The organism is Rhodococcus sp. MurmanLake-1, assembly GCF_056945715.1.
Genome location: NZ_JBWZNF010000002.1, coordinates 570065 through 627735, shown reverse-complemented (window position 1 = coordinate 627735; position 57671 = coordinate 570065). Strand labels below are relative to the sequence as shown.

The window sequence follows — 57671 nt, the reverse complement described above, 5'->3', positions numbered from 1 at the left end:
CAGATCCGCCAGCGGCGTCAGTCCGGTCGGAACACCAACTCCGTAGGCGTTGAACACCATTCCGAATCCGGCGTAGATGCCGACGTGCGTCGCACCGGGGTAGAAGGTGATGACATCGCCGGGCGCGAGGGCCCACCGAGGAACCGGCTGTCCGACGTTGGCCTGCTGTTGGCTGGTCCTTGGCAGATTCACTCCTGCCTGCCGAAACGCCCATTGCACCAGCCCGGAGCAGTCCCACGAGTTCGGCCCGACTCCGCCCCATTGGTAGGGCTTTCCGGTCTGAGTGCTCGCTGCTGCCAGCGCGATCAGGCCTGCCGGACTCGGAATGGGGAGGGCGGCTGATCCGCTGCTGATGCTTCCTGCGCTTCCCAGGCTGCCGGAGCTCCCGCTACTGCCGCCGCTACCGAGGCTCCCCGGGTCGGCCGAGGCGGGGGCAGCGGAGAGCAACAGGACGCTTCCGGTCAGCAGAGCAGCGACCGTTCCCGTGCGGAGTGTCGACTTCTTCATGCATCCGTCCTTCGTGGGAGTCGTTTCGGCGCGCGGCAGCGCACCTCGATAGCCGTGAACTGGTAAGACACGTGAAAACAAACACTTCGTTCGGATGTTAACGGCGTAGACGTGGTGTTCGGACAGGAATCATTGATCCCATTTGTCGGTTTTCGACAAACAGGCCTTACGTCCCGGCCTGGCAAAGATCAGGGAATGATCGGGGATTTCCTGGATCCGTCGGAGCCGGCGGATCCCTAGATTCGAAATCATGCGCTCATACCTCCTTGTCGCCGCGGTCATCATCGGAGCCACCACGGCGCTGATCGGTTGCTCGACGCTCCAGCGCTCAGTGGAGATTCAATCGGATCTCGACGGACTCACCAGGTCGGGTGTCGTCGGGTCGATCGCAACACTCGACGACGGCACCACGACGGCTGTCATGACCAGCGGCGTACCCAATCGGACCAACGGCGATTCGATCGGCAAGAATGATCGGGTCCGGATCGGAAGTGTGACAAAGACATTCACCGCTTCGCTCGTTCTGCAGTTGGTCGCCGAAGGCAAGGTCGACCTCGACGCACCGATCGAGCAGTACCTCCCGGGCCTACTGCACGGCAGTGACATGGACGGCAGTGACATGGACGGCAGTGGCACAGACGGTAGCGCAATCACCGTGCGGCAACTGTTGCAACATCGCAGCGGCCTACCCGAGTTCGCCGGAGAACCCGGCGCCGACGAATGGATTGCCGCAAACGAGGACCGAACGCTGACGCCGTCCGCCGCGGTCGCCATCGCCCTCGGCAAACCGGCGCAATTCGTCCCCGGAACGTCGTTCGTCTACACCAACACCAACTACATCGTTCTCGGAATGCTCGTCGAATCGGTGACCGGCCGCAGCTACGCCGACGAACTTCAGTCTCGGATACTCGACCCGCTGGACCTGGAAGACACGTACCTCCCGGCGGCCGGTGAGCGCGACATCAGGGGCGATCACCTGACGGGCTATCAGGATCTCGATGGTGGCCTGACCGATGTTTCCCGCACGGAACCGTCGATCCCCTGGTCTGCCGGAGCGATGGTCTCGACGGGCACAGACCTGAACGCCTTCTGGCGTGCGCTACTCGACGGGCAGGTGGTGCCGGCCGAGCAGCTTGCCGAGATGACCACCCCTCAGGTCGGCGCCACCGAAGCCGAGGGGCTCGGGTACGGGATGGGCGTCGGCGCCACCGAACTTCCCTGCGGCGTCACCTATACCGGCCACAGTGGCGGGATCTACGGGTACTACACGCTGTCCGGTGCGACGCCGGATCGTGCGTTCACCGTGACGCTGACGTCGACGCCGAAGGACCAGCCGGACACCGTCGCGATACTCTCGCACGCGCTCTGCCCCTGACGCTGTTACCAGTACTGATGACGCTGCCCGTCGGTATCCGCGACGAAGATGACCGCGTCGGCGCCGTCCAACTCCGAAGGTTTCAGCGGCAGATGCCCTGGCAGGATCGCTTCTCCCGCGGTGATCGACGGGCCGAGCGCGGCTCGCAGGGCCGGAGTCGAGAACAGGGCACGCCGACCGGTCGCATCGGCCAACGCTCCCTGCAGAGTGCCCGGATCACTGTCGGGGTTGGCGTCGGTTGCCAAAAATACGTAACGCTCCCCGAGGACAAGTCCGACAAGTGAGCCGGCGCTCCCCCAACTGACCACGTCGCCGTTGACCGGCATGTCGGACGGCACTCGCAAGAGATGGGCATTGTGTGCGAACAGCAGGCTAGGCCCGCGTCGCTGCTCCTGGGCGACGACCGCCAGCAGGTTCTCGGCCATCATCTCGGCACGCAGACTGAGCAGTGTTCCAATGCGATCAGGAGCGGAACTCGCCATCGCGGAGTGATAGCGCAAGAGCCCCAGAGCGGTGCGTGAATGTGCAAGGGCCAGGTCGTACCCGGCCGGGTCGGCGGGTCGCAGCACTGGTGCGGCGCGCCGCAGGACGCTGCCGAGGTCGTCCGCAATGATGCGCAGAGCGCGAGCATGATCGGAGTTGCCGACGGACGCAGCCGGATCGAACATCGCCGCCGGGTTGGTCCAGTCGGCGTCCTGACCCAGTAAAAGGTCGGCGTCGTCGAGAGATTGTGGCCGCAACGCGGCGGGCAGGAAGTCACCTGCCGCAGACAGTGCGCGGCGCGGGCTCGGTGCACCGGAGTACTCCACCGGAGCGTCGAAGCCGTAGAAGCGAACTCGGTCAGCCGGAGCGCGGCCGTCGTTGTACTCGCGTAGCCATTCGACGAGTTCGCGGTTTCCCGGTACCGCACCGAATCCGTGGCTGAAGCCTGTGGCGAGCACCTTCTCGATGTCCACCTCTCCCCCGTTCACGTACTCGTCGACAAGCAATGCCGCAAAGACATCTGTTTCGAGCACGATCGACCGATATCCTCGTTCGACCAGTTGGCCGAGAAGTTCGTTGCGCAGCAACGGAAAAGCCTTGATCCCATGAGTCGGCTCGCCGAGAGCGAGCAGAGCCGGCACCTCGGTTCGTGCTGCGAGCACTTCGTCGACGGCACGACCAAGACTTGCCGCGTCTTCGAGTTGGCGGCCGAACTCACTCAGCGCTGGGGCAGTGGACATGATCATCCCTTTCGAAGGTGGACTGCCTTCGACAGTATCGTTGAAGATTCGAGTGAAACTTTTACAACAATTACCTGGGGTATACCGTGAAAAGCCTCAATCGGAGGTGATCAGTGCGGCCCATCGACCTTGCCCGTGAACACGGGTTGTCCGCACAGGCGATCCGCAATCACGACGACGCCGGCGTCCTTCCTCCGGCCGAGCGCAGCAACTCCGGCTACCGGCGATACACCCCAGTGCACGCGCAGGCCCTGCGCACTTTCCTCGCATTGCGCGGCGGTCACGGGCACCAGCGGGCCACGGAAATCATGCGTGCGACCAACCAGGGCGACACCGAGTCCGCCTACCGCCTGATCGACAGTGCACACGTGACACTGCTCGCCGAGCGAGGAACTCGCACCGAGGTAGCCGCAACGCTGGGGACTCTGTCCACCATGGCACCGGCGCTGGTCCACGGTCCAGCGCTGACAGTGGGTGAGCTCGCGCGCCGTCTCGGCGTTCACCCGGCGACACTGCGCACGTGGGAAGAGCACGGCATCCTGCACCCCGAGCGCGAACGAGCAACGGGTTATCGCGAATACGGTCCGGAGTGTGTGCGCGACGCCGAGATCGCGCGGCAGCTGCGGCGCGGCGGCTACCGACTGTCGCAAGTCGCCCAGTTTCTCGATTCGCTGCGCGAGGCCGGCGGAGCGGACTCATTGGCAGCGTTCCTCGAATCCTGGCAAGACCGGCTGGCCACTCGCAGTCGCAACCTTCTGGCCAGCGCGGCTCAGCTCGATGCCTATCTCACGATGCTGGATCAGACCTCGCCTGGTTGCCGATCAGCAAACGGTTGAGGTGTCAGTTCACAAGCCGCGCAAGGCTCCTCACCATCTCACCGACAGTGTCGGTCGACGGCCACGGGAATTCCGGGAGATCGGCCCGCAACATCACCTGTCCGTGCAGCGAAGTCCAGATCGATACCGCATCGACAAAAGTGTCTGTGCTGGCCGACCTCCCAGCGGCGACGCACGCGTCAAGGTTGGTCACCAGCGTGTTGAAGGCGGCCAGTCCTCGCGTATCCGATTGTGGTGACTGACCTTTCGGCCTGGACCACCCGAACAAGACCCGATACCGAGCGGGCTCGGAAATGCCGAACTCGACGTATGCCGAGCACCCGGCATACAGACCCTCGACCGGGTCGGGGTGTGCGGAAACGGCGTCGGCCACGGCGAGATGCAACTGCTCCAGCGATTCGGAGACCACCGCTTCGACAATGGCATCGCGATCGGAAAAGTGTCCGTAGATAGATGGTGCGGATATCCCGACTTCGCGAGCGACCGATCGGAGCGTCACCGCCTGATCCGATCCGGTGCGGGCGATGAGCGTCGCCGCTGCGGCAACGATCTCTCCGCGGAGCCGTGCGCCGCTTCCTCTCGGATTTCGGGCGCGAGTACTCCGAGAACCTCTCGTCCCAGTTTCATCGGCATCTTCGGAAACATCACTCACCCGACAAACTTTACACATGTAAGGCGAGGGGGTACGTTCTCATCACTAAACATTCGTAAGGTTACATTCGTAAGGACATGATGAATTCCCTCGAACCCACTGACCGGCGACGATGGGCAGCACTGGGCGCCCTCTGCACGTCCCTCGTCGTAGTCACGATCGACAACACCATCCTCAACACCGCTATCCCGACCCTTGCCCGCGAACTGCGGGCGACCACCGTCGACCTGCAATGGATCACCAACGCATACACACTGGCGTTCGCCGCCCTGCTCATCACGGCAGGTGGACTCGGCGCGAGATTCGGTCACCGTCGGATACTTCTGACCGGCCTCACCTTGTTCGCTCTCGGGTCAGCCTTCGCTGCCCTCTCTCACACGTCGTTGCAGCTGATCGGCTGGAGAACAGTGATGGGGGCAGCCGCCGCACTGGTCATGCCGGCGACGCTGTCACTTGTCGTCTCGATGTTCGCCCCGCACGAGAGAGGCCGGGCGATAGGAATCTGGTCTGCAACCGCCGGACTGGGAATCGCGATCGGCCCCGTGGCCGGTGGCGTACTTCTCGAACATTTCGGTTGGGGAAGCGTCTTCTGGATAAACGTCCCACTGGTCGCCGTTGTGATAGCCGCGACGGTTTCTCTTGTGCCCTCAGCAGGAGGAATGGTCAAGGGTTCCTTCGACATCCCCGGACTCCTGTTGTCCGCCGGCGGACTGGCTTTGATCGTGGATGCCCTCACCCAAGCAAGCCTTCGCGGATGGTCGTCGCCCATCACGGTGCTGGAGATCGTCAGCGCAACAGCACTTCTCGCCGGGTTCGTCTGGTGGGAGCTGCGGGCCCCGGCGCCGATGACAGACGTGCGCATCTTCACCAGCCGAGTGTTCAGCATCTCCAATGCCATCTTGGCCGCAACGTTCTTCGCCTTGTTCGGTGTTCTCTTCACGTACACGCAATACCTCCAATTCGTTCGCGGTTACGGTCCATTGGTTGCCGGCGTCGGTGCAGTTCCGTTTGCACTGGTGATGGCGGCTGTCGCCTCCAGCAGCGATCGTGTGGTTGGCCGACTCGGGGTGCGCAGTTCGATCGCGGGCGGCCTCGCGGTCATGTCCGTGGGACTGTTGGTCTTGTCGATCGCCGCGGGTAGGTACGCACCGTTCGGGGTCCTGGCTGCGATCATGGCACTGGTTGGCGCCGGGATGGGGTTGGTCATGGCTCCGGCAACAACTGCGTCGATGTCGTCGGTTGCGCCCCAGCAGGCTGCGATGGCAAGTTCGATCAACAGTGTCGTACGGGAATTGGGTGGAGTTCTGGGCGTCGCCGTCGTCGGGACAGTCGTAGCAACGGTTTTCCGGTCCCGCTTCGAACCCGGAGTCGGCACTTCCACAGTCGATCTGGCGCAGATCCACGCCGACGCTCCCCCGGTGAGCATTGTGGCCGAAGCAGCGAATCAGGCTTACACTTCGGCGATGTGCATGGGAATCCAGATCTGTGCCGCAGCAGCGTTCCTCGGCGCGTTGGCCGTTATTGCCTTGTTTCCCGCACCACGTCGCCCGGCTTCTTGTCCTCCCGCAGACCCCGCCAACTCGGGTGGCGAAGGCGTCCGGTCGCCGTCCAATCCATGAACCGCGCCTCACCGACGAGTTCAGGCCTCACCCACACCGCACCCTTGCGGTCATCTGCTGGAAGTTCCTCCTCGAACGGACTTTCCTTCTGACGCAACGGTTCCAGCACCGCAAGCAGTGACTCCAAATCACGATCGCTGAAGCCGGTACCGACGCGCCCCACGTAGGTCAATCCGTCCTCACCCGGAATTCCCATGAGCAGCGCCCCGATCCCCTGCGCTCGATTGCCCTGCCCGGTGCGCCACCCACCGATCACCACCTCTTGGGTGCGCCAGTTCTTCACCTTGATCCAACTCGACCCCCGCCGCCCTGGAAGGTAGACCGATGCACGACGTTTGGCGACAATCCCTTCCCACCCGGCATCGGCACTCACCTCCAAGGCGTTCTCCGCCGTGCCCTCGATCTGCGGTGGTACCTCGAGCTCACCGACCTTGCCCGCCAACGCATTCAACACGGTGCGGCGATCCGAATAGGACTTCCGCAGCAAAGACACTCCGTCGAGGTACAGAAGATCGAAGGCCAGGAACACCGGTTCCCCACCTCGCTGGAGGAGGCCGAAATCTGTAACTCCCGCGTCGTTGTACGCCACCACCTCACCGTCGAGAACCACGTCATGACCGTCCAGCACCTCGGCCAACCCGGCAAGGGCTGGATAGTCCTGGGTCTTGTCGTTACCCGCGCGACTGAGAAGCGACATTGTGCCCGAATGATATTCGAGAATCACTCGAATCCCGTCCCACTTTCCTTCGAAGGCCCACTCCTGCGGGTCGAGACCTTCGAGCGTTCCAGCGGTGGCAAGCATCGGCTCGAGATTCTTGGGAAACTCGGTTCCGAAACTCGCGTTCTGATCCTTCATCAGATGCATCAACCACTGATCACCCTTTGTCCGGATCAGCGCGAAGCGTCCCTGCACCCGCTCCCCACTCAAGCGCACGATCACCTCGTCTTCACGCCACTTCTCGGTCTCGTATGTCCCGGAATCCCAGATCGTCATCGAACCGCCGCCGTACTCCCCCTTCGGAATCGTGCCCGAGAACGTGGCGTATTCGAGCGGATGATCTTCGGTGTGCACGGCCAACCGATTTTCTCCGGCACTGGTCGGCACACCCTTCGGGACTGCCCAGGACACAAGCACACCATCCCGCTCGAGACGAACGTCGTAATGCAATCGTCTGGCGTGATGTTCTTGAATCACAAAGGTATTGCCCGCTGCCTCCTTGTCCACTGCAGCAGGGATCGGCTCCGGAGTCCGGTCGGCCGACCTCTTGTTGCGATAGTGCGCCAACGTATCGGCTACAGCCGCCGAGACCGGCGGATCCAGATCGCCCAGCAGATCACCGTCGGATTCGACGCGCTCCAGAACCTCGTCGAACAGCAGGTGGCGCAGTTTCGGATCGTCGAGTTCGTCCCAACTGCGCGGCGCGGCAACATAGGGTTGATCGCGACCGCGCATCGAATACGGCGCAATGGTGGTCTTGGCTGCGTTGTTCTGACTCCAGTCAACGAAGATCTTGCCTGCCCGGACATTTCGCGCCATCGTCGCGGTGACGAGATCCGGGAGAAGCTTCTCGAGCCCGGTGGCGATCTGCTTGGCGACAGTCGACGCACCACTGCCGTCCAAGGCTCGATCCAGTGGTACGTAGAGGTGGATTCCCTTGCTACCACTGGTTACCGGATAGGCAGTCCACCCCAGAGTTGCGACCAGATCTCGAATCGACCTCGCCACCTCGGCGCACTCGGCCAATCCGACGCCTTCGCCCGGGTCGAGATCGAATACCAGTCGTGTCGCCGGACCACGCTCGGAACCGTCGAATCTCCATTGGGGAACGTGTAATTCGAGTGCCGCCTGCTGCCCCAGCCACGCCAGGGATGCAACGGAATCGAAAATCGGGTAAGTGACGACGCGATCAGAATGTTGCAGCGACGCACGCGTGAGCCACTGCGGGGCAGACGACGCCAGGTTCTTCTCGAAGAAGGACTGACCGTCCACACCGTTGGGCCAACGCTTACGAGTACCAGGTCTACCGACGACATGCGGAAGCATGACTGCGGCGATACGGGTGTAGTAGTCGATGACTTCGGCCTTCGTGGTGCCGCTCTCGGGGTAGAGGATCTTGCCCAGATTGGTCACGGACACGGTTGTGCCGTCGAGAGTGATCTGACCCCGATCCGTCGTTGCCATCTCCTCATTGTGCTGGATAGCGCTGCGTCTGGCAGTAGAAATCTGATGGATCGGAAACCTGCCGCTGTGCCAGGCCACGGGCAAGACTGGATTCTCGATGGGAGAGGAGACCACGATGACAGTTCGCAGTTCCGTGGAGCCGTTGGTGGACAACAACTGGCGGATGTTCGCCACCTGTAAAACAGTGGACCCGGCGGTGTTCTATTCGCCGGGTGAAGAGCGCGGACGCAATCGGGCTGCACGGGAGAGTTCCGCGAAGCAGGTGTGCTTCCGCTGCCCGGTCATTCGGGACTGCCTGACCTTTGCACTCGAGACCGCTGAACCGCACGGAGTCTGGGGTGGGACGACACCGTCGGAGCGCCTTGCACTGCGACGCTCAGCTGCGTGAACTCCGCTCACACGAGACCCCCGTCACGTCCAGACCGGACAAACAGGCAAGATGGCCTAGTGCCTATGACACGACGCGCAGTTGCCGTGACCGCGATCTTCGCTTCCTCGATCTTGTTGGGCTCGTGTTCGTCGCAGCCGGAGGCACCTGCGGCAGCAGATACCACCACCACGGTTCCCGAGGCGTTCACCAAACTTCCCTCGACGACCGCAGTGGACAAGTGCGGACCCCAGAGCGGGACCACCCTCGAAGACGGTGTCCTGACCATCGCCACTGACTCACCGGCGTACGCGCCGTGGTTCGTCGACAACGATCCGTCGAACGGCAAAGGCCTCGAGGGTGCGGTGGCCCGGGCGGTCGTCGACAAGCTCGGGTACAACACCGACCAGGTTCGCTTCACCACTGTCGCCTTCAACGACGCATTGAAACCAGGCCCCAAGGATCTCGACTTCGACGTCAATCAGTTCACGATTTCCGGGGATCGCCGCGCGAACGTCGACTTCAGCTCGCCGTATTACGCAGTGGCGCAGTCGGTGATCGCCTCACGCGGAAGCAAGGCCGCCGGTGCAAAGAATCTTGCGGATCTGGCCGGCTACCGTTTGGGCGCTCAGACCGGTTCAACCAGCCTCGCGGCGATCACCGACACGATTGTTCCGACCACTGCGCCACGCGAGTTCGCGACCACGGACGACGCGAAAGCTGCGCTGGCCGCGGGCGAGATCGACGCATTGGTCGTCGACATCCCGACCGGATTCCACATCACCGAGAACGAACTGCCCGGGTCGGTCATCGTGGGTCAGTTTCCGCGGCCCAACGCAGTCACCGAATTCTTCGGTTTGGTGCTCGAGAAGAACAGTCCGCTGACCGAGTGCGTCTCCGCGGCAGTCGATGCGCTCTACGCCGACGGAACCCTCGAGAAGCTCGCAACCGAATGGATTACCGACAGCGCCGACGCACCCGTTCTCGAGTAGTTCAGCCGGCGCGCCCACTGATCGCGCCGACGAAGACCTTCGGGATGTCTGCCGGTGTCGGAGCGAAGTGACTGTTACCGCCGGTGAGAGTCGAAATCTGCTCGAGCACATCGGTATCGGCATCATCGGTGACACCGATGGTGATGATCGGTACCGGCCGCGTCGGGTCCTGCTCGCGAGTCAGGGTGTCGAGAAGTTCCTGCAGGGCGATACCCGACGGATCGTCGTTGGCACCGTCGGTAAGCAGAATCACCGAATTGATCGAGGCCGGATCGTAGGACTGTTGCATGGACCGATACGCGGCGAGAACGCTGTCGTACAAACCTGTTCCGCCGCCGACGATCGAAGAGAGGTTGTCGATCCGAGACAGCAGTTTGCTCCGATGATCCGTGCCACCTTCAGTTGCATCCATACGGGCGACAGGTTCGAGTTCGCGGTAGTCCGTCCCGTCACCGAGGTCTACGGAGAACGCCCAGAGACCCAATTGTGCGTTGGCAGGAAACATTCGGATCGCGATGTCACCGGCCTGCGCCGTCGCGGCCATTCGAGTGACCCCGTCCTGCATGTAGTCCATGGACCCCGAGACGTCGACAACTGCCAGCGCGCGGGAAGGCCTGGACAGAATCTCGTACCGCGCAAGCGCTTTGGTGACCAAAGACGGATCGGACGGCACCAGCGAGCCAACCTTTCCCACTCCACCCGCGACCGGTGGGGCCTGATCCGCGCCGCGGAACCCGAGGCCGGCAAGTACGGAACGCCCGGTGTCCGATGCCAGCGCTGCCGCCAGCAGTTTGCCGGCGTCGTCCGCCGCCGACGAGTCTGCACCCACACTTGCCAACGGGTAGTCCATGAAGACCGAACCGGACGACGGTACCGACGCGGTGAGTCGACTGTCCGCATGTGCGGCGAGATAAGCCTCGAAGGTCTGCTCGGTAGTCACCGCGGTTCCACCGGACGCGTCCACGGTTTGGATGCGCCCGGTCGAACCGGTTTCCTTCAGATTTCCGTACTGCGCTTGTGCCACCGGGACCAGGGCTGCCGAGATGGATGTGAGGTCCCCGCCCCGCGACTGGGTCTCGGCAAAGGCCGCCACGATCGGCGCGCTGGAGACGGCACTGGTCAGGGGATCGCCGATGTGCAGCGATGGAGCGCCGAGGACATCCGTCCATGCGCCGGGTGCCTCGGTACCCGGCGCAGAGACGGCGACAACCGGGGTGGAGGCGACCGAGTTACTGATCCGGCGAATCTCCTGCCCGCTCGCCGAAACCTTGTCCAGCCATTCGCTCGAATCAGGGATCCACAGTGCGGGCGCCGTACCGTCGGCGATCGCCGCGACGGTGAGCACGGGATCTTGCGGCGTCACGCTGAGCGAGCTGCATCCGAGATCCGCGGCGGGGATGGCAGCGGCGACAGCTTCGAGTCCCGAGGCGATCGACGGATCGGCCGCCACGGTCACGGTTTCCGGGTTGTCACAGTTGGTTGCCGTCGCAGCTGCAGCGGCGCCCGCACCGAGTTCTCCCTTGTCGCTGACGCTTTTGAACGTCACGGCGAATGCTGCCGTTCCACCGACTGCAACTACCGCCAAGAGTCCGATCAGAACCTGCACGGATCGAGGCATGGACGCAGGTGGTGCGCCGTACCCATGACGAGACGACATTGATCGAATCCTTTCCGGCGGGACCCGCATCAATAACCAACTGATGCCCGGTTTATCCCGCCGAAAAGAATCCTAACTCATGTTAGCGGTGAAGTAGCTCTATGTGGAAATCTCCACAAACTAGGTGTAGATCTGGACAAACTGGGCCAGTGACTTCTCCACATCGCCTTTGAGCGCCCGCGCCACACTCGAACCGATCGGGCCGAACAACGGCGCGCCGCCCAACTCGACTGTCAGCGCGAGTTCCGACCCGTCGCCCTTTGCCTTCACGTCGAGTTCGAGACCGAGCTTGACCCCGCCCTTGCCGTCTCCCTTGAGTGAGATCGCCTTCGGGACGTCGTACTTCTTGATGGTCCACCGAACACGGTTGCGCAGGCCTTTCACCGTCACGACCGAGCTGATCTCGGTGCCGACACCCAATTGCTCGGGAAGTTCACTGCGCCATCCGTCGTGAACCACGAGCCAGTTTTCGTAGCCGCTGAGATCGGAGGCCTTGTCCCACACTTCTTGAGGAGGAAGCGGAACGTCGATTTTCACTGTGAGCTTTGCCATGGCAGAACAATAAGCCCCGTGCGCCTTTTCCGTAACCAGAGGTACCAGAAAGACGCACGGGGCTTTGCCCCTCTTAGTGGCTGACAGCCTTTTCGACGCCGACGCCGGTGAGGGAGCGAACTTCCATCTCCGCCTGCTTTGCCGGATCTTCGATCTTGTTGCGTCCGATGTACGTACCGACGATGCCGAGGACGAATGCCAGCGGGATCGAGACGATGCCGGGGTTCGAGAGCGGGAACCAGGCGAAGTCGGAGTTCGGGAACATCGACGACGGCTTGCCCGACACTGCCGGGGAGAACACGATCAGCGTCAAGCAGCTGACCAAACCGCCGTAGATGCTGAAGAGCGCACCGGTGGTGTTGAACTTCTTCCAGAACAGCGAGTACAGCAGGGTGGGCAGGTTCGCCGAGGCCGCCACTGCGAAGGCGAGGGCCACCAGGAAGGCGATGTTCTGCCCCATCGCCATGATGCCGAGAACGATGGAGACGAGTCCGATGACCACGACGGTGATTCGAGAAACTCGAACCTGCTGCTCCTCGGTTGCGTTGCCGCGCTTGATGACACTGGCGTAGATGTCGTGAGCGAACGACGCCGAAGCAGTGATCGCGAGACCGGCAACGACGGCGAGGATGGTCGCGAACGCCACCGCGGAGATGATGCCGAGGAAGATGGTGCCACCGAGCTCGAAGGCGAGCAACGGAGCGGCCGCGTTCTCTTTACCGGGTGCTGCCAATATCTTGTCCGGTCCGACCATGCTGGCCGCGCCGTAACCGAGAACCAGTGTGAACAGGTAGAAGGCACCGATCAGCGCGATCGCCCAGGTCACCGAGCGGCGAGCTTCCTTGGCAGTGGGCACCGTGTAGAAGCGCATCAGCACGTGCGGCAGGCCCGCAGTGCCGAGCACCAAAGCGATTCCGAGAGAGATGAAGTCGAGCTTCGTCATTCCGGAAAGACCGTACTTGGCACCGGGTCCGAGGATGTCTCGTCCCTGCACACCCTTGGTGGTGGAACTGTTGACCATGTCCTGCGCATTGGCGAGCAACTGAGAGAAGTTGCCGCGCACTGCCCACAGAACGAGTACGAACATGATTCCGGCTCCGGCAACCAGCAGAACTGCCTTGACCATCTGTACGTAGGTGGTGCCCTTCATGCCGCCGACCAAGACGTACACGATCATCAGCACACCCACGATCGCGACGACGATCGACTGTCCCACCTTGCCGTCGATGTTGAGCAGCAGGGCGACAAGTCCACCGGCGCCGGCCATCTGGGCAAGAAGGTAGAAGAGGGAAACGGCCAGGGTGGACAGGGCTGCCGCCATGCGCACCGGACGCTGCTTGAGCCTGAAGCTCAGGACGTCGGCCATCGTGAATCTGCCGGTGTTCCTGAGCAATTCGGCGACCAGAAGCAACGCAACCAACCAGGCGACAAGGAATCCGATGGAGTACAGGAAGCCGTCGTAGCCGTACACGGCGATCGCACCTGCGATACCGAGGAACGATGCCGCCGAGAGGTAGTCGCCGGCGATGGCGAACCCGTTCTGCGGGCCGGTGAACTGTCCACCGCCGGTGTAGAAGTCGGATGCCTTCTTGGTGGTCCGGCTGGCGCGGATGACCAGCGTCATGGTCACGACGACAAACGCGAGGAAGATCGCGATATTGAAGGCGGGGTTTCCTACGTCCGTTCCGGACGCGGCGAGTGTGGTGATCACTGTGCGGGACCTTCCAGTTCTTCACGGATGGCAGCGGAGCGGGGATCGAGCTCACGACCGGCGAACTTCACGTACCACGCGGTGATGGCGAAGGTCGTGACGAATTGCCCGAGACCGAGGATGATGCCGAGATTGATGTTGCCGAGGACCTTGGTGGCCATGAAGTCGTGGGCATAGGTAGCCAGGACGACGTACACCGCATACCAGAGCAGGAAGAATGCAGTGATGGGGAAAACGAACTTGCGCAGACGCGTTCGGAGTTCCTGGAATTCGGGACTCGCTTGCATGTCTATGAATGCCTGGGCATCCGGGGTGCGTCGCTCTTGCGGCGACCCCTCACTGATTTCTGCTGTGGACACTGCCGGCTCCTCGCCTCGCGTGTGAAGTGAACTACGCACAGACGTTAGTGAGATCGGAGTCACATGAAGACGCTGTGGCGCCAGTCACACGGTGAGCAGTCGCGCGCTGCGCCGAACGGTCAGGCAGGCGCGACCAACGGCAGAGGGTTCGGGCGGTGAAAGTCAGGGTTGGCGGAGATCGTCTTCGCGATCGGAGCCCATTCCGAGCCGTTCCGGGGCGTGCATCCGCGTGAAGATTCGCGCAATATCTGCCGGTATCTGCTTCGACGACACCTTGCTCACGACGATCATCGTGAGGAACGCCAGCGGCACGCTCACCGCGGCCGGGAACGCGAAAATGGCTGCCGGCCAGCCACCGAGGACGTCCTCCGACAAACCACCCAGGACGGCGACAGTGGCGGCAGTGCCCGCAACACATCCACCGACAACCATCCCCGCCCCCGCGCCGACGGCAGTCAGACCGCGCCACCAGATACCCAACACGAGCAGTGGGCAGAGCGTCGACGCGGCGACCGCGAACACCAACCCGACGGTTCTCGAGAGGTCGACCGACACCACCGCCAGCGACAGCACGAGCGGAACGAGCCCGGCCAGGAGCGCTGCAATACGGAAGTCTCGAACTCGTCCGCGGAGAACATCGGTACTGACGACGCCCGCGATGCTGACGAGCAATCCGGACGACGTCGACAAGAAGGCGGCAATGGCACCTGACGCGACGAGGGCTGCCAGCAGTTGTCCGCCCCACCCCGAGAACACCGAACCCGGCAGCAGCAACACCGCGGCGTCGGAGGTGCCCGTGATCAGAAGTTGCGGAACGTACAGGCGAGCGAAGACGCCGAGGAGGGTCGGAAACAGGTAGAACACGCTGACCAGACCGACAACTGCAAGCGAGGTCAGACGAGCGGCCCGGCCGTCGGGGTTGGTGTAGAACCGGACGAGAACGTGAGGCAGGCCGAGCGTTCCGAGGAAGGTCGCGAGCATCAGCGAGTACACCTGATACATCGGGTGCGGCCCGCCGAAACCCCAACCCGGGGTGATCCAATCCGAGTTCTGCGCGGGCGCTCCGGCGACGACGGGAACCGCGGCTCCCGCGTCGAGAACCATGGACATGCCTTCACCGAGGGTGTGCTCCCCCGGGCCCAGTGTCACGGTTCCTTCGACCACTCGCCCGTCGACTGTGCCGCCGCTGACCGTCACCGGCTCCGATACCTGGACGACGACGTCGGTGGTGATGTCGACGGTCGTCGCAGTGGTGACCGTCGGCGGCATCGACGCGCCGACGTCGTGATGATCGCCGAAGAAGTAGAAGGTCAGTGCCACAGCGGGAATCGCGACGGCAGTCAGTTTCAGCCAGTACTGGAAGGCCTGAACGAAGGTGATCGAGCGCATCCCGCCGCCGACGACGTTGGCGATGACGATGACCCCGACCGCAACGCCGCCGATCCAGCTGGGAACCCCGAGCAGAATGTTGAGCGTCAGTCCCGCGCCTTGGAACTGTGGAATCAGATACAGGATGCACACCATCGCGACGACGAGCATTGCGAGCTTGCGCAATCGCGGTGAGCCGAGACGGAATTCGGCGAAATCGGGGACGGTATATGCACCGGAACGCCGAAGCGGTGCTGCGACGAACAGCAGCAGGGCGAGGTATCCGGCGGTGAATCCGATGGGATACCAGAGGGCGTCGGCGCCGTATTTCGCGACCAGCCCGGCCACGCCGAGAAACGAAGCAGCGGAGAGGTACTCACCGGAGATGGCCGTCGCATTCCACCGCGCGCTGACGGTTCTGGACGCGACGAGAAAGTCCGAGGTGGTACGAGCGAGCCGAACGCCGTAGATTCCGATAGCCACGGTTGCCACGGCCGCCGCAACGATGCCGAGCACCGTCAGCACCGGGATAGGTTGTCCTCCCACAGCGCCGCGCTCAGTCGTCCACGATGTCGTTGAAGTCCTGCTCGTTTCGCTCCGCACGACGCACGAACACCCAGCCTGTGGTCAACAGCAAGGGATACACGGCGCCGCCCATCACGAGCCACGGCAACCGGATGCCCAGGACTGCGACCTCCGACAGTGTCGGGAAGAGATGCGTCAGAAGCGGTACCGCACACAGGAGCCCGGCTGCGACGACGGCAAGGCGAATCGCCAGTCCCAACTGCGCGCGAACGAGACCGCGGATCATGGCGTCACCGACTTCGGTCTGTTCCTGCACCTCCACCCGCGTACGGACGATCCGTGCGCCACTACGTTGCGCCAACACAACGCGCTCACGCTGCGGAGGATCGGACTGCGACGTCACCGTGACAACCAGCTCTGCTTGGGCGCACGAACCAGTCGATCCTTGAGTTCACGGGTGTGTCTGCGGCTGACCGGAAGTTCGACGGGAGGCTTGTCTCCGTGCGGGCGCAGACAGACCACCAATCCGCTGCCTACTGTGCGGATGCCGGTGACCAGCGCCAGAGACACCAGGTAGGAGCGGTGCACGCGCAAGAAGCCCGCGTCGGCCCAGCGTGATTCGAGCGTCGAGATCGGGATGCGCACCAGGTGCGACTTCCCGGCGGTGTGCAAACGCGCGTAGTCCCCGTCGGCTTCCACCCACTCCACCGAGGAACGTTGAACGAGCGTCGTGACGCCGCCCAGTTCCACCGGGATCACCTCGTCGGTGGACGCAGCTTCGGGCTTGTTCTCGCTCTTGGTACGCCCGGCCAACCCCACGATCCGTTGAACGGCCTGAGCGAGACGCTCCTCGCGGAGCGGTTTGAGTAGGTAATCGACGGCACCGAGGTCGAATGCATCAACCGCTCGATCGTCGTGCGCTGTCACGAACACCACGGGTGGTGGCGTCGCGAAATTGGAGAGGATGCCGGCCAGTTCGAGACCGTCGAGTCCGGGCATGTTGATGTCGAGAAATACCGCGTCGATGCTTCCACTGCGCAGTATCCGCAACGCAGTCGTCGCATCCAATGCCGTGTGAACGTGCGCCACCGAGTCCTCGGCGCGCAGCAAGAAGGCCAGCTCGTCGAGGGCTGGTTTCTCGTCGTCGACGGCAAGGACGGTCAGCTGGGCATCAGTGTCAGTCTCGTTCACAACAGGTCCATGTTCCCACGACGGTTTCAGCCTGATCATCGAAGGCGAGAATCAGACGTGAATACCCTGCTTGAACTTGGGAACACGCATGCTGACCTTCGTACCGGCACCCGGCGCTGTCTCCACCACGAGTCCGTAGTCGTTGCCGAACGCGGCACGAAGTCTGTCGTCGACGTTGGCCAAACCGACGTGAGCAGCTTCGCGTGCGCTGGGTCGTCCCGATCCCGACTCGATGGCGTCAAGTGAGCCGGAACGCAGTAGTTCAGGGTCCATCCCCACACCGTCGTCCTCGACGCTGATGATGCAGTCAGGTCCCTCGTCCGCGGCCACGATGCTCACGGTCCCGCCCTCCGGCTTACTCGAAATGCCGTGACGAACCGCGTTCTCGACCAGCGGCTGGAGAGCCAGGAACGGAAGAACCACGTTGAGCACTTCGGGTGCGATCTGAAGGCGGACGTTCAGCGCCTCCCCGAATCGCGCGCGTTCGAGGGTCAGGTAACGATCGATGTTGCGTAGCTCGTCGGCAAGCAGGGTGAACTCACCCGCAGATCGGAACGAATACCGGGTGAAGTCCGCGAACTCGAGGATCAGTTCTCTGGCCCGCGCCGGGTCGGTTCGGACGAACGACGCGACCGTGTTGAGCGCGTTGTAGATGAAATGGGGACTGATCTGCGCGCGGAGGGCACGCACTTCGGCGCGATCCAACAGGGCTCTGGACGCGTCGAGGTCGGCGAGTTCGATCTGGCTGCAGGCGTATCGAGCCACCTCGGTGACCGCTCCGAGCATTCCCGGCCACGGGTCTTCGCTGGTGACGATTCCCAGCACGCCGACCACGCCGATGTCCTCGATCAGCAGGGGCTGAGCGATCAGCGCTCGCACATGGTGATCGCTCGGTCCGCGCACCAGGTCCGAGTGGGTGACGAGCACCCGGCGTTCGCCTTCGATCGCGCGAATGGCGGCGTCGTGGAATTGATCGGACAACGCTTCGTGACGGCCGTCCCACGCCAGCAGATTTCCCGACGCGTCTGCGAGGCCCAGACCGGAACCGCCGGTCAGCTCGCGTAGGTGAGGCGCCGCCTCGGCGGCCGAATTCTTGTCGAGTCCACGCCGAAGTGGCCGCGCGGCAAGTGAAGCCGTATGGAGCGCGGCATGGACGGCACGCTCGGTCGGGGTGGTCACCTCACGTCTGGTGCGCATCCACACCGCTGTCAGTGCCCCGGCCACTGCGAGAATCAGCACGCTGAGAAGCGCGACCACGGCCGGACTCAACGCGAATCCTCGTCCAGTTTCCGGATCAGTGTTTTCGGGGCCACCGTGCGGTACGCATCTTCGACGACGTCGGCTACGTCGTTCCAGAATTTCTCGTCCTCGGTCTCGTCGGCACTCGGAACGTCGAGGTACACACCGATCCATCCCCGGCCACCCACGTACGGGGGGACGAAGAACCTCGTCGGATCGCGACTGACCCAATCTGCCTGCGCCCCAGGTGGGGCCGCGGCCCAGATCGCGAGGCGATCGTCGTGGTGGTGATCTGCCATGGTGACGAACTGCGGCGCTTTGCGCACGAAAAACGACGATTCACCGTGGCTGACCCGCTCGGTTGCCTCTGGCAATGCCAGTGCCAGAGCGCGGATTCGTGCCGACGCCGTCATCGATTCACGACCCGCAGGTATTCGGTGCCGGAACACCTGCAAATCGATCCTTCACCCACGCAACAGCTCCCGGCACAGCGGCGCCGTCCGCGTGACCTTCGCCCGGTCGCGCCTGGAATTCGATGACGTCACCCTCGGCGCAGGCACGTTCGACGGCCGCCTCGGTCCATTCCGGACGGATGAGGTTGTCATTGGTACCGACGACTACGTACATCGGACCGCTCGCGCGTTGGCGTGGGAGAGCAACGTCGCTGAGCCACGCGTGAATTCGGTCCGCGTCCTCGGCGGTAGCTGGCCGGGTGTCGGCGGGCGTCACCTTTCCGACAAGACCCAACTTCTCCGTCGCGCGAGAGGTCAGGCACGAGGTGAGCAGGTCGTAGTTCTGCTCGAATGCGCCGCGCACGTAGTCGGTTCGTTCGAGCTCCGGATGGGTGAGGGACAGCCCTTCGAGTACATAGGGCAGCAGCAGTTGCTGAGGCAGTGACAGATTCACCTCGGAATCACTCGAGATGATCGGCGAGATGTCCGCTGCCGGGGACAGGTTTGCTGCACCGACGAATTCCAGTCCGTCGCCGTAGGTGTCGGCTTCCTCGGCCGCTGCCCAGGAAGCCTGCCCGCCTTGGGAAAGCCCCAGAGTTGCCCACCGAGTCGAGGTGTCCGGAACGACGTTGCGCGCCGCTCGAACCGCGTCGATGACGTTGAACGCCGCGGTGTCCGGTTGCAGGTAAGGATGCGGGTCCGGAGTGCCGAGGCCCTCGAAGTCGGATACAGCGACCACGTATCCCGAGTCGAGGAACGGCGCGACCAGGCCGATCGTGCCGAAGAGGGTCGGCGAGGTCGACGGCGCACAGTCGTCCGAAATACCCGTCGTGCCATGGCCGATGGAGACGATCGGCCAACCGCCCTCCGGCGGCGTTCCAGGCGGTGTGAACACGGTTCCCGATACCTGGGTCTCCCGGCCGTCGATACCGGAGGTGGAGCCGTACAGGATTTTCACCGCGCTCGCTCCGGACGCCGCCACTTCGGCTGTGCTGGTGAAGGGTTCACTGTCGAACACGACGCCGCGTTGCGCGCTGCTCTCGACCGGCGGGGTCGTCGTGGTTGCGTTGTCGGTGACAGAGACATCTGGCGAGGCATCCGATCCGCAGCCGACGCTCACGAGGAGCGCGCTCGCCACCACGACTCCCCAGCCTGCGCGAACCCTCGAACTCCGAACCGTCATACGCAGTGTTCCCCTCTATTTGCCCGCGCTGCCTGCTCGGCGACGCCTGACACGTTCCTCGGCTGCGGCCTCTTCGATGTCGAGTCCTTCCAATACGGTACGCAATACCTCGTCGTCGAGATCTCCGTCGTCGCGCGCGGCGATCAGTGCGACTCGTTGCGAGCGAAGGGATTGATGCCGGAATTTGTCGAAGAGCGCTCCCGCATTCCACAAGGCGGCCTCGCGATCGGCGTCCTCGTCGACCTCTTGGAGTTGAAGCCTCGCCTGCATCGAGCGGCGTACGCGCTCGACGATTGCCTGCAATTCCTTTCCGTCGATCCCCGACGGAGGGTGCGCAGCCGCGTCTGCCAACGCCTTCTCACCGGCCTTGCGAGAAATGTTGCGTGCCAACTCCATCTGTTCCTGGGTACGCAATTGTTCATAGGGATCCGCGACGTCGAGGCGACGAATCAGGAACGGCAAGGTCGATCCCTGGATGAGCAGTGTCCCGACCGCGACGGTGAACGCGATCGCCTGAATGACGCCGCGTCCGGGGAACGGCTCGCCGGACGAGAGCGCAAACGGGATACCGCCGGCCGCAGCAAGAGTGACGACACCACGCATTCCCGCCCACGAGACCACCAGATTCTGTTTCCACGTCAGTTGATTCTCGCGATCACGGCGCAGGGTTACACCGAATCGCACACGGGAGTAGCTCAGGAACAGCCACACCGGCCGAATCACGATGACCACGGCCAGGACTGCCAGACCGTACGCGAACACGTGAAGCACCGGAAGTCCGTCGGCGACAACATCGTCGATCACGAAGCTCAGTTGCAGCCCCATGTACGCGAAGACGAACATCTCGAGGAGCGTGTCCAGGCTCGACCACACCGAGCGCTCCTGCAGCCTGGTCATGATCGACGCGTCCGTCGAATAGTGTCCGATCACCAGACCAGCAACCACGACGGCCAGAACACCGGAGGCGTGCAACTCTTCCGCGGCCAGGTAGGCAGCGAACGGAAGGACCAGCCCCAAGCCGGTTTCGAGTGGAGAGTCGTACATGCGGGCGCGAACGAACTTGACGACAAACGCGAGCACCAAGCCGACGACAACGCCGCCGATTACTTCGTACGCGAAGAACAACAGGGGCGAATCCGTCGCAATTCGTGTTCCGGTCACGGCAGCGACCGCGACGGTGAAGAGGGTCAGCGCGGTCGCGTCGTTGACGAGCCCTTCGCCCGTGAGGATGGCGATGACTCGTTTCGGGAGCCCGAGTTTCTGACCGACCGCCACCGCGCTGACGGCGTCGGTCGGCGCGATCACGGCTCCGAGCACGAGGGCGGCGCCGATAGTGAACTCGGGAACCATCCATTCGGCGAAGAAGGCAACCACGAACGCCGTCACCAGCACCATTCCGACGCCGAGACGCAGAATGGGCGCAAGGTTGCGTTTGAAGGTCGCGACCGAGAACTTGAGAGCGGCCGAGTAGAGAAGCGGCGGCAGGACCACACCGAGAATGACGTGGGGATCCAGTTCGGGCCGCGGCATACCGGGGATGAAGGAGGCGACCGAGCCCACGGTCACCAGGACCAGCGGGGCCTGCAGGTTTCGTCGATTGGACAGCCCGGTGACTGCGATGGCGGCAATGACAACCAGCAGAATCCAGGTGAAGTTCACGCGTTCATTCTGCCCGCCGACCCTGGGAGTTCACCCAGCGGACGCAAAGAAGCCCGCAACCTTTTCGGTTACGGGCCCCTGAGCAACGGTATGGCCGAATCCGGTATTACTGCTTTTCGGGAACAGCCTTCTTGGCGGCCTCGGCTGCCTTGTCGATCTGATCGCCGTACTTGTTGCCGGTCTTGTCGTCGGCGATGTCGGCCACCTTGTCGATCGCGTCGTGAACCTTGTCGGAGTTCTCCGCTGCGAGCTCCTGGCCCTTTTCGACCAATCCCTTGACGTTGTCCAAGAAACCCATGTCCGTGTCCTCTCCCGGTGCTGACGCACATCCTTCGGCGGAATCGTTCCTCCGCGCCCTTCGATTCTCACAGGTCGACGGCCTCTACGCCAGAAAGCAGGTCCGTGCGTTCGAGCCGCGCGCAACTCGAGGTAGCGTTAACCCGCCAATAGCTGATTGATCACCCATCGACATCGACAGGTGCCCGGATTGAATGCAGGACTGCGCGGGACGGGGAGCGACCCCCACCCCACGCGTGAACTGCTGTCCCGGTGGTGGTCGGATCGCACCGATTACACCTGGCTCCCCCGATTCCTCGACACTCGCGGGCTGACCGTTCCCGGACGCAAATTAGTCGCGGTGTGGTGTTTTCTCTTCGCCCTGATCGCGGTGACCATGCAGTTGAGCCGCTTCGGTTCCGATTCCGCCCTTGCACGGTCCATCCTCGCAGTCGGGACCATCAGCGGGGTGTATGCCGGTTGCCGTTGGGTGCGAAACGAATCGTGGCCCACCTGGCGCCAATCCGTGGCCTTTGTCGTCTGGGCCGACCTCTGGCTCGCCGTCACGCTCTTCTTCGCGGTTCGCACAGCGTTCGTCGGAACGCTGGGTTGCGTCCTGTTCATCATGATCGGCTTCTACGCGGCGATAGTTCACAGTCCGCGTGTTGCCGTGACCCACATCGGCTGGGCTCTTGCTGTCTGCACGACGCTCGCTGCCATGGCGATGTCCGAGCCGGTCAACGACGACTGGGTGGTCGTGAATCTCTATCTGATGGTTGCCGGTGTGGTTTTCTCCACCGCGTGGATTCTGCAGATCGTCTGGCTGCGCCTGACCGACGACGCACGCAACGCCCACCGGGACTACCTCACCGCGACACTCAATCGCCGCGGACTCCAGGACGAGGCACAGCATCTGCTGCGCAGTGATCGAACGCAGGCTCTGATCGCACTGCTCATCGACGTCGACTCGTTCAAAATCCTCAACGACACGCACGGTCACGTAGCAGGTGACGACGCGTTGACCGCTGTCGCTGACCGCCTCATCGCTGCCGCCGGGCCCGAGGCAGTGGTGGCGCGAATCGGCGGCGACGAGTTCGTCGTCCTGCGCGGAGTCGATCGAGGAGATATCGAACAGGTTGCCACCGAGATACATTCGGCGGTCTCGTCCGACTCCGATCCCTATCCCGTATCCGCCAGTACCGGCGTCAGCGTCTACCTCTGTCCCGAGACGGACTTACCGGATCGGGCTGTCAACGAACTGATCGAGCACGCAGACAATGCGATGTACCGGGCCAAGAAGCGCGGCGGCGATCGCATTGCCTGGGTGCAGATGTTCAGGCGCTGAAACTACTTACTCACTGTGGGCATGGTGATGCTCGCCGGGCAGGTCGTCGGGCGTCGCGAAGATCTTCCGCTTCTCCCCGTGCAGGCGTGCGCTGATCCACCACGAGAGTTCCACGAGCACAACGCCGATAGCACCGAGGGTGATCGCGAGCGTCGTCGCAGCGACGTTGCTCGGATCCAGCTTGAAGAACTCACGAGTGAACGGCAGCGCGAACAAGATGAGGTACCCGGCAACCGATCCGCCGATCAGAACGAGCTTCCACCACACGTACGGCCGAGCAACGACGGCCAGGACCCACACGGCGATCATGATCAACGTGATGAGTGCACTGGTTCCGGCCTGGATCTTCTGGGTTTCCGTCTGGTCCGGGCCTTGGTAAGCCAACACGTAGGAGATGAACGTAGTGATGCCGATGATCAGGCCCGACGGCAACGCCAGACGCATCACGCGGGAGACGAAACCGGTTCGCGCGCGCTCGTTGTTGGGTGCCAGAGACAAGATGAAGGCCGGGATACCGATCGTGAACCACGCCGCGATCGTGACGTGGCGGGGCAGGAACGGGTACGGCAGCGGTTCGAAGTCGAAGACCTGGGACAGGACGCCGGTGATACCGATCAGGAACGCGAGCACCACCGAGTAGACGGTCTTGGTCAGGAACAGATTCGACACACGCTCGATGTTGCCGATCACTCGGCGGCCTTCCGCGACGACGTACGGGAGCGTCGCGAACTTGTTGTCCAGCAGCACGATCTGGGCCACGGCTCGGGTAGCCGGGCTGCCCGAACCCATCGAGACTCCGATGTCGGCGTCCTTGAGGGCGAGCACGTCGTTGACGCCGTCACCGGTCATCGCGACGGTATGTCCGCGAGACTGCAAGGCAGCGACCATTTCCCGCTTCTGATCCGGTCGTACTCGACCGAACGTCGTTGCTCCGTCGAGAGTGTCCGCCAGCTTTTCCTGATCGCTGGGAAGATCCCGCGCGTCGATGGGACGGTCACCACCCTCGAGCCCGAGGGAACCGGCAACGGCACCGACGGAAACCGCGTTGTCGCCGGAAATGACCTTGACCGCGACCTTCTGGCTGGCGAAGTACTCCAACGTCTCCTGCGCGTCCGGACGCACCTTCTGCTCGAGTACGACCAGAGCCTCAGGGGTGACGGTGCCCGGCGCGTCGGCGTCGTCGACGGGAAGGTTGCTGCTGCCGAGCATGAGGACACGAAGCCCGCTCGAACCCACTTCTTCTGCCTTGCGGGCCATCTCCGAGTCGGGATCGAGCAGCACGTCCGGGGCGCCGAGCACCCAGTTGCCGTGACTGCCGTACGACTGGCCACTCCACTTCTTCGCCGAGGAGAACGGCGCGAGCGCGGTGGCTTCGCCCCAACCGGAATCGTCGGAGAGAGACTCGCGAATCGCCAGAACGCTCGCGTTGGGGCGAGGGTCGGACGCAGCCATCGCGCTCAACGCGGACTTGACTGCAGACTCCCCTGATCCACCCGGCGCGACATCGACCTCGGACAGGCGCATGCCGTTCTCGGTCAGCGTTCCGGTCTTGTCCGCGCACACCACGTCGACACGTGCCAAGCCTTCGATCGCCGGCAACTCCTGAACGAGGCACTGGCGCTTGCCCAATCGGATGACACCGACCGCAAAAGCAATGGACGTCATGAGCACAAGGCCTTCGGGAACCATCGGAACCAGCGCTGCCACCATGCCGTTGAGCGCGGGTCGGATCGGCAAGCCGATCGTGAAGAGCTGATTGAAGATGATCAGCGCTCCCGCCGGAATCATCAGATAGGTGATGAATTTCAGGATCTTGTCGATACCGCTGCGCAGTTCCGAATGCACGAGGGTGAACTTGCTCGCCTCTTCGGCCAGCTTGGCCGCGTATGCATCTCCACCGACCTTGGTGGCGCGGTACGCGCCGCTGCCTGCGGCAACGAAACTGCCCGACAGCACTTGCTGGCCGCTCGCCTTGTGAACCGGATCAGCCTCACCGGTGAGCAGCGATTCGTCGACCTCGAGTGCGGCAGAACTGACCACCTCACCGTCGACGACTATCTGGTCACCGGATCCGAGTTCGATAATGTCATCGAGCACAACATCTTTGGGCGCCATTGCCACGGCGACGCCGTCACGCCTGACCATGGGCTTGGCCTGACTCACGATGGCCAGAGCGTCGAGCGTGCGCTTGGCGCGGATCTCCTGGATGATGCCGATACCGCTGTTCGCGATGATCAACAACCCGAACATGCCGTCGATGATCGAACCCGTCGCGAGCACGATCACCAACAACACGGTCAGGATCGCGTTGATGCGAGTGAAGACGTTGCCGCGAATGATGTCCTTGACCGAGCGGGACGCCCGGTCCGGTACATCGTTGGTTTGTCCCGACGCGATCCTTGCTGCAACCTGATCGGCGGTCAGACCGCGGGCGACGTCTACGTCGTCCGGCAATCGCTCAGGCGCTACCGCCACTGCTGTCTCTTCTGAACTGGTGTGCTCGTGAGCCATGGTCAAAGATTACGCACCCGGAGCAACTAATCAGGGTTCGACTCGACCGGCAACCACGTCCGCGGCACTTCTCCGCTCAGCCCAGCGGTATCCACCACTTCGACGGCGGTGTCGGTGACAACGCGTCGATCCTGCCGCCAGGCATCGGGACCGACACTGTTGTGCCCGCCTCTGCGGCCGACTCGTTGAGGCGAATGATCGGCTCCGACCACGAGTGAAACGCGAGGTTGAAGGTCGCCCAGTGGATCGGGACGAAGACACCGCGCGATCCGTCGCCCTTGTTGAGGTCGATGTGTGTCTGCACTGCCTCTTCCGGATTCATGTGAATGTCCGGCCAGCGCACGTCGTACGCGCCCACGGGGAGAAGCGTCAGATCGAAAGGCCCATAGGTTTCACCCAACTGTTCGAAACGTGATGTGTATCCGCTGTCTCCGCCGAAGAACACCCGGTGCTTCGGACCGGCGAATACCCACGACGCCCACTGCGTCGTGTTCCGGACGAGGCCACGACCGGAGAAGTGACGAGCCTCGGTGCACGTGAGAACCAGGTCGTCGATTTTTGTCGACTCGTCCCAGTCCAATTCCACGATCCGGTTCTCGGGCACCTTCCAGTGCCGCAGGTGAGCCCCGATACCGATCGGAACGACAAACGGAGCGGTCTGGGTGCGAGTCAGAATCTTGACCGTCGCCATGTCGAGGTGGTCGTAATGATCATGCGAGATGACTATCGCATCTACCGTCGGTAGATCAGCCAAGGCCACGGGAGTGGGATGCATACGTGCGGGACCTACTGTGGCCGAGGGTGATACGCGTTCGCTCCACACCGGATCGGCGAGAACGCGGTAACCGTCGACCTCGACGAGAACACTCGAATGGCCGTACCACGTCACGGCCGCGTCACCCGCTACCGACGGCGCCAGCGGAGTTGCCAACGGAATCGGCTGACGCGGCCGACCCGTCGACCCCCGTGTAGCCATCGACTTGAACATCCCGGCATCGGTGCCCGGAACCAGAGTGCTGCTGGGCTCCGAGTTGTGGAACTGGCGGTCCCGGTATCGCGGGGACATCGCCGCATACGGTTGCACTGTGTTTCGCGACGCCCCGATCTGCGTCGGGATTCCCCATGCGGCTCGCGCCACCCACCCTGTCGCCGCGGCAACAGCCGCAACTCCGAGAACCGTCGTCTTCTTCATTCAGACGAGCGTAGCCACTATCTGTCCCGCGTGCCTGGTGCCTGTTTTCCCTACAACGAGCTTTACTTTCCCTTGAATACGGGAGGGCGGTTCTCGATGCGGGCGGCGCGGGCTTCCTGGACGTCCTCGCTGAGCCAGGCGGCGTGGAGGGCGTCGAGTTGCTCGGGAGACTGTTCCTCCATGGTGCCGTCGTCGTTGAGAACCATCTTCATGTGCCGCAACGACAGCGGTGCGAGATTGGCGATGCGGTGCGCCCATTCCTGAGCGTCGTCGAGGGTTCCGAGCTTGTTGGCGAGACCGCGCGTGAAAGCTTCCTCGGCGCCGATCTGTTCGATGCCGAGCAGAATGGTACGCGCCGGACCGCCGCCGACCAGCGACGCGAGCCGACGCATGGTCCACTTGTCCACCGAGACTCCGAGGGTGGCCGCGGGGATTCCGAAGCGAGCGGTCGGTGCCACGACGCGCAGATCCGACGCGATGGCCAGCTGGGTACCGGCGCCGATGGCCGGACCGTTGACAGCGGCAATGACGGGGATGGGCGCCGTGTCGATCGACCGGAGCATTTCGAACAAGCGGTCGGTGAAGCCCTCCATGTAGACGTCACCGGAGAGGTCCGCGCCTGCACAGAACGCCGATCCCTCACCGGTGATGACGACAACGTGCGCATGCTCGGCGACTGCCGCGTTCATCGCGTCCCGTATTGCGATGCAGAGTTCGGCGCTGAGCGCATTACGACGCTCGTGACGCTGCAACTCGATGGTCACGACGTTGCCGTCACGGGAGAACCCGATCATGTCCGCTCACTTTCGTTTCTGGAAGGCTCGACACACGGGAGTTCCGAGGCGCCGCTACCGTCCGCATACTTCTCTGCAGCTAAGTTCTGTACATCAGGAGGTTAGATTACCGATGAGTACAGACGACCTTGCCGCACAGCAACCACACCCGGTTGACGTGGTGGTGATCGGCGCCGGACAGGCCGGACTCTCCGCCGCGTACTACCTGCGCAAGTTCGGAATCGAACCCGAATCGGGGTTCGTGGTGCTCGATCATGCGTCCGGTCCGGGCGGAGCGTGGCAGTTCCGCTGGCCGAGCCTGACACTGAGCACCGTCAACGGTGTGCACGACCTCCCGGGAATGTCCTTCGCGGAAACCACCGGTACAGACGCCGAACAAGTGCCTGCATCGGTGGCGGTCCCCCATTACTTCGAACTGTACGAAAAGCAATTCGAACTTCCCGTCCACCGCCCGGTACACACACGGGTGGTGTGTCCGAGGGAAGAGCGACTGCGAATCGAAACCGACCAGGGAGTGTTCGCGGCGCGAGGCTTGATCAACGCGACGGGAACCTGGGAGCGCCCCTTCATCCCCCACTATCGCGGGGCCGAGTCCTTCCGTGGCCGACAACTCCATACGAAGGACTATCGAACCGCTGCGGAGTTCGAAGGCAAACATGTTGTGGTGGTCGGCGGCGGTATCTCGGCCGTCCAACTGCTCGACGAGATCTCACGCGTCACGACCACTACCTGGGTGACGCGGCGCGAACCCGAGTTCCGCGACGAGCCGTTCACGCCGGACATCGGCCGCGATGCGGTTGCCATGGTCGAAGATCGTGTACGACGCGGCCTGCCACCGGGATCCGTTGTCTCGGTGACCGGCCTCCCCGTGACGCCTGCCATCCGGGCAGCGCGAGAGCGTGGTGTGATGAATCGACTGCCGATGTTCTCCGAAATTCTTCCGAACGGCGTGAAGTGGGCCGACGGTACCGTCGTCGACGCCGATGTCATCTTGTGGTGCACCGGTTTTCGTAGCTCACTCGATCACCTGGCGCCGTTGCACCTGCGCGGACCGGGTGGCGGAATCCCGATGACCGGGCGCCTCGCCACGCAGGTCGAAGCCGACCCTCGCGTGCACCTGGTGGGATACGGACCGTCGTCGTCGACGATCGGAGCCAACCGCGCCGGCCAAGCGGCGGCGCGCGAACTGACCGCGTACCTGGGAATCGGCGAATGAACAGAATACTGATTCCGGGCGAAACCTGCTGGCGCATCGAGCCCGCGGATAATCTTGCCTGCATCGTCGACGCCGCTGACTACTTTCATCATGCGAAGTCCGCAATGCTGCAAGCCGAGAAGCGAATCATGTTGATCGGCTGGGACTTCGACACGCGCATCAAACTCGAACCAGGCAAGCAGACGCTCGACGGCCCCAACCGATTGGGAATGTTCCTCCGCTGGCTGGTCCGCGAGAAACCCGACCTCGAAATCCTCGTACTCAAATGGAACATCGGCGCGTTCACCGCAATTGGGCGCGGCATGACTCCCGTCTTCGTGTCCAACTGGCTGACCGACGAGCGCCTTCGGTTCGAGATCGACGGTGCCCACCCGGTTGGTGCGGCGCACCATCAGAAAATCATCGTCATCGACGACGCTCTGGCGTTCTGCGGCGGCATCGACATGACGGTGGACCGCTGGGACACCTCGGATCACGTCGACCGCAACGACTACCGGATCACACCGAGCGGGAGACGTTACGGCCCTTGGCATGACGCAACCACGGCGGTCGACGGCAATGCGGCCGCGGCCATCGGCGAATTAGCGCGGGCACGCTGGAAATCCGCAACCGGAGAGGACCTCCCACCGGTCCAGAGCACGGCGACGCCGTGGCCGGTCAATTTGGCTCCCACCTTGCGCGTCGTCGACGTGGCCATCGCCAGAACGCTGCCGGAACTCGGCGAACGCACAGAGGTACGCGAGATCGAGGCGCTCTATCTCGCGGCCATCGCCGGGGCAGAACACACGCTGTACATCGAAAGCCAATACCTCGCCTCACGCACGCTGGCCGAGGCGATTGCCGCGCGTCTACGTGAGGCCGACGGGCCGGAGATCGTTCTGGTCATTCCGCGCAATGCCGATGGATGGCTCGAACAAAAGGCGATGGACGGGGCACGCCACGACCTGCTGCATTTGCTGTGGTCGGCCGATATCCACGACCGATTCGGTGCGTTCTATCCCGTGACCTCTTCCGGCGCACCAATTTACGTGCATGCCAAGGTCCTCGTGATGGACGACCGCCTCCTGCGAATCGGGTCGTCGAACCTCAACAACCGTTCGATGGGCTTCGACACCGAGTGCGACATCGCCGTCGAATCCAACGACGACGCAGATGTCGAGTTGCGCGCCTCGATCATCGGGTTGAGGCGCCGGCTACTCAGCGAGCACCTCGACGTCACCGAGGAAGAAGTCGACGACGCGTTGGGTGAGCAGTCACTGTTGTCGACGGTTCGCGCTCTCTCGACCTCCGACGCTCGCAGTCTGCGCGAATTCGACCGGAATACAGTCGACGGCGAAGACCACGTGCTCGCTGAAAATGCACTGATGGATCCCGAGCGCACGCCGCCCAGACTGAGCGATCGAATCGAAGGATTGCGCCGCCTGCTCGGCAAACGCTGAGACTCTAGAACACGCGCACGCAGTGCCCGGCTGCCAGCGCGAGTTCGACGAGTGTTGCACCGTGAACACTCGGGACGAGCGCGATGAGAAACGTATCGCTGTCGCTGTCGAGCCAGGCAAGTGAAACGCCCGTCTCGGTGATGTTGTCGCCGACTCGAGCGAGAAGCGATTCGAGTCCGGCAGCTCGATCGAAGGCCATGGCAAGACTCTGCGCCCACTCCCACGATCCTGCCGGCGCCGACTCGAGCGCTCGTAGCTGACCGAGAACCTCGGCAGCGTCCTCGTTCCAGTCCACCCAGACCAGGAGTTTTCGGTCGTGCAACGCGTCGACGAGAGCAAACCACGCCAATTCCGGGTGCGGCTTCTCGAGCGTCTGTGAGTACAGCTCGTTCTGTACTTCGACATACCGTTCCGGATACTCGATCGCGAGCGTCACCCGGTCGATGACAACAGCGCTGTCAGGGGCGAGCAGTTCGGCGATCGCGCGCAACGCGTCGCGAGCAGGTCCACCCACTATGGCTCCAAGGTTCGATTCGGTCATCGGTGCGGTTTCCACAGTCTGACATGCGAGTGCGCCTCGTTCGGACGTGTCCTCGATGTCAGGTCCTGAGGCGGATCCCTCCGGAGATTCCCGCGCGCCGCACATCAACGAGTCGACGAGTTACCGAATCGAACAACCCGGCTATCCCATTCGCCGCACTTGTCCGTTTACCCTTTCACCTGGCCTTACAATCCGGATATAGTCGTCGGCGATCCATGAAGCCAACTGGGATGTAGCGAGCCAGCGAACAGTCTGTTACCGTTCAGCTAACTACCCCTTCTGGTCAAACCGGATTGAAGGGGTTCGGGCAATGACCCACGGGGGGTTGACGTGAAGGGGCCATGTTCCGCATGAAACACGATTCACACACGACAACCTCTTGGTGGTCGATCGGCGAATGGCGCCTGGGATGGAAGGTCATCGCCGTTCTCGCATTGCCGATGATCGTCGCCGTCGTCCTCGGCGCACTTCGAGTTCAGACAGAACTCGAAGAAGCCGCACAGCTGAGTTCCTCGTCCGAGCGTGCCCTCGCAGTGCCCGCGGCGATCAACCTCGAATCCGCACTGTACGAACTCGCCGAAGCCGCATCGGCACGCACTGACACCGGCCCGGCAACACAAGCAGTTTCGGACGCAATGGACCGACTGGTCGACGCCGCGCGCGCGTTCCAGTCCGACGGCGACCTCAACGACCAAGTGACTTCGGCGCTCGCCGAGAGCCGTTCCATCACCGAGGAGATCGCCGCCGGCGCGGTGGCTCCCGCACGCTTGGTTTCGCGGGTCGGCGAAGTCTCGCGCGCACTCTCGAGCACCTTCACCAGCGTCGTCGAGCACTCTCAGCGCCCTGTCCTGCGCGAACAAGGTGGTCGACTCTCCGCACTCTGGGAAGCGCGACGAGCGCTGGCCGAACAACGAATCCTCTTCGGCTCCGGTGATCCGGACCAGCAAGCTCGTACGTCGATGGTCAGTGCTGCCGGTGCCGAACTGGTCGCTCTGAACAACATTCTGGCCATCGACGGGAGTAACGACACCGTCCAGACCCTCAGCAACTCTGCTCAGAACCGGATCAACGCCCTCGGATCAACTCCGTCGACCTCTCCTCTGGGGAGCCGCGTCGGCGCCGATCTGAAATCCGGAAACGACCAGTACAACAGCCTGACCGACACCACCGTCACCGAGTTCGGCGACACCGTCACCGCCGAATCCAATGCAGCACGAACCGCAGCACTCCGTGACACTGCAATCGTGCTCGGCGCGGTCCTGCTGGCACTGGCCATCGCCCTCGTCATCAGCCGATCGCTCATCGATCCGATCCGCCGGTTGCGATTTGCCGCATTGCAGGCCGCACGACGCGGACTCCCCGACGCGATCGAACGAATTCGCGCAGGTGCCAGTACCGACGAACTCGACTTCGCCCGTGTCCCGATCCGCACCCACGAGGAAATCGGCGAGCTTGCACGCGCGGTGGACGACATGCACGGTCAGGCCATCACGCTTGCCGGCGAGCAGGCCACCCTGCGGCGCCAGGTCAACGACATGTTCGAAACGCTGTCGCGGCGTAACAAGTCCCTCGTCGACCAGCAACTCGGTTTGATCGAACAGTTGGAGCAGGACGAAGACGACCCGCGTCGCCTCGAGAATCTGTTCCGGCTCGACCACATCGCCGCGAGAATGCGTCGAAACGGCGACAACTTGCTGGTTCTCGCCGGAACCGATGTACGCCGCGCCAGGACCGCCCCCGTCGCTCTCGGCGATACCCTTCGCGCCGCGGTATCCGGCGTCGAGGAGTATCGACGCGTCGAACTCGGGCAGATCCCGCCCGGAGTCGTCACCGGTCATGCTGCCCCGGACGTCGTTCACCTCATCGCTGAGCTGCTCGACAATTCTCTGCGGTACTCCCCACCGGAGACCACCGTCTCCATCAACGCTGCCCGCACTATCGACGGCTCCATGATCGTCGAGATCGCAGATCTCGGTATCGGCATGTCGCCTGCCGATATCCTCGATGCCAACGAGCGCCTCGCCGCCGGCGGCGAGATGAGCGCGGATACAGCGCGTCGCATGGGTTTGTTCGTCGTGAGCCGAATCAGCCGTCGCTACAACATCTCTGTGCGCCTGCGCCCGACGGCAACGTCATCGACGCACAGCGGCATCACCGCAACGGTGCTCCTACCGACGTCGATACTCGATTCGTCTCGGGGACCCGAGATCCGCACGCCGCGAACCGGACCCGTTCCCGCGCTCGATCGGACTCCCCCTCCCACACCGCCTGCACCGTCATGGTCACAGCCCGTCCCGACCGAATCCGCACCCCCGCGGCCTGCGACCAGAAGTTTCGCTGATCTCCCGCGTCGAACGCCCGGTAACAGTACCGATCGGACCGAGACGTTCGCCCCGATCACACCGCAATCCACTCCTACGGCAACAGCGCCTTCGGGATTGCCACGTCGCACTCCGGGCACAAGTGGAGTACCGGCAGTCAGCACTTCAACTCCGACCACTGCTGCGCCCGCCACCTCGGTGTCGTCCTTCGCTCCTCTGTCCGATCCCGAGGGCACAAGCACATCGACGTCCCTTCCCGTTCGTACTCCGCCGCCGGAATTCGTCTCGCCGGCACAGGGTCCCGAGATCCCGGCGGGTCCACAACCGTCGACAACCCCGCCGCCGCGGCACCGGCTCTCAGCCCCGACGCCGACAAATACTGCGGCATTCTTCTCCTCACGCACCCGTGACGGGCTCTCTGCTCGCGCATCGGCGAGGGCTGACGGCGCGGGCGACGGCAACTCGAACGGCGTACCCTCTGCTCCGACCACGATGCCGATTTTCGCCCGGATGGTGTCGGAGTGGCTGGTGGATCCGACGGCGGAGACTTCAGCGGCTTCCACCGGCAGTTCGTGGACCACCGACGCGGATCAAGGCTGGCTGGCCGCTCGGACCTCGTTCGAGATGCCGGTCACCAAGATCGCCGATTCCGGTCTGCCCATTCGAGACCGCGGAGCCCGCCTGGTTCCTGGTGCCGTCGGCGGAGGCGGTACGGCGCAGCGCCATGCATCCAATCCGGCGGACGTCCAACGTGGTTGGAGCAGTTACCAATCCGGAGTACAACGAGGGCGTCGGCGCGCCGCCGACCATCAGCCCGATGGCGGACAGTCTTTCGAATCGTCCACGATGTTGCACAACGATGAAGGAGAACAGTGAACACTGTCGGAGCCCAAGAGACTCCCCGCGCACTCGACTGGCTGGTTTCGGCTTTTGCCCGAGACGTGCCGGGTGTGAGTCACGCGATCATCGTCTCAGCCGACGGGTTGTTGACCGCCTCGAGCACACACCTTCCGCTCGATCGGGCGGATCAATTGGCCGCTGTCACTTCCGGACTCGCCAGCCTGTCCGCGGGGGCGTCACGCCTCTTCGACGGTGGGGCCGTCATGCAGTCCGTCGTCGAGATGGAGAACGGCTACCTGCTTCTCATGGGCGTCGGTAGCGGCGCTTACCTTGCCGCCCTCGCTGTCGCCGGATGCGACATCGGCCAGATCGGTTACGAAATGGCGACTCTCGTCGATCGCGTCGGGACCACGATGGACATTGCCCCGCGAACGTCGCAGGGTATTTGAGTTCGATGCCTCACCATCAATCCGAGTACGACGACGCCGAACCCAGCTTGGTCCGGCCGTACGCGCTCACCGAAGGTCGGACCCTGCCGTCCATCGACCTCCCGCTCGAAGCGATCATCGCGACGATCGAGGACGTGGTGTCGAACAATCTTGCACCGCAGGATATTCGTGCATCGATCGTCGCACTCTGCGAGCAGCGGATCTCGATTGCCGAGATCGCTGCCCACCTCGGTGTTCCGATCGGAGTCGTGCGGGTACTGGTTGCCGACCTCGTAGTAGCCGGATCACTGGAAATACATGCCACTCTGCGAAGCGACGCATCTCGAGTCGAGCGACGCGAACTGATCGAAAGGACCCTCAGTGGACTTCGGGCACTCTGACTCATCGTCTCGCGTGAAATCGACAAAAATCGTGATCGCCGGGGGTTTCGGTGTTGGCAAGACGACGCTTGTGGGGACCGTCTCCGAAATCGTCCCCCTTCGCACGGAGGCAATGGTCACCGACGCCAGCGACGGTATCGACAATCTCGGTTCCACTCCCGACAAGAGCACCACGACGGTCGCGATGGACTTCGGGCGCATCACTCTCGCCGACGACCTGGTCCTCTATCTGTTCGGAACCCCGGGACAGCGCCGCTTCTGGTTCATGTGGGACGACTTGATCACCGGTGCGATCGGTGCGGTCATTCTGGTCGACACGCGCCGTCTGGAAGACAGCTTCGCTGCAGTCGACTTCTTCGAGGCGCGAGGGCTCCCGTTCATTGTGGCGGTCAACCGTTTCGACGGCGCACCAATCCATTCGGCGAGCGATCTCCGGCAGGCATTGGCGCTACCCAACCGCGTTCCCATGATCGAGATCGACGCCCGAAACCGCGAATCGGCCAAACGCGCGCTGATCGCCGTCACCGAGTACTCCCTCGAACGACTTGCAGCTGAAGCAGTCGTCTAGATGAATCACCAGATGCGAATCGTCGCCGAAAGGAACTGGCATGTCGGATGAAATGCACCATTTCTCGATGGGAATCTGGCTGCTCGGGCTCGCCTACGTCGTGTCCGTGGTCGGGTCGGTAGTCGGCCTGGCGTGCACCAGGCATTCAGCGTCGGCGACAACAACCGCCACACGCATGCGATGGCTCGCCATGGCTGCCCTGTCGATCGGTGGTGTCGCCATCTGGCTGATGCACTTCATCGCCATGCTCGGCTTCGCAGTCCCCGGCAGTCCCATTCGATACAACCTCGGATGGACCGTGATCTCCGCGATCATCTCAGTAGGTGCTGTTTTTGTCGGTCTGCTGATCATCGGGACCGAATTCCGCTGGACGCGGCTTCTGATCGGCGGCGTGGTGACCGGTCTCGCCGTGAACATCATGCATTACACCGGCATGCGCGCCTTGCGCTTTCAGGGTGAGATCCACTACGACCTGCTCTTCGTTGCATTGTCGGTTCTCATCGCAGTCGTCGCCGGAACCGCTGCACTGTGGTTCACCATGGTGCTCGAGTCCACGATTCTGCGTTTTGTCGCCGGAATCATCATGGGCATCGCCGTCGTCGGTATGCACTACACCGGAATGGCCGCAGTCGAGGTTGTTCACGACGCGGCAGCCCCGGCGCCGCAGGGACTCGAAGTGTTCTCATTCCTCTTCCCCGTCTTCGTTCTCGGCCTGCTGGCGTTGGCAGTTCCGATTGTCGCCGTGTTGACAGCACCCAACCGTGCGACGGCACGGATGGAATCCGCCGCCGACGACCTGGCGTTCGAAGCACGAGAGTTCGCGACCTCGAACTGAGAGGAGTACGGGGCGAGTCGATGTGAATCGACGACGCCCCGTACATTTCGGGGATGGTGGATGCCGGACACAACCCCCAGCCGTCGGCCGACGCGGCACTGGTCGTGATCGGTGGTTTGCCGGCCACCGGCAAGTCGACGATCGCGCGGGCGCTTGCTCAGCATCACAAGATCCCCTACGTGCGAATCGATACCATCGAACAGTCGCTGATCCGCAGCGGTATCGCTGATGTATCCGGGACCGCCGGATACATCACCGGGTACGCGCTCGCCGCCGAACAATTGCGACTGGGACTCTCGGTCGTGGTCGAATGCGTCAACCCAGTCGAGGCGACACGAAACGCCTGGTCAGCTACCGCACAACAGAATTCGGCGCGCTTGCTCAGTGTCGAAGTCATCTGTTCGGATCCCGACGAGCATCGCAGACGCGCAGAACGGCGAGTCGTCGACATCCCGGATCTTGTACTACCTACGTGGCAGGAAATCCTGGACCGAGACTACGAGCCGTGGACCACGGAACGGCTCGTGCTCGACACCGCAATCATGAACTCCGAGAGCGCAGTACGACGAATAACTGCCAGAATGTTCACCGAATGAGAGCTGCTCACAGGGTGAGAACGAAGAATGCACTGTTCGGATCTTCGCGGTAGTTTCCGAACGGTGGACACGGGACGAACCCGAATCTCGCATACAGTCGGCGTGCCGGATCGAAGAAGTCCTGTGTGCCGGTCTCCAATTCGAGTTGCCGGTAACCTCGTTGTCTCGACTCGTCCACGACGTGTTGAAGAAGTCGCGTACCCACGCCACGCCCTCGAGCTACCGATGAGGTTCGCATCGACTTGATCTCGCCACCGGTCGACGACCGTTCCTTGAGTGCAACACAACCGAGTAGCTCGTCACCTTCGCTCCACAGCGTCCACATGGTCACGGAGCTATCCGTCAGCCCGGTGATGTCCAGCGCGTGAACGCTGTCCGCGGGCGAGGTCGCATGCATGTCGGCGAGATGTTCGGTCAGTAGAGCACGGACCACATCCCGACTCAGGTCGTCAATTTCGATTCGCACGGATCCTCACTGTCCTCTTCGCTTCCGGCAGCATCGAATGAAAGTATGACTGGCCGTCACTTCGGCGAAGGCTTGGCCCGTACGTGGATGCGTTCTCCTTGGGGGCCGAACAGACTCAGTACCTCGACCGGGCCGCCGCCGTCACTACCGAACCAATGCGGGTTTCGGGTGTCGAATTCAGCAGCTTCACCCGTACCCATCACGATGTCGTGATCGGCCAACACCAACCGCAACCTCCCCGACAAGACGTACAGCCATTCGTAGCCGTCGTGCACTTGCGGGTCGGGGTCCGTCTGGCTTGCCGGGATGGTCATCTTGAATGCCTGCAGCCCACCGGGTTGCCGAGTCAGCGGCAATACCGTTCGCCCACTGACGCTTCGAGGCGCACTCTGGATACGTGGATCGGCGACCTGTGGTGCCGCAACCAGTTGGTCCAACGGCACTTGGTGGGCAAGCGCGATCGGAAGCAGCAACTCCAGACTGGGTCGACGCTCCCCCGCTTCGAGCCTCGACAGGGTGCTCTTCGAAATACCGGTGGACTCGGACAGCGCTGTGAGCGTGACGTTCCTCTGTGTACGAATGCGTTTGAGGCGCGCGCCGATCTGCGAGATGGCGGCATCGATGTGCGGACCGTTGACATTCATGGTGCCGAGTCTGACGACGATTCCCAGAAATGGCAACATTAGTTGCTGACGAACCTGCTCCGCGAGCAATCTGTGCTCATGCGAACACACACTGAAACAGAGATCCTCGACGCCGTGATCGTCGGCGGTGGCGCCGCCGGACTCAGTGCAGCCCTGGTGCTGGGTCGTGCTCGGCGCTCGGTCGCCGTCATCGATTCCGGCAAACCGCGCAACACACCGGCAGCACACATGCACGGCTTCCTCTCGCGAGACGGCATGGCGCCAGGTGAGTTGCTCGCCGTCGGACGCAGCGAATTACAGACGTACGGAGTCGAATTCAAACGCGACGACGTAGTCGACATCTCCTGGCGCGGTATCGAACCCGGCTTTGTCGTCGAACTGTCGGGAGGCACGACGCTCGAAACTCGCACTGTGCTGGTTGCCACCGGCCTACGGGATTCACTCCCGGAAATACCAGGAATCCAGGAGCTTTGGGGGCAAAGCGTGCTCCATTGCCCGTACTGCCATGCGTACGAGATCAGCGACCAACCGATCGGCGTTCTCGGCGGCGACGCTCGCGAGATGTCACTTCACCAGGCGTTTCTACTCCGACAGTGGTCGTCGGATGTGACGTTCTTCCCCGACAAGATCTCGCTCACCCCCGACGAACGCGCGCGACTGGCTGCCCGAGGAGTGACGGTTGCCGACGGATCGGTATCTGGATTGGTCTGCGAGAAGAGCAAACTGAAAGCCGTCGAACTCGACAACGGCCAACTGGTTGCGCGCTCAGCACTGTTCGTTGCGCCGCGTTTCGTTCCGAACGACGCACATCTGACGCGACTCGGCTGCAAAGCCAGCCCCACGGGATTCGTGGCTGTCGATCATTCCGGCGCCACCAGTGTTCCCGGTATCTGGGGCGCCGGCAACGTCGTCGACCCTCGCGCACAGGTAATCAATGCTGCGGCTGCAGGTTCAACCGCGGCGATCGCAATCAACGGATACCTGGTCGAGCAGGACGTCGAATCGGCTCTTCGCTCGACCGACCCTGAAGGTGGTTTCTCGGCGGCCATGGAGCAGGGCGTCTGCGAGATGAACGGCGGCAGCGCCCTTCACGGCATCTGACCGAAGCGTCTAGGTCGCGGGGCCGCCGTGCAACTTCTCGTAGGCGGCCTTCTCGGCGTCGTGGCGCGAGACCTTCTTCGGGTTCTCGAGGTCGGAAGGCAAACCGTGACGCTCGAGGCGACGCGACCTGTTCTGAGCCATGTAGGAGACCGAATAGAACAGCGCCAGAAGCACTCCGAGCAGCACCATCGACGCCCGCAGGGCCCACGGCCCGGGGAAGAGCATGAAGGCCGCGAAGACGGGAATGAACGGCACCATGCTGCGGATCAGGTGACGTGGCACAGCCCAGTCACCGATCAGGTCGTTTCGCACCCAGTCCTGCATCGAATCGGGTAACTTGCGCCCCACTGAATAACCCAACCACTGAAGGGGATTCGGGCTCGTGCGTTGCTTTTTGGAAGTCACGGAAGTCACCTGTTCGGTACGCATCGGTCTTGACGCAGTCGTCACGTTTCTTTCAGATGTGGTCATCACATTTCTCTCATTGGTCCAAAGCGCCGGCGCGGAGCGCGGCCTCGTTGACCCGCGTCAGAACGTTGTGAAGTTCCTCGAGTTCGGCGAGGCTGACGCCGAGCTTCGCGACAACCGCCGGCGGGATCTTCTCCGCCTCGTCACGCAGTGCCACACCGGCTTCGGTGAGGTCGACGTCGAGTTGACGTTCGTCGGCGCGGCTACGGGTTCGCGTGATCAACCCGGACGCCTCGAGTCGCTTGAGGAGCGGCGAGAGTGTCGGCGAGTCGAGCTGCAATGCCTGCCCGATTTCCTTGACCGCCATCGGCGACTTCCCCCACAGAGCAAGCATCACCAGATACTGGGGATGTGTGAGGCCCATCGGCTCGAGCAGTGGCCGGTAGACGGACAGGACTGCCCGGTTCGCGACCGCAAGTGCAAAACACACCTGCCGGTCGAGAGCCAGCGGATCGTCCATCTGCGTCTGCGGAGCCTTCGTCGTCATGAATCCGATGTTACCAGATTGATTAGTGCAGTAACTATTATCGCACTAATCAATCTGGCGATGATCGTCACTCTTCTCCAACGTCGACGTGGGTTGCCCGGTGAGGCCCACGTGCGCTTCCGCCCTCATTCGCTCCACCATGTGCGGGTAGTGCAGCTCGAACGCCGGACGCTCGCTACGGATGCGCGGCAACTCGGTGAAGTTGTGACGCGGCGGTGGGCAGGTGGTCGCCCACTCCAGCGAATTTCCGTAGCCCCACGGATCGTCGACGGTGACCACTTCGCCGTAGCGGTAACTCTTGAAAACGTTCCAGATGAACGGCAGTGTCGACGCGCCGAGCACGAACGCGAAGATCGTGGACACCGAGTTCAGCACCGTGAATCCGTCCGAGGGCAGGTAGTCGGCGTAACGACGGGGCATACCTTCGCCACCGAGCCAGTGCTGGACGAGGAAAGTGCCGTGGAAGCCGACGAACGTGGTCCAGAAGTGCCACTTGCCGAGGCGCTCGTCCATCATGCGACCGGTCATCTTCGGGAACCAGAAGTAGATACCGGCGTACGTGGCGAACACGACCGTACCGAAGACCACGTAGTGGAAGTGGGCGACAACAAAATACGTGTCGGTGACGTGGAAGTCGATCGGCGGACTCGCGAGAATGACGCCCGACAGACCACCGAAGAGGAAGGTGATCAGGAAGCCGATCGAGAACAGCATCGGCGATTCGAAGGTCAACTGTCCCTTCCACATCGTGCCGATCCAGTTGAAGATCTTCACACCTGTCGGCACGGCGATCAGGAACGTCATGAACGAGAAGTAGGGCAGGAGAACAGCACCCGTCGCATACATGTGGTGAGCCCACACCGCGATGGACAGAGCTGAGATCGCCAGTGTCGCGTAAACCAAACCGGTGTATCCGAAGATCGGCTTACGGCTGAAGACCGGGAAGATCTCCGAGACGATGCCGAAGAACGGCAGCGCGATGATGTACACCTCGGGGTGCCCGAAGAACCAGAACAGGTGCTGCCACAACAGAACTCCACCTGACGCCGGGTCGAAGATGTGTCCACCGAGATGGCGGTCGACGAACAGGCCCATGAATGCGGCGGTCAGTAGCGGGAACGCCATCAAGATCAGGATGCTGGTGATGAAGATATTCCAGGTGAAGATCGACATCCGGAACATCGTCATGCCTGGTGCGCGCAAACAGATCACCGTGGTGATCATGTTGACCGCACCGAGAATAGTGCCGAGACCGCCCACTGTCAGTCCGAAGACCCACAGGTCGGCTCCGACGCCGGGGCTGTGCACCGCACCCGACAGTGGGGTGTACGCAGTCCAACCGAAGTCGGCAGCGCCGCCCGGCGTGAGGAATCCGCCGAGTACGATCAAACCACCAAAAGTGAAGAGCCAGAAGCCGAATGCGTTCAAGCGCGGGAAGGCCACGTCCGGGGCACCGATTTGCAGCGGAAGTATGTAGTTCGCGAAGCCGAAAACGACGGGCGTCGCGTACAGCAGCAACATGATCGTGCCGTGCATGGTGAACAACTGATTGAACTGCTCGTTCGAGAGGAACTGCATCCCGGGGACAGCCAGTTCCGCACGCATGAACAGGGCCATCAGGCCGCCGATCAAGAAGAACACGAAAGCCGTGATCATGTACATGATCCCGATCTTCTTGTGATCGGTGGTCTTGATCATGTCGAACATCCACGACCCCTTGGGATCACGACGCTTCGGGTACGGCCGCTCCGGAATCGGCTCCAGCTCTCCGGTCCGCTCGTCCGGCACCGTTGTTGTCATGCTCGCGCGTCCTCTTTCGTGCTCGATACCGCCCTCAAGAACTTTCCGCACGACCATATCGCATGTTAATAGTTAATGCACAAACTAAGTTTGGTCGACGTGGACATCAATCGAAAACCGAACGTACGCAACCTTTTGCAGATTTCGGTGAGATAAAGTCAGGCGGCGGAATAGGTCAAGGGTCCGCCGCGTTGAACAAACCCGTGACTCTTCCCGACACATCGACAGCACCCGAGGCCCCCGCGTTGCGCGGCCTCTTCGAGCCTTTCGAGGTCAAATCACTCTCGTTGCGCAACCGTTTTGCGATGGCCCCGATGACTCGCGCCTTCTCTCCTGACGGAATCCCCGGCGCCGACGTGGCCGAGTACTACCGTCGTCGCGCAGCGGGCGGGGTCGGCCTGATCATCACGGAAGGCACCTATATCCCGGACCCGGCAGCCGGCCCGCACACCCGCGTACCGCGCATCTACGGTGATTCGAGCCTGGGCGGCTGGAAGTCGGTAGTGGACGCCGTGCACGCCGAGGGTGGATCGATCATTCCTCAGCTGTGGCACCTCGGAGTCGAGCGCGGCGAAAACTCGCGTCTGAACCCCGAGGTCGAAACCGTCAGCCCCTCCGGCCTGGCGCTGGACGGCACCCGTCTGGGACGAGAATTCACCACCTCGGATCTCGACACCTTGAAGCAGTCGTGGGTCGACGCCGCACTCAACGCGAAGAACACCGGTTTCGACGGTCTCGAGTTGCACGGAGCGCACGGCTACCTGCTCGACGAATTCCTGTGGGCCGGAACCAATGTCCGCACCGATGAATACGGCGGATCACTGGAAGCCCGCACCCGTTTCCCGGCCGAGGTCGTCGCCGCAATCCGAGAGGCTGTCGGAAACGAGTTCGCGATCGTCTACCGATTCTCGCAGTGGAAGTCCGGCCACTACGACGCTCGTATCGCCCAGAGCCCGGCTGAACTCGGCCGCATCCTCACTCCCCTGGTCGACGCCGGCGTCGACGTTCTGCATCCGTCGACGAGGCGCCACTGGGAACCGGCGTTCGCTGAACTCGACGGTGAAGACGGCAAGCTCGGCCTCGCCGGCTGGACGAAGAAGCTGACCGGGTTGCCGACCATCACCGTCGGCTCGGTCGGACTCGACTCCGTGTTCACGACGGCATTCACCGGCGACGCCGCATCGGCTGTCACGGGGCTGGAGCGTCTCGAAGCTCAGTACGATAGGGGTGAATTCGACATGGTTGCCATCGGACGCGCGCTGCTCGCCGATCCCGAGTGGGTCGAGAAGCTCCGCACCGGACGCGCGGACGAGCACATCGCATTCACTGCAGAACATCGCACGCACCTGAACTGACCTCGCACGACAGAACGGCACTCCCGCGATTGCGGGAGTGCCGTTCGTGGGTCTACCGGAAGTTCTAGCTGCCGAGCGTGACCGGGTCGGGGCCGATGCGGCCGGCCGGGTCGTCGAGAGCACCGATCGCGTTGATCTGTTCCGGCGTCAGTTCGAATCCGAAGACATCGAAGTTTGCGGCGATACGTTCGGGGGTCACCGACTTCGGAATCACCACGTTTCCGATCTGCAGGTGCCAGCGAATGATCACCTGAGCCGCGGTGACGCCATGAGCGTAGGCGATAGCGGTGATGACGGGGTCACCGAGAACAGTTCCCTGGCCGAGCGGGCTCCACGCTTCCGTCGCGATTCCCTTGCCGGTGTGGAAGGCGCGCAGTTCGGCTTGGTTGAACTTGGGGTGAAGCTCGATCTGGTTGAGGACCGGCACCTCACCGGTTTCACCGATGACACGCTCGAGGTTCTCGATGGTGAAGTTGGAGACGCCGATGGATCGAACCCGTCCGTCCGCCTTGAGCTTCTGGAATGCCTTGAAGGTCTCGACGTACAGGTCCTTGGACGGAACCGGCCAGTGGATCAGGTACAGATCGAGGTAGTCGAGACCCAACTTGTCGAGGCTGGCGTCGAAGGCGGCAAGCGTCGAGTCGTAGCCCTGATCGTCGTTCCACAGTTTTGTCGTGATGTACAGGTCTTCGCGGGCGATGCCGGATTCGGCGATCGCGCGGCCGACGCCCACCTCGTTGCCGTAGATCTTGGCGGTGTCGATACTGCGGTAGCCGGTCTTCAGGGCGGTGGAGACGACTTCCTGCGTCTCGTCGTCCGGAACCTGGAACACACCGAATCCCAGTGCGGGGATCGTCTTACCGTCGTTCAGAACAATGGTCGGTACAGAGGTCACATCGTTGGTCTCGGTCATATGTGGATCCAACGCATGGGCGCCAGGAGGCATTCCCCACCGAACCTCCTCTTCGCACCCTTGTCGCACCCGAAATGCCGGTCTACCTTGGAATACAAGTAATCGAATCGCCTCGAGAAAAGAGAGAGCGATGAATCTCGGATATCGCCTCGCCTACAAGGTCGGCGTCACTCCATGGGAGCACACCGGTCACGGCTTCGACGCTCAACTGTCCGGCCTTCTGGATGCGATTCCCCTCCCGGACGGTGGCCGTGCACTCGATATCGGTTGCGGCACCGGACGCCATTCCATCGAGCTGGCGCAACGCGGGTGGCACGTCACCGGCGTCGACGCCGAACAGGAACCGCTGGACAAAGCGCGCATTCACGCGCGTGAAGCACACGTCGACGTCCGGTTCCTCCACGAGGACGCGGCAGACCTGCACATTGCTGTCGACGGCGGGCACATGCTGGTGCTCGACATCGGCTGTTTTCACGGGCTCACCGATCATCAACGACGCGACTACGGGAGGTCGGTCAACGCGATCACCGCACCCGGGGCGTCCATGGTGATGTTCGCATTCGGGCCAGGTCACCGTTGGCCGATGCCACATGGCGTCTCCGAGGAGGACGTCATGCGAGTATTCGACGGTTGGTCGATGGCCTCGAGTACGGCCGCCGACGTGAGTGAATCGCCACTTCCGGTCCGTGCGGCACATCCGTGCTGGTACCACCTGGTCCGTGACTGACTGCTGTGCGCCTTTATTAACCGCCCGCGGTTAATAAAGGCGCACAGCACCGATTAACACAGGCGCACAGCGCCGGGGATACTTCTCAGGTGACTGCAACACTGCGCATCAGCGGCCTCTCTGCCTCCCGGGGAGAACGCACTCTGTTCTCCGACCTCGATCTCACCGTCGCGCCCGGCGACGTCATCGGCCTCGTCGGCGCGAACGGCGCCGGCAAGTCGACGCTTCTCACTGCACTGGCGGGAATCGGAACTGCCGACGTCGAAGGTTCGATCATCCTCAGCCCGCCAGACGCTGCGGTGGGTTATCTCGCACAGGAACCCGACCGCATCGAGGGCGAGACCGTCCTCGAGTTCCTCGGCCGACGCACCGGCGTCGCGCACGCCGAGGCGGTCATGAACGCCGCGGCCGAAACCCTGGCTGAAGCGGAGGAGGATCTGTACTCTCCGGCTCTCGAACGCTGGCTCGCTCTCGGCGGCGCCGATCTGTTCGAGCGCGCCGAGAAGGTGGTCGAAGAACTCGGGCTCGGAGTTCCGCTCGAAGCTCACATGACGGCACTGTCCGGCGGTCAGGCCGCACGCGCCGGGCTCGCGTCGCTGTTGCTCTCGCGCTACGACATTCTCCTGTTGGACGAACCCACCAACGATCTCGACCTGCGGGGTCTCGAGCAGTTGGAGCGATTTGTCGCCGAGACCCGAGCGGCGCTGGTTGTCGTGAGCCACGATCGCGAGTTCCTCTCGCGCACCGTCACGGGGATCGTGGAACTCGATCTGGCACAACAGGACATCGCCGTCTACGACGGCGGCTACGAGTCGTACCTCGCCGAACGCGAGATCGCCCGCCAGCACGCACGCGAGGCGTTCGAGGAATACGCAGGCACCCGCTCCGATCTCGAAGATCGCGCACAGATGCAGCGCAACTGGATGGAACACGGCGTCCGCAATGCGCGTCGTAAGGCCAAGGACAACGACAAGATCGGACGCGGATTGCGGACCGAGTCGACGGAGAAGCAAGCCGCGAAGGCACGCCAGACCCAACGTCGCATCGAGCGACTCGAAGTGGTCGAGGAACCGCGCAAGGAGTGGGAACTTCGCATGGAGATCGCGGCGGCTCCGCGGTCCGGATCCGTTGTCGCAACCACGAATGGTGCCAAGGTAACGCGCGGTCAGTTCACGTTCGGTCCGGTCACGACACAGATCGACTGGGGCGATCGAATCCTCGTCACGGGCGCGAACGGGGCAGGCAAGACCACCCTCCTGAACGTTTTGCTCGGCAAACTGGTCCCAGACGAGGGCATCGCGTCCTTGGGTTCCGGTGTCGCGATCGGTGAGATCGATCAGGCGCGTGGATTGTTCGAAGGTGATCAACCAGTCGTCGAGGCCTTCGGCGCTCAGGTTCCGGACTGGCCCGATGCCGATGTCCGTACTCTGCTCGCCAAGTTCGGCCTGCGCGGACACCACGTACTCAGATCTGCCGCTTCCCTGTCCCCCGGCGAAAGAACAAGGGCTGCACTTGCTTTGCTCCAAGCTCGCGGCGTGAACCTACTGGTACTGGACGAGCCGACGAACCATCTCGACCTTCCGGCGATCGAACAGCTCGAGCAGGCGATGGAATCCTTCGAGGGAACCCTCCTCCTGGTCACTCACGATCGACGCATGCTGCAGTCCACCCGAAGCACGCGCCGGTGGCGAATGGAGAACGGACAGCTCTTCGAGGAATAGCTAACCGACTCTGCTTGCGCAGACAACCCGCGTGTGCAACTATTTATCAGGCGCACGCAATAGTTGCATGCGCGGCATAGGTGGTCACGGGCGACACGATCGCCCTTCGAACCGCCACACCCAGTCTTGAAAGGCGCTCTTCAATGTTGTCGATCCCCGACCGCACACTGACTCACGGAACCACCGGCGAACCGATCACCATCCCGCAACTCGGGTACGGCGTTTTCCAGGTACCGGACGCACAGACCGAAGAGGTCACTGCCACCGCTCTCGAGATCGGCTACCGCCACATCGACACGGCCGCAATCTACGGAAACGAAGCCGGTGTCGGCCGCGCCATCGCTAGTTCGGGTGTTCCGAGGTCAGAGCTTTTTGTCACCACCAAGTTGTGGAATGACGATCAGGGCCACGACCGAGCGCTCGCCGCGTTCGACACGAGCCTCGACAAGCTCGGCATCGACTTCGTCGACCTGTATCTGATCCACTGGCCGGCACCGGCAAAGGGCCTGTTCGTGGAGACGTGGGCCGCTTTCGAGGAGATCCTCGCCTCCGGCCGTGCCCGTGCGATCGGCGTGTCCAACTTCCTGCCCGAGCACCTCGAACTGCTGGCCGAGCACAGCTCGATCACCCCGGCCGTCAACCAGATCGAATTGCACCCCAGACTGCAACAGCACGCGTCACGGGAATACGCGCGAAGTCGCGGCATCGAAATCGAGGCATGGAGCCCACTGGGACAGGGAACTATCCTCGACGACCCGACCATCGGGAAAATCGCTGCAGCACACGGAAAGAGCCCAGCGCAGATCATTCTGCGCTGGCATCTCGAACAGGGACACACCGTTCTGTCGAAGTCGGTGACACCTGCCCGCATGCGCGACAACGCCGCAATCTTCGACTTCGCACTCGATACCGACGAGTCAGCTGCCATCGCAGCGCTGAACACCGACAGCCGTGTCGGACCCGATCCAGTCGAATTGAACTGAATCGAAACGGCTTCAGGAATTTTCGTGGGGAGTCAACGTCAGCAGCACGGAATCGACGGACTGCTCGGCCAGGAGCGCGTCCAACGGTAAGTGACGGAACAACGCTCGGTAATAGATCGGCGACGCCAGGGCATCCAGGACGAAGTCCAGGTCGAAGTCGCTCCGAATGTCGCCGCGTAGCCGCGCCGATTCCAGCACTGCCGCAGTGGAATCGCGTCGTGGCTGAAAGAATGCCGACTGGAAATCCCGCGCCAATTCCGGGTCCGCCGCCAGATCCGCAACCAACGCGGGCAGGATCCGCCCAACTACCGTTTCGCTCAGCCCCACAACCAATGTCGTGATGCCGGCGACCAGGTCTGCCCTGAGATCGCCGGTGTCCGGCGTTGGATCAGTACCGATGTGCGCCACGACGACGTCGACCACCAGATGCCGCTTCGACGGCCATCTCCGGTAGATGGCGGGTCGATGCACGCCGGCTCTCGTCGCCACCGAACCGATTGACAGCTCCGCATAACCGTTCTCCCCCAACAACTCCAGGGTTGCCGCCAGTACGGCGTCGTCGATCCGCTCGTCGCGGGCGCGCACCATCTACAGCACCGGTCGCGGCATGAGCACCAGACGCCAGCCGTCGGGATCTTCGAAAGTCATCCCCGCATTCTCCTCCCAGTACGGATTCTCGGCGCCAACGGGTTCGTGCCCTGCTTCACCCAACCGCTGAACTACCTCGTACATCGCCGACTCGCCGGCGAAGTAGAGCACCAACAGGTTGTCCTGCGTCGGCGCCGGGCACGGGCTTCCGTCTTCGTGGGTCGTGAATTCGAGGTGATAGTTCGAATCCGGCAGCCCCAGCATGATTCCGTCGTACCCGGCATGACCGGAGAACCGGTAGAGCTCTGGCAATCCCAGACAGTCGCGATAGAACGCAATCACGTCGTCGAGCCTGTTAGTGGGTCGCGCTATGCGCACTTGCACTACTGCGAGGTCGTTCGGCCAAGTTGTCATTCCCAAACAGTACAGTACGTACCGTAATGTTTCGAGAAGGTAGCCGCCAGCCTCCCGACGGCAGCTCGCTGCAACTACAAGCGATCATTCTCCGGAAACGCCGCTTTGGGCATGAACGTCGGCCTGGCGAACAGAACAGAGAGATTGGTGGGCTGCGACTCCACCGGGCGATCGGACCGATACAGCAAGGCCTGCTGCGGGGTACTCACCCATTCACTGGCGAAAATCTCACCGATACGGCCCACCGGCACGTGCGATCCATCCTCGAGTCGAACGGTGACGTCTGCCCCGGCGTCCGACTGGCCGTACACGACCCACCACGATTCACCCTCAACGTCCCCTGGAGTGTGCTGACCGATACCGATGACGGCACCTTTTTCCATCGCATCGCGCCAGACCACTTCACGTCCTTGCGGTCCCACGCTGTAACTACCGTCCTCGCGCACCTGCACGACGAGACAGGACTTCTCGAGCACCAACTTTTCGACCACCATGCGACGCCCCTTCTGTTGCCCGAACCCTATCCGCCGACACCACCCAGAAACGGCATCTTCGCGGTTCATGTTGACAAACTGTTGGGTTTTTACAACACTTTGATGCATGAGCCCAGTCCGACGGGGAGACGCGCTCCCCATCTTCAATCGCATCGGAGTGCTTCGCGCCGAGCGGAAGATGAGTCGGGCCCAGCTTGCACAACTCGTCGACGTCAACCCGCAGACGGTGGGGGCGCTCGAACGCGGCGATCACTACCCCAGCCTGGATCTCGCGTTCAGGATCTGCTGGGTGTTCGACCTTCCGGTCGAAGCGGTGTTCTCCCGGACGGAGTTCGGGCCGCTGTCGACGGAGGTCTACCGGAATGCACCGTCGACGGAGGTCTACCGATCTGACCGCACTACCGAGGGGAGTGAAAAGCCCAGTGCCTGAATCAAATCTGATCGACCGCTACCAGGCCCACCGCACTCGGCGGTTCCTGCAGAACGAGGAGACGTTCCGACATTGGCTCCCGAATTGGCGAACCCGTCGACGTCGGCGGATGCTCGTCATCGCCCTCGGAGTCCTGTTCGCCACGATGGTTGCCATCGGCATAGCGTGCCTGTTCAACCCACTGTTCGCGGTGGCATGGCCGGTCCTCACCCTGTTGTTCCTACCGACGTGGTCTTCACTTCAAATCGTGTCGGGCAGGCAAGGGGATGCGCCGCGGCATGCTCTGGACGAATGGGAGATCCAGCAACGCAACGACGCCCGTTCCGTCGGGTTGAGCGTGACTCAATCGTTGGTCTTCATTGTCGCCATTTTCCTCATTTTCACCTCGTCGGTGCAGTGGAATGTAGAGAGACTGCCTTACTCGGGAGGTTTATTGGCACTGACTGCAATGCTGATCGGCGCGTGCACGCCCGCGATGATTCTCTCGTGGACCAATCCAGACCCGGATCCGATTGATTCCGAAGAGTTCGACCTCTGACCCGTATTACCGAAGCGCACCACTCGACCGATGGGAAGGACCCATGTCAGCCACCCTCACGATCGACGGCATCTCGAAACGCTACGGCGACGTCGTTGCACTCGACAACCTCAGTTTCGAAGTGCGACCAGGCGAGATCTTCGGATTCGTCGGCAGCAACGGCGCCGGCAAGACGACCACGATGCGCATTGCGCTGGGTGTGCTCGGAGCAGATTCGGGGGAAGTTCGCCTCGGCGGCAAACCCGTCGACCTCGACGTGCGTCGCACTATCGGATACATGCCGGAGGAACGCGGCCTCTACCCCAAGATGAAGGTGGGCGCGCAACTTTCCTATCTGGCCGAGCTACATGGACTCTCGAAAGCCGATGCGCATGCGGCGACAGAGCGCTGGACCGAACGTCTGGGTATCGCCGAACGCGTCAAGGACACCGTCGACTCCCTGTCCCTCGGTAATCAGCAACGTGTGCAGCTCGCGGCCGCGCTGGTTCACGATCCAGCAGTACTCGTTCTGGACGAACCGTTTTCGGGCCTTGACCCCGTAGCGGTCGATGTCATGAGTGACGTGTTGGTCGAGAAGGCTCGCACCGGTGTTCCCGTAATCTTCTCCAGCCATCAGTTGGATCTGGTGGAGCGCCTGTGCGATCGCGTGGGCATCATCAGCCGCGGCAGCATGCGAGAGATCGGAACCGTCGACGAACTACGAGGCAAGGGCGACGGCCGAATCGAAGTCTTCGCCCCTGACGCGCCGGTCGGTTGGGCACACCACCTGATCGGTGTCACCACACTGAGCCACCTCGACGGTCGAACGCTCCTGAGCGTCGACGGAACCGCCGACGATCAGCAGATCCTGCATGCAGCGTTGAAAACCGGACCGGTGCACGAGTTCACGCTACGACGTCCGTCACTGACCGATCTGTTCCGAGAGGTAGTAGCCGCATGAGCAACCAGTTGAGCGGAGGTCGAGCCATCGGGTTGGTCGCCCGACGCGAATTCATGACGCAGATCTCGAAGAAGAGTTTTGTGATCAGCAACGTCATCATCCTGGTCGCGATCGTCGGCGGCATCATCGCCTTCTCACTCTTCTCCGGCGGCGACGAGGACAAGTCGAAGATCGGCTTGGTCGGCAACCAATCACTCAGTGCCACGATGGTGTCCATCGGCGACACCCTCGGAAATCCGGTGACGGTGACGGAGGTTTCCGACGACGGAACCGCACGAAACCAGGTCAAGGACGGCGACCTCGACGTGGCCGTGATCGCTGGATCGGGCGGCGGCGTCACTGTCGTGACCAAGAAGGAAGTGCCCACGAATCTGCGCGCCGTCATCGAGAGTTCCGTTGCACAACAAGCACAATCGAATGCGCTTTCCGCTGCGGGGATCGACCCGGCTCAGCTCGCCGAAGCCACGTCCACCGCAGTGGTCACCATCGATGCCATCGATCCCCCGGATCCCGAACAGGGCCAACGCATAGCGATGTCGATCGCTGCTGTGGTGCTCCTGTACATGCAGATCCTGCTGTTCGGAACGTACGTGGCGATGGGCGTCGTCGAGGAGAAGTCCAGTCGCGTGGTCGAGCTGCTGCTCTCCACTCTTCGTCCGCTGCAGTTGTTGTGGGGCAAGGTTCTCGGAATCGGTGCTGTCGGCCTGATGCAGATGGCTGCCTATGCCGTCGCGGGCGTCGCCACCGGACTGGCGACGGGCGTCCTGACCGTGACGGGCACCGCAATCGGCGTTCTGTTCGGCACTCTCGGGTGGTTCATTCTCGGCTTCCTCTTCTTCGCCGTGCTGTACGCCGCCGCCGGGTCCATGGTCTCGCGGCAGGAGGACGTCAACGCCACCGCGATGCCTCTAGCGCTGCTCGTCATGGCGATGGTCAGCGTGGCTTTCGTTTCGGTGAGCAATCCAGAAGGAACCCTGAGCAACGTGTTGAGTTGGATTCCGCCGTTCTCGGCAATCCTCATGCCCCTGCGTATTTCCGCCGGTGTTGCTTCTCCGTTCCAGATCGTGGGAACGATTCTGCTGATGCTGGTGGTGACCGCTGCGTTGTCGATGATCGCGGCAAAGATCTACCAGCGCTCCATCCTTCGTATCGGCAAGGTCGTGTCATGGAAAGAGGCGTTCGGACGCTGATTCTCCAGCGCACAACTGGCGCCACGCGATCCCGGCGGCACCCCGTCCAGGTAGGTTCATCCTGGACGGGGTGCTGCTTACTTGGAGGACGTTGTGCGAATCTCGGCCGAAGAACTACTCACTGCGGTACTCGATCCCGAGAGCTTCGTCTCTTGGGACTCCCCGCCCGTCGACGTCGGACCTGGCCCGAAATACGCAGAAGACCTGGCGAAGGCCCGCGAGAAGAGCGGAGTGGACGAGTCCGTCGTCACCGGTGTCGGTACGGTTCGGGGCCGTCGGGTCGCGGTAATTGCCTGTGAATTCAGCTTTCTCGCCGGTTCCATCGGAGTCGCCGCGGCCGAGCGGATCGTGACCGCCGTCGAACGTGCTACGGCAGAACAACTCCCGCTGCTCGCCTCGCCCACCTCCGGCGGAACGCGGATGCAGGAGGGCACCGTCGCCTTCGTTCAGATGGTGAAGATCGCTGCGGCAGTGGCTGTTCACAAAGCGGCACACCTGCCCTACCTGGTATACCTGCGCAATCCCACCACCGGCGGGGTCTTTGCCTCGTGGGGATCCCTCGGCCACATCACCGTCGCGGAACCCGGTGCTCTGGTGGGATTCCTCGGACCCCGTGTCTACGAATCGCTGTACGGCGAAAAGTTTCCCGACGGTATCCAGACGTCCGAAAACCTGTATCGCAACGGCGTTATCGACGGCGTCGTACCCGTCGACCGCCTCCGTCTGCTGGTCAATCGAGCGTTGTGCGTGCTCACCGATCCCCCGGCCCCGGCGGCCACGGACCCGATTCCCTCACCCGAGATTCCCGATGTTCCCGCCTGGCAGTCGGTGATGCTCTCGCGCCGGGCCGATCGACCCGGCATCCGGCAGTTGCTCCGCCATGCCGCAACTGAACAGGTACCGCTCAGCGGCACCGGGCAGGGTGAAACCGACAAGACGATCTTGCTCTCGCTCGCCCGCTTCCGAGGCTTTCCGTGCATCCTGCTCGGCCAGGACCGCAGTGGCCAATCCGCGCTCACCACGATGGGACCGGCCGCGCTCAGGGAAGCGCGACGGGGCATGAAACTTGCCGAAGAACTACAACTCCCGCTTGTCCTCGTGATCGACACTTTGGGCGCGTCGCTGTCCAAAGAAGCTGAAGAACGTGGACTGGCCCCTGAGATCGCCCGTTGCATCGCCGACCTCGTGACGCTGAAGACCCCGACAGTGTCGGTGTTGCTCGGTCAGGGAACAGGCGGCGGGGCGCTCGCGCTGCTGCCCGCCGATCGGGTACTCGCGGCACAGAACGGGTGGCTCGCTCCCCTGCCGCCGGAAGGCGCAAGCGCGATCGTACATCGCGACATCAGTCACGCACCGGAGATGGCGGCAGCGCAGGGCATTCGTTCGTTGGATCTGCTTCGAGACGGCGTAATCGACGCGATCATTCCCGAAACGCCTGACGCGGCCGACGAACCCGTGGAATTCTCCAAGAGGGTAGGGGCTGCGATAGCGCACGAGCTCTTCGTGCTTGCCGAAGAGTCGGACACCGATCGCCAGTCCTCCCGTATCGCGCGCTATCGAAACCTGGGAGTTCCGCAATGACGACGAAGGACCGGAATGCGCTGACGCTGCCGCACAGTTACGACCGCGCGGCACTCGCTCGTTTTGAATTGTTCCTGTTCGCCGGCGTCGCGACCGTGTTGATCACCCGCGCTTATCTGGCGGCAACGGGCTATCCCCAGATCGGGGGCGGCGCCCTCCACATCGCACACGTTCTCTGGGGCGGATTGCTGATGGCCGTCGCCATCGTCGCGACCGCCATCACCGAAGGCTCTCGCACGCGTGACCTGGCCACGCTCGTCGGCGGAATCGGATTCGGTCTCTTCATCGACGAGGTCGGAAAATTCGTCACCGCCGACGTCGATTACTTCTACCAGCCTGCCATCGCGATCATGTACGTCGTCTTCGTTCTCTTCTATCTTGCCGCGCGCGAGGTGGTGATTCGGCGCGGAATGAATGATCGTCATCGGCTCGCCATCGGGGCGCGAGCGCTCTCGGACCTCGCTCTCGGTCAGCTCGACGAGATCCAGTACAACCACGCCCTCCGTGTACTCGACGGCGTCGAAGACCGCAGCCTCACCGACCTCGTCGATTCGATCAAAGCCGGCCTGCATTCACAGACTCCGCCGACCGGCGGTATCGAATCGAAGATCACTCGTGGCCGCAACGCGTTCTTCCACCGTGCTGAGGAACTGCTCCGGCACCGTGTCGTCCGCCGACTGGTACTGACCCTGTTCGTACTGCAGGCTCTTCTGGCGATTGTCCAGGTGATCTACGCGTTGGTTTCCGAGAACGTCGTCGAAGCCGACGACGTCTCCGATCTGGTGGTCCAGATCTCCACCGTCGCAACCGGAGTTCTTGTGGTTCTGGGAGTGTGGTTCCTCTTCCGCGGTCCGTACCTGCGAGCCCTGAGACTCCTGCGTGCATCCCTCATCGTGAGCCTTCTGGTGACGCAGGTCTATCTGTTCACGCAGGACCAGTTCGGCGCGCTTTTCGGTTTCGCAGTGTCACTGTTCATGCTCGCGACTCTTCGCATCGCGATTCGAAGCGAAGAGGCCGCCGCGGCTCTACCGCAGCGAGATCGCCGGCCGACTCGGTAGATCGCGGATCCCGCGGAGCGGGCTGAAGAGCAGGACCAATCCACACGGCGCGATCAGGCAGGCCATGATCCACATCGTTCCGCGCGGTCCCACCGCGTCGCCGAGGTAGCCTGCCGTCAGCGCACCGAGCGGAATGCTGCTGTGCAGCAGGAACATACTCGTTGCCACTACTCGTCCGAGGCGGTCCGGCGGACAGTAACTTTGACGGAAACTGCCGAGCACCACGTTGCACGACACGACACCCGCAACCATCACCATGCCGCCGATGCAGAACCAGAACAGGCCGGCACCGTACGTCGTCAGAGGCGCCAACAGGATGAACGGTCCCGTCACCAACTGACAGATGAGAACGCTTCGGGCAGTGCCGAATCTGCGGCCGAGCGGGCGCGCGATCATCGATCCGACAATTCCGCCCACCCCGGCAATCGCCAAGAGAAGCCCGAGTCCGAACTCCCCCACACCAACCGTCTTTTCCAAGAACACGATCTGAATCGTGGTGTACCCGGTGAGACCGAAATTGAGCAGAGTGCCGTAGACGACGATCGACCGCAGATACGGATCACCGGCAACGAATCGCAGTCCGAGCGCAATCTGCCGTCGCAACGGTTCTCGCTGATTCTGTCCGCGATGGACGGTCTCCTGCACACGAATCAGCCAGATGCATACGAAGCAGAAGGCGAACGTGAACGCGTCGACAACCAGACCGGCCGCGAGCCCGACAGTTGCAACCACCAGCCCACCGACGCTTGGGCCGATCACCCGAGTTGCGGCCTCGGCGCCCTGAATCTTCGAGTTCCCTTCGACAAGATCCGCTTCGGCGAGCACCGTGGGGAGATACGAGTGATAGGCCGCCTGGAAGAAGACCGTGGCTGTACCGGTGAGCAGCGCGACCAGGAGCAGGTGGCCGTATGTCATCGCCTCCAGGAAGCCGGCGATCGCGAGGCTCGCGAAGAGCAGCGCGCACGCAGCGTTCGCGATCATCATGATCGGACGCCGTGGCAGCCGGTCGATCCAGGCACCGGCAGGTAGTCCGACGATCAACCACGGCAACCACACTGCCGATGCCAGCACACCGATCTGGAAGCTACTCGCGTCCAGTTCGCGAAGCGCGACCAGCGGCAGTACGACGGTCGTGACACCGTTTCCGATACCGCTGACTGCGTCGCCGGTCCACAGCAGTCGGAAGTCACGCAGAGCGAGGACTCCCCAGAAGCCTGCGCGTTGCGCTGCACCTGTCACATCGATCCCCCTTTCCGTCCCTGGCTTATCCCACCCCTACGCGCCACTGGCCGACGGGACAGGCCCGCCCGGCGCAAAGGGACGGTACCCGCACCGCTACTGAGGCGCACCGCACTGACGGTGACCTAAGGTGTTTCAGGTCACCGGTAAGCGAAGTTCACGAGAGGACACACGTCGATGAGCTCTTCCGAGCAGGCGTCCCACACCACGTATGCCGACGCATATCGCGAGAGCATGGATCAGCCGGAGAAGTTCTGGCTCGACGCTGCGCGTGCCGTCGACTGGGATGTCGCCCCCACGAAGGCTCTCGACGATTCTGCCGCGCCGATCTATCGCTGGTTCCCGGATGCTTCGCTCAACACCAGCTTCAATGCCCTCGATCGGCACGTCCGCGACGGCCGCGGCGATCAGACCGCGTTGATCTTCGACTCCGCGATGGTCCCAGCCAAGACGACCTACACCTACGCCGAATTGCTCGAGCAGGTCTCACTCTTCGCCGGCGTCTTGAAAGATCAGGGTGTGGTGGCGGGCGACCGCGTGATCATCTACATGCCGATGATCCCCGAGGCCGCGATCGCGATGCTCGCGTGTGCACGTATCGGCGCGGTGCATTCGGTGGTGTTCGGCGGCTTTGCGGCCAAGGAACTCGCAACCCGTATCGACGACGCCGGTCCAGTGGTGCTCGTGACGGCGTCCGGCGGCCTCGAGCCCGGACGAACAATCGAGTACCTGCCGATGGTCGAGAAGGCTCTGCAACTGTCCGCCACGCCCGCGCACACCGTGATCGTGAAGAATCGCGAGCAGATTCCCGGCGCAGCTGCCGACTACAAGTCAAGTGCCGCAGCCTGGTTCGACTGGGACGAGCTGATCGCCGATGCAACTCCTGCTGACCCGGTGTCGGTCGCCGCGACGGATCCGCTCTACATTCTCTACACCTCGGGAACGACCGGTAAGCCCAAGGGCGTCGTCCGGGACAACGGTGGCCATGCCGTTGCCCTGACGTGGACGATGAAGAATCTCTACGACATCAGCCCCGGCCAGGTCTGGTGGACCGCCTCAGACGTCGGCTGGGTGGTCGGCCACTCCTACATCGTCTACGGGCCATTGCTCGCCGGAGCTACGACGGTCATGTACGAAGGCAAGCCCGTCGGGACCCCCGATGCAGGTGCATTCTGGCGCATCATTTCCGAATACAAAGTGTCGGCACTCTTCACCGCTCCGACAGCGATCCGCGCGGTCCGCAAGGCCGACCCGGATGCAAAAGAGCTTGCCAAGTACGACATCTCGTCGCTCGACACACTGTTCGCGGCCGGCGAGCGCTTGGATCCCGACACCTACGAGTGGGCTACTCGGATTCTCGATCGCCCGGTGGTCGATCACTGGTGGCAGACCGAAACCGGTTGGGCCATCTGCGCGAACCTGCGCGGCCTCGAACCGATGGAGATCAAAGCAGGCTCACCCACCGTCGCCTGCCCCGGATACCGCGTCGAAATCGTCGACGGCAAGGGCGAACTCGTGGGTCCGGGCACCGAGGGCAACATCGTGATCGGCCTGCCGCTTCCTCCCGGAACACTCGCCGGAC

56 protein-coding genes (2 of these 56 running past the window's edge) are annotated in these 57671 nt (G+C 62.7%); 26 read left to right on the top strand and 30 right to left on the bottom strand.

The genetic code is table 11. The annotated features are described in order from the left end of the window. Positions 1-507, bottom strand: the 5' portion of a protein-coding gene (locus tag AC2ETI_RS09355) for an NlpC/P60 family protein (RefSeq protein WP_029255974.1). It extends 27 nt beyond the left edge of the window; 507 of the gene's 534 nt are visible here — the first part of the coding sequence; it begins with the start codon at positions 505-507; its stop codon lies off the left edge, out of view. A gap of 250 nt (positions 508-757) precedes the next feature. Between AC2ETI_RS09355 and AC2ETI_RS09350 the strand changes: the two genes are divergently transcribed. Further along, a complete protein-coding gene (locus AC2ETI_RS09350; RefSeq protein ID WP_483633818.1) occupies positions 758-1882 on the top strand; it encodes a serine hydrolase domain-containing protein in 1125 nt (374 codons plus the stop codon). A 5-nt stretch (positions 1883-1887) separates the two neighbouring features. On the opposite strand, the gene AC2ETI_RS09345 is transcribed toward AC2ETI_RS09350, so the two are convergent. Further along, on the bottom strand, positions 1888-3111 hold the full coding sequence (locus tag AC2ETI_RS09345) for an erythromycin esterase family protein (protein WP_133727922.1): 1224 nt from the start codon (positions 3109-3111) through the stop codon (positions 1888-1890). A gap of 107 nt (positions 3112-3218) precedes the next feature. On the opposite strand from AC2ETI_RS09345, the gene AC2ETI_RS09340 reads away from it, so the two are divergent. Continuing rightward, entirely contained in the window at positions 3219-3941 is a 723-nt protein-coding gene (locus AC2ETI_RS09340) for a MerR family transcriptional regulator (RefSeq protein ID WP_483633817.1), read from the top strand. A 4-nt stretch (positions 3942-3945) separates the two neighbouring features. On the opposite strand, the gene AC2ETI_RS09335 is transcribed toward AC2ETI_RS09340, so the two are convergent. Beyond that, a complete protein-coding gene (locus tag AC2ETI_RS09335; RefSeq protein ID WP_279163634.1) occupies positions 3946-4593 on the bottom strand; it encodes a TetR/AcrR family transcriptional regulator in 648 nt (215 codons plus the stop codon). 77 nt (positions 4594-4670) lie between these two features. On the opposite strand from AC2ETI_RS09335, the gene AC2ETI_RS09330 reads away from it, so the two are divergent. Then, on the top strand, positions 4671-6212 hold the full coding sequence (locus tag AC2ETI_RS09330) for an MFS transporter (RefSeq protein WP_483633816.1): 1542 nt from the start codon (positions 4671-4673) through the stop codon (positions 6210-6212). On the opposite strand, the gene AC2ETI_RS09325 is transcribed toward AC2ETI_RS09330, so the two are convergent. Beyond that, the gene (locus AC2ETI_RS09325; protein ID WP_483633815.1) at positions 6112-8394 is read right to left on the bottom strand and encodes an ATP-dependent DNA ligase; all 2283 of its coding nucleotides are present in this window, start codon (positions 8392-8394) and stop codon (positions 6112-6114) included. The genes AC2ETI_RS09330 and AC2ETI_RS09325 overlap by 101 nt on opposite strands. 115 nt (positions 8395-8509) lie before the next feature. Between AC2ETI_RS09325 and AC2ETI_RS09320 the strand changes: the two genes are divergently transcribed. Beyond that, positions 8510-8782: a WhiB family transcriptional regulator gene (locus AC2ETI_RS09320; protein WP_019744832.1), complete on the top strand. Its 273-nt coding sequence runs from the start codon at positions 8510-8512 to the stop codon at positions 8780-8782. 65 nt (positions 8783-8847) lie between these two features. Further along, positions 8848-9753: an ABC transporter substrate-binding protein gene (locus AC2ETI_RS09315; RefSeq protein ID WP_483633814.1), complete on the top strand. Its 906-nt coding sequence runs from the start codon at positions 8848-8850 to the stop codon at positions 9751-9753. Between the two features lies 1 nt (position 9754). On the opposite strand, the gene AC2ETI_RS09310 is transcribed toward AC2ETI_RS09315, so the two are convergent. From AC2ETI_RS09310 to AC2ETI_RS09255, 12 genes are all read right to left on the bottom strand, one after another. Then, complete coding sequence (locus tag AC2ETI_RS09310) at positions 9755-11410, bottom strand: substrate-binding domain-containing protein (protein ID WP_483633813.1); 1656 nt, start codon at positions 11408-11410, stop codon at positions 9755-9757. 120 nt (positions 11411-11530) lie between these two features. After that, entirely contained in the window at positions 11531-11962 is a 432-nt protein-coding gene (locus tag AC2ETI_RS09305; RefSeq protein WP_003939735.1) for a type II toxin-antitoxin system Rv0910 family toxin, read from the bottom strand. Positions 11963-12035: 73 nt separating this feature from the next. Further along, entirely contained in the window at positions 12036-13673 is a 1638-nt protein-coding gene (locus AC2ETI_RS09300) for a solute symporter family protein (RefSeq protein ID WP_003939876.1), read from the bottom strand. Beyond that, positions 13670-14032, bottom strand: a complete 363-nt coding sequence (locus AC2ETI_RS09295) for a DUF485 domain-containing protein (RefSeq protein WP_003939976.1) — start codon at positions 14030-14032, stop codon at positions 13670-13672. The genes AC2ETI_RS09300 and AC2ETI_RS09295 overlap by 4 nt, the downstream gene beginning before the upstream one ends. Positions 14033-14194: 162 nt before the next feature. Beyond that, positions 14195-15946, bottom strand: a complete 1752-nt coding sequence (locus AC2ETI_RS09290) for a sodium/solute symporter (RefSeq protein WP_019744836.1) — start codon at positions 15944-15946, stop codon at positions 14195-14197. A 10-nt stretch (positions 15947-15956) separates the two neighbouring features. Continuing rightward, positions 15957-16328, bottom strand: a complete 372-nt coding sequence (locus AC2ETI_RS09285) for a membrane protein (protein WP_003939880.1) — start codon at positions 16326-16328, stop codon at positions 15957-15959. Next, the gene (locus AC2ETI_RS09280) at positions 16325-17116 is read right to left on the bottom strand and encodes a LytR/AlgR family response regulator transcription factor (RefSeq protein ID WP_483633812.1); all 792 of its coding nucleotides are present in this window, start codon (positions 17114-17116) and stop codon (positions 16325-16327) included. The genes AC2ETI_RS09285 and AC2ETI_RS09280 overlap by 4 nt, the downstream gene beginning before the upstream one ends. Positions 17117-17167: 51 nt before the next feature. Continuing rightward, entirely contained in the window at positions 17168-18385 is a 1218-nt protein-coding gene (locus AC2ETI_RS09275; protein ID WP_019744838.1) for a sensor histidine kinase, read from the bottom strand. Next, the gene (locus AC2ETI_RS09270; RefSeq protein WP_019744839.1) at positions 18382-18768 is read right to left on the bottom strand and encodes an MmcQ/YjbR family DNA-binding protein; all 387 of its coding nucleotides are present in this window, start codon (positions 18766-18768) and stop codon (positions 18382-18384) included. Before AC2ETI_RS09270 ends, AC2ETI_RS09275 begins: the two co-directional genes overlap by 4 nt. Positions 18769-18772: 4 nt before the next feature. Beyond that, on the bottom strand, positions 18773-19990 hold the full coding sequence (locus AC2ETI_RS09265; protein ID WP_019744840.1) for a lipase family protein: 1218 nt from the start codon (positions 19988-19990) through the stop codon (positions 18773-18775). Between the two features lie 15 nt (positions 19991-20005). Further along, complete coding sequence (locus AC2ETI_RS09260) at positions 20006-21649, bottom strand: Na+/H+ antiporter (RefSeq protein ID WP_483633811.1); 1644 nt, start codon at positions 21647-21649, stop codon at positions 20006-20008. Positions 21650-21755: 106 nt separating this feature from the next. Continuing rightward, the gene (locus AC2ETI_RS09255) at positions 21756-21947 is read right to left on the bottom strand and encodes an antitoxin (protein ID WP_003940164.1); all 192 of its coding nucleotides are present in this window, start codon (positions 21945-21947) and stop codon (positions 21756-21758) included. Positions 21948-22127: 180 nt separating this feature from the next. Between AC2ETI_RS09255 and AC2ETI_RS09250 the strand changes: the two genes are divergently transcribed. Beyond that, positions 22128-23270 carry a GGDEF domain-containing protein gene (locus tag AC2ETI_RS09250; protein WP_070385551.1) on the top strand — a complete coding sequence of 381 codons (1143 nt, stop codon included), beginning with the start codon at positions 22128-22130 and terminating at the stop codon, positions 23268-23270. A 6-nt stretch (positions 23271-23276) separates the two neighbouring features. On the opposite strand, the gene AC2ETI_RS09245 is transcribed toward AC2ETI_RS09250, so the two are convergent. From AC2ETI_RS09245 to AC2ETI_RS09235, 3 genes are all read right to left on the bottom strand, one after another. Beyond that, positions 23277-25781, bottom strand: a complete 2505-nt coding sequence (locus AC2ETI_RS09245; RefSeq protein ID WP_019744843.1) for an HAD-IC family P-type ATPase — start codon at positions 25779-25781, stop codon at positions 23277-23279. Positions 25782-25857: 76 nt separating this feature from the next. Then, entirely contained in the window at positions 25858-26973 is a 1116-nt protein-coding gene (locus AC2ETI_RS09240; RefSeq protein WP_019744844.1) for an MBL fold metallo-hydrolase, read from the bottom strand. A 62-nt stretch (positions 26974-27035) separates the two neighbouring features. Then, positions 27036-27767, bottom strand: a complete 732-nt coding sequence (locus AC2ETI_RS09235) for an enoyl-CoA hydratase (protein ID WP_019744845.1) — start codon at positions 27765-27767, stop codon at positions 27036-27038. 112 nt (positions 27768-27879) lie between these two features. On the opposite strand from AC2ETI_RS09235, the gene AC2ETI_RS09230 reads away from it, so the two are divergent. Together AC2ETI_RS09230 and AC2ETI_RS09225 are read left to right on the top strand one after the other, a co-directional pair. Next, the gene (locus AC2ETI_RS09230) at positions 27880-28983 is read left to right on the top strand and encodes an NAD(P)-binding domain-containing protein (RefSeq protein WP_029255983.1); all 1104 of its coding nucleotides are present in this window, start codon (positions 27880-27882) and stop codon (positions 28981-28983) included. Further along, positions 28980-30422, top strand: a complete 1443-nt coding sequence (locus AC2ETI_RS09225; protein ID WP_069146435.1) for a phospholipase D-like domain-containing protein — start codon at positions 28980-28982, stop codon at positions 30420-30422. The genes AC2ETI_RS09230 and AC2ETI_RS09225 overlap by 4 nt, the downstream gene beginning before the upstream one ends. A 4-nt stretch (positions 30423-30426) precedes the next feature. On the opposite strand, the gene AC2ETI_RS09220 is transcribed toward AC2ETI_RS09225, so the two are convergent. Then, on the bottom strand, positions 30427-30963 hold the full coding sequence (locus AC2ETI_RS09220; protein WP_252858495.1) for a DUF6630 family protein: 537 nt from the start codon (positions 30961-30963) through the stop codon (positions 30427-30429). A gap of 350 nt (positions 30964-31313) precedes the next feature. Between AC2ETI_RS09220 and AC2ETI_RS09215 the strand changes: the two genes are divergently transcribed. From AC2ETI_RS09215 to AC2ETI_RS09190, 6 genes are read left to right on the top strand one after another with little or no spacing between them, the layout of a single operon-like run. Beyond that, positions 31314-34160 carry a HAMP domain-containing sensor histidine kinase gene (locus AC2ETI_RS09215; RefSeq protein WP_483633810.1) on the top strand — a complete coding sequence of 949 codons (2847 nt, stop codon included), beginning with the start codon at positions 31314-31316 and terminating at the stop codon, positions 34158-34160. Continuing rightward, on the top strand, positions 34157-34573 hold the full coding sequence (locus AC2ETI_RS09210) for a roadblock/LC7 domain-containing protein (protein WP_003940329.1): 417 nt from the start codon (positions 34157-34159) through the stop codon (positions 34571-34573). The genes AC2ETI_RS09215 and AC2ETI_RS09210 overlap by 4 nt, the downstream gene beginning before the upstream one ends. Before the next feature lie 5 nt (positions 34574-34578). Next, positions 34579-34953, top strand: a complete 375-nt coding sequence (locus AC2ETI_RS09205) for a DUF742 domain-containing protein (protein ID WP_019744850.1) — start codon at positions 34579-34581, stop codon at positions 34951-34953. Further along, positions 34934-35521, top strand: a complete 588-nt coding sequence (locus AC2ETI_RS09200; protein ID WP_003940118.1) for a GTP-binding protein — start codon at positions 34934-34936, stop codon at positions 35519-35521. The genes AC2ETI_RS09205 and AC2ETI_RS09200 overlap by 20 nt, the downstream gene beginning before the upstream one ends. Before the next feature lie 40 nt (positions 35522-35561). After that, on the top strand, positions 35562-36356 hold the full coding sequence (locus tag AC2ETI_RS09195; protein WP_019744851.1) for an MHYT domain-containing protein: 795 nt from the start codon (positions 35562-35564) through the stop codon (positions 36354-36356). A gap of 53 nt (positions 36357-36409) precedes the next feature. Then, entirely contained in the window at positions 36410-36952 is a 543-nt protein-coding gene (locus AC2ETI_RS09190; protein WP_483633809.1) for a P-loop nucleotide/nucleoside kinase family protein, read from the top strand. A gap of 7 nt (positions 36953-36959) precedes the next feature. Here AC2ETI_RS09190 and AC2ETI_RS09185 read toward each other — a convergent pair whose 3' ends face one another. Next, positions 36960-37418: a GNAT family N-acetyltransferase gene (locus AC2ETI_RS09185; RefSeq protein ID WP_020970438.1), complete on the bottom strand. Its 459-nt coding sequence runs from the start codon at positions 37416-37418 to the stop codon at positions 36960-36962. A gap of 56 nt (positions 37419-37474) precedes the next feature. Continuing rightward, positions 37475-38101: a helix-turn-helix domain-containing protein gene (locus tag AC2ETI_RS09180; protein ID WP_019744854.1), complete on the bottom strand. Its 627-nt coding sequence runs from the start codon at positions 38099-38101 to the stop codon at positions 37475-37477. 33 nt (positions 38102-38134) lie between these two features. On the opposite strand from AC2ETI_RS09180, the gene AC2ETI_RS09175 reads away from it, so the two are divergent. Next, a complete protein-coding gene (locus tag AC2ETI_RS09175; RefSeq protein WP_069146491.1) occupies positions 38135-39163 on the top strand; it encodes an NAD(P)/FAD-dependent oxidoreductase in 1029 nt (342 codons plus the stop codon). A 9-nt stretch (positions 39164-39172) separates the two neighbouring features. On the opposite strand, the gene AC2ETI_RS09170 is transcribed toward AC2ETI_RS09175, so the two are convergent. The 3 genes from AC2ETI_RS09170 to ctaD are packed head-to-tail and all read right to left on the bottom strand — an operon-like array spanning position 39173 to position 41918. After that, a complete protein-coding gene (locus AC2ETI_RS09170; protein WP_044479364.1) occupies positions 39173-39592 on the bottom strand; it encodes a DUF5313 family protein in 420 nt (139 codons plus the stop codon). 52 nt (positions 39593-39644) lie between these two features. Continuing rightward, positions 39645-40118: a MarR family winged helix-turn-helix transcriptional regulator gene (locus AC2ETI_RS09165; protein ID WP_019744857.1), complete on the bottom strand. Its 474-nt coding sequence runs from the start codon at positions 40116-40118 to the stop codon at positions 39645-39647. Positions 40119-40163: 45 nt separating this feature from the next. Then, positions 40164-41918: an aa3-type cytochrome oxidase subunit I gene (gene ctaD, locus AC2ETI_RS09160; protein ID WP_448277638.1), complete on the bottom strand. Its 1755-nt coding sequence runs from the start codon at positions 41916-41918 to the stop codon at positions 40164-40166. 203 nt (positions 41919-42121) lie between these two features. Here ctaD and AC2ETI_RS09155 point away from each other — a divergent pair, with 203 nt between their 5' ends. After that, positions 42122-43273, top strand: coding sequence for an NADH:flavin oxidoreductase (locus AC2ETI_RS09155; protein ID WP_020908734.1), 1152 nt, complete (start codon positions 42122-42124; stop codon positions 43271-43273). A gap of 64 nt (positions 43274-43337) precedes the next feature. Here AC2ETI_RS09155 and AC2ETI_RS09150 read toward each other — a convergent pair whose 3' ends face one another. Then, positions 43338-44186 (bottom strand): aldo/keto reductase, encoded by an 849-nt coding sequence (locus AC2ETI_RS09150; RefSeq protein ID WP_483633808.1) that lies wholly within the window; start codon positions 44184-44186, stop codon positions 43338-43340. Between the two features lie 130 nt (positions 44187-44316). On the opposite strand from AC2ETI_RS09150, the gene AC2ETI_RS09145 reads away from it, so the two are divergent. The 3 genes from AC2ETI_RS09145 to AC2ETI_RS09135 all read left to right on the top strand — a co-directional run bounded on the left by AC2ETI_RS09145 (position 44317) and on the right by AC2ETI_RS09135 (position 47617). Continuing rightward, a complete protein-coding gene (locus tag AC2ETI_RS09145; protein WP_080909129.1) occupies positions 44317-44913 on the top strand; it encodes a class I SAM-dependent methyltransferase in 597 nt (198 codons plus the stop codon). An 89-nt stretch (positions 44914-45002) separates the two neighbouring features. After that, a complete protein-coding gene (locus tag AC2ETI_RS09140; protein ID WP_020970444.1) occupies positions 45003-46634 on the top strand; it encodes an ABC-F family ATP-binding cassette domain-containing protein in 1632 nt (543 codons plus the stop codon). 143 nt (positions 46635-46777) lie between these two features. Further along, on the top strand, positions 46778-47617 hold the full coding sequence (locus AC2ETI_RS09135) for an aldo/keto reductase (protein ID WP_483633807.1): 840 nt from the start codon (positions 46778-46780) through the stop codon (positions 47615-47617). Positions 47618-47629: 12 nt separating this feature from the next. On the opposite strand, the gene AC2ETI_RS09130 is transcribed toward AC2ETI_RS09135, so the two are convergent. The 3 genes from AC2ETI_RS09130 to AC2ETI_RS09120 form a co-directional block, all read right to left on the bottom strand. Beyond that, positions 47630-48205: a TetR/AcrR family transcriptional regulator gene (locus tag AC2ETI_RS09130; RefSeq protein WP_007733408.1), complete on the bottom strand. Its 576-nt coding sequence runs from the start codon at positions 48203-48205 to the stop codon at positions 47630-47632. Next, positions 48206-48619 carry a VOC family protein gene (locus AC2ETI_RS09125; RefSeq protein WP_483633806.1) on the bottom strand — a complete coding sequence of 138 codons (414 nt, stop codon included), beginning with the start codon at positions 48617-48619 and terminating at the stop codon, positions 48206-48208. A 74-nt stretch (positions 48620-48693) separates the two neighbouring features. After that, entirely contained in the window at positions 48694-49113 is a 420-nt protein-coding gene (locus tag AC2ETI_RS09120; RefSeq protein WP_021345236.1) for a hypothetical protein, read from the bottom strand. A 106-nt stretch (positions 49114-49219) separates the two neighbouring features. On the opposite strand from AC2ETI_RS09120, the gene AC2ETI_RS09115 reads away from it, so the two are divergent. The 6 genes from AC2ETI_RS09115 (at position 49220) to AC2ETI_RS09090 (ending at position 54850) form a co-directional block, all read left to right on the top strand. Further along, positions 49220-49543, top strand: a complete 324-nt coding sequence (locus AC2ETI_RS09115) for a helix-turn-helix transcriptional regulator (protein ID WP_003940147.1) — start codon at positions 49220-49222, stop codon at positions 49541-49543. Further along, on the top strand, positions 49536-50081 hold the full coding sequence (locus AC2ETI_RS09110; RefSeq protein ID WP_020970450.1) for a hypothetical protein: 546 nt from the start codon (positions 49536-49538) through the stop codon (positions 50079-50081). The genes AC2ETI_RS09115 and AC2ETI_RS09110 overlap by 8 nt, the downstream gene beginning before the upstream one ends. A gap of 43 nt (positions 50082-50124) precedes the next feature. After that, on the top strand, positions 50125-51021 hold the full coding sequence (locus AC2ETI_RS09105) for an ABC transporter ATP-binding protein (protein ID WP_019744869.1): 897 nt from the start codon (positions 50125-50127) through the stop codon (positions 51019-51021). Continuing rightward, positions 51018-52211: an ABC transporter permease gene (locus tag AC2ETI_RS09100; RefSeq protein WP_019744870.1), complete on the top strand. Its 1194-nt coding sequence runs from the start codon at positions 51018-51020 to the stop codon at positions 52209-52211. Before AC2ETI_RS09105 ends, AC2ETI_RS09100 begins: the two co-directional genes overlap by 4 nt. Before the next feature lie 93 nt (positions 52212-52304). Beyond that, entirely contained in the window at positions 52305-53792 is a 1488-nt protein-coding gene (locus AC2ETI_RS09095; RefSeq protein WP_020908744.1) for an acetyl-coenzyme A carboxylase carboxyl transferase subunits beta/alpha, read from the top strand. Continuing rightward, positions 53789-54850: a hypothetical protein gene (locus AC2ETI_RS09090; RefSeq protein WP_317558732.1), complete on the top strand. Its 1062-nt coding sequence runs from the start codon at positions 53789-53791 to the stop codon at positions 54848-54850. Before AC2ETI_RS09095 ends, AC2ETI_RS09090 begins: the two co-directional genes overlap by 4 nt. Here AC2ETI_RS09090 and AC2ETI_RS09085 read toward each other — a convergent pair. Then, a complete protein-coding gene (locus AC2ETI_RS09085) occupies positions 54818-56089 on the bottom strand; it encodes an MFS transporter (protein ID WP_021332237.1) in 1272 nt (423 codons plus the stop codon). The two genes, AC2ETI_RS09090 and AC2ETI_RS09085, sit on opposite strands and share 33 nt — an antisense overlap. Positions 56090-56266: 177 nt before the next feature. On the opposite strand from AC2ETI_RS09085, the gene AC2ETI_RS09080 reads away from it, so the two are divergent. Further along, positions 56267-57671 carry the 5' portion of a propionyl-CoA synthetase gene (locus AC2ETI_RS09080; RefSeq protein WP_019744874.1) on the top strand. Its footprint extends 512 nt past the window's final position, so only the first 1405 of its 1917 coding nucleotides appear in the window; its start codon is at positions 56267-56269; the stop codon falls past the right edge of the window.

Coding starts and splice junctions, on each gene's coding strand:
- AC2ETI_RS09350 (WP_483633818.1), top strand. CDS start 758: ATGCGCTCATACCTCCTTGTCGCCGCGGTCATCATCGGAGCCACCACG.
- AC2ETI_RS09345 (WP_133727922.1), bottom strand. CDS start 3,111: ATGATCATGTCCACTGCCCCAGCGCTGAGTGAGTTCGGCCGCCAACTC.
- AC2ETI_RS09330 (WP_483633816.1), top strand. CDS start 4,671: ATGATGAATTCCCTCGAACCCACTGACCGGCGACGATGGGCAGCACTG.
- AC2ETI_RS09325 (WP_483633815.1), bottom strand. CDS start 8,394: ATGGCAACGACGGATCGGGGTCAGATCACTCTCGACGGCACAACCGTG.
- AC2ETI_RS09320 (WP_019744832.1), top strand. CDS start 8,510: ATGACAGTTCGCAGTTCCGTGGAGCCGTTGGTGGACAACAACTGGCGG.
- AC2ETI_RS09315 (WP_483633814.1), top strand. CDS start 8,848: ATGACACGACGCGCAGTTGCCGTGACCGCGATCTTCGCTTCCTCGATC.
- AC2ETI_RS09310 (WP_483633813.1), bottom strand. CDS start 11,410: ATGTCGTCTCGTCATGGGTACGGCGCACCACCTGCGTCCATGCCTCGA.
- AC2ETI_RS09305 (WP_003939735.1), bottom strand. CDS start 11,962: ATGGCAAAGCTCACAGTGAAAATCGACGTTCCGCTTCCTCCTCAAGAA.
- AC2ETI_RS09270 (WP_019744839.1), bottom strand. CDS start 18,768: ATGACGGCGTCGGCACGAATCCGCGCTCTGGCACTGGCATTGCCAGAG.
- AC2ETI_RS09265 (WP_019744840.1), bottom strand. CDS start 19,990: ATGACGGTTCGGAGTTCGAGGGTTCGCGCAGGCTGGGGAGTCGTGGTG.
- AC2ETI_RS09255 (WP_003940164.1), bottom strand. CDS start 21,947: ATGGGTTTCTTGGACAACGTCAAGGGATTGGTCGAAAAGGGCCAGGAG.
- AC2ETI_RS09245 (WP_019744843.1), bottom strand. CDS start 25,781: ATGGCTCACGAGCACACCAGTTCAGAAGAGACAGCAGTGGCGGTAGCG.
- AC2ETI_RS09240 (WP_019744844.1), bottom strand. CDS start 26,973: ATGAAGAAGACGACGGTTCTCGGAGTTGCGGCTGTTGCCGCGGCGACA.
- AC2ETI_RS09235 (WP_019744845.1), bottom strand. CDS start 27,767: ATGATCGGGTTCTCCCGTGACGGCAACGTCGTGACCATCGAGTTGCAG.
- AC2ETI_RS09230 (WP_029255983.1), top strand. CDS start 27,880: ATGAGTACAGACGACCTTGCCGCACAGCAACCACACCCGGTTGACGTG.
- AC2ETI_RS09225 (WP_069146435.1), top strand. CDS start 28,980: ATGAACAGAATACTGATTCCGGGCGAAACCTGCTGGCGCATCGAGCCC.
- AC2ETI_RS09220 (WP_252858495.1), bottom strand. CDS start 30,963: ATGACCGAATCGAACCTTGGAGCCATAGTGGGTGGACCTGCTCGCGAC.
- AC2ETI_RS09215 (WP_483633810.1), top strand. CDS start 31,314: ATGAAACACGATTCACACACGACAACCTCTTGGTGGTCGATCGGCGAA.
- AC2ETI_RS09205 (WP_019744850.1), top strand. CDS start 34,579: ATGCCTCACCATCAATCCGAGTACGACGACGCCGAACCCAGCTTGGTC.
- AC2ETI_RS09195 (WP_019744851.1), top strand. CDS start 35,562: ATGTCGGATGAAATGCACCATTTCTCGATGGGAATCTGGCTGCTCGGG.
- AC2ETI_RS09190 (WP_483633809.1), top strand. CDS start 36,410: ATGGTGGATGCCGGACACAACCCCCAGCCGTCGGCCGACGCGGCACTG.
- AC2ETI_RS09180 (WP_019744854.1), bottom strand. CDS start 38,101: ATGTTGCCATTTCTGGGAATCGTCGTCAGACTCGGCACCATGAATGTC.
- AC2ETI_RS09170 (WP_044479364.1), bottom strand. CDS start 39,592: ATGCGTACCGAACAGGTGACTTCCGTGACTTCCAAAAAGCAACGCACG.
- AC2ETI_RS09165 (WP_019744857.1), bottom strand. CDS start 40,118: ATGACGACGAAGGCTCCGCAGACGCAGATGGACGATCCGCTGGCTCTC.
- ctaD (WP_448277638.1), bottom strand. CDS start 41,918: ATGACAACAACGGTGCCGGACGAGCGGACCGGAGAGCTGGAGCCGATT.
- AC2ETI_RS09150 (WP_483633808.1), bottom strand. CDS start 44,186: ATGACCGAGACCAACGATGTGACCTCTGTACCGACCATTGTTCTGAAC.
- AC2ETI_RS09145 (WP_080909129.1), top strand. CDS start 44,317: ATGAATCTCGGATATCGCCTCGCCTACAAGGTCGGCGTCACTCCATGG.
- AC2ETI_RS09135 (WP_483633807.1), top strand. CDS start 46,778: ATGTTGTCGATCCCCGACCGCACACTGACTCACGGAACCACCGGCGAA.
- AC2ETI_RS09130 (WP_007733408.1), bottom strand. CDS start 48,205: ATGGTGCGCGCCCGCGACGAGCGGATCGACGACGCCGTACTGGCGGCA.
- AC2ETI_RS09125 (WP_483633806.1), bottom strand. CDS start 48,619: ATGACAACTTGGCCGAACGACCTCGCAGTAGTGCAAGTGCGCATAGCG.
- AC2ETI_RS09120 (WP_021345236.1), bottom strand. CDS start 49,113: ATGGTGGTCGAAAAGTTGGTGCTCGAGAAGTCCTGTCTCGTCGTGCAG.
- AC2ETI_RS09115 (WP_003940147.1), top strand. CDS start 49,220: ATGAGCCCAGTCCGACGGGGAGACGCGCTCCCCATCTTCAATCGCATC.
- AC2ETI_RS09105 (WP_019744869.1), top strand. CDS start 50,125: ATGTCAGCCACCCTCACGATCGACGGCATCTCGAAACGCTACGGCGAC.
- AC2ETI_RS09100 (WP_019744870.1), top strand. CDS start 51,018: ATGAGCAACCAGTTGAGCGGAGGTCGAGCCATCGGGTTGGTCGCCCGA.
- AC2ETI_RS09090 (WP_317558732.1), top strand. CDS start 53,789: ATGACGACGAAGGACCGGAATGCGCTGACGCTGCCGCACAGTTACGAC.